This is a genomic window from Pseudomonas sp. BE134 (assembly GCF_031456105.1).
Taxonomy (GTDB): domain Bacteria; phylum Pseudomonadota; class Gammaproteobacteria; order Pseudomonadales; family Pseudomonadaceae; genus Aquipseudomonas.
The window spans coordinates 1-57,119 of the sequence record NZ_JAVDUA010000003.1; the positions used below are offsets into that span (position 1 = coordinate 1).

Consider the following 57,119-nt stretch of genomic DNA (forward strand, 5'->3'; position numbering starts at 1 on the left):
AGCCTTTTTTCGCCTGTTACCTGCACAAAAGCAAACGCCCCGAACAAGTCGGGGCGTTTGCTTGGATCGCCTTCAGCGTGTTTTCACACAGTCTGTTCGGCGGGTTTTTTTACGTCTCCTGAAACACATTGAGGCCATTTACGCCGTATCGAACTGCCAGTGTTGACTAAGGTTCAAGCATTGCGAGGGAGCGTGCTACATGACAGTCGTTGATTTACCCGCTGCACCGAGAGTGCTGATTGCCGAGGCCGACCCTTGGTCCCGAGACTTGCTCAAGCAGGTGCTGTTGAATGTGCGCTGCGACGCTCGGCTCGACCTGTGCGCCGATGGTCAGCAGGCAATCGACAGGCTTGCGGAGGTTCCTTACGACCTGGCGATCGTTGACTGGGAGTTGCCCGGTGTCGATGGCTTGAATGTTTTGCGCAACGTGCGGCAACGCAGGCGCAATCCACCGCTGCCGTTCATTCTGATGAGCAGCCGCAACGACAGTGCCAGCGTGCGCGAAGCTTTACCTCTGGCGCCCACGGCGTACCTGACCAAACCCCTGAACATGGAAAACCTGACCCAACGTCTGCAGGAATTGCTGCTGAACGCGGGAGAGGAGGTGACCTGCGAGGTGCCGACATTGGCGCCGGGCATGAAGTTATCGGTGTATCTGGAACGTCGTCGAGAGTTGACCGAGGGTGCACCGTTGATGACTGACGTGCAGATCGCGGTCCAGCGTAGCCTCAATCCCGGCGGTCTCGATCTGAAGCGGCTGGAAGACGAAATTCGCACCGATCCACAGATAACTGCTGTGCTGATCGCTGCCGCGAACAGCGCGGGGCATCACATTGGCGATCCTGTGCAGACCCTGTCTCAGGCTTTGCATCGCTTGGGCTCAGGGCAAAGCATGAACCTGATTCTGGGGTTGGCACTCAAGCGCAGTGCCCGGCTTGAAGATCCGTTCCTGGCGGACTATGCCGAGCGCTATTGGCAGCTGTCGCTGCACACCGCCGAGTACGCCCGCACGTTGGCGCGTTTGCTGGATCTTGAACAAGAGCGCTGTTACTGCGCGGGAATGCTGCATCGTCTCGGCGATCTGGCAATGCTGCGGTGTTTGCAAGAGTGGAAGCAGGCCGGGGGGGAGCTGGATGAGTGGGAAGAGGTGGGGCATGCGCTCGCCGAGTTCGGTGCTGCCTACGGTTCTGCGTTGCGCACGCGTTGGCGTCTGCCGCTGGAGCTGCGAGAGCTGATTGCAGCGGTCTATCAGCTCGGTGGCGGGGTTTACTCCCGCGAAGCGCTGGTGATGAACATGGCGGCACATTTGGCGCGTCTGAGCGAGCATGAGGGCGTTGAAGAGTTGGCGAGAAGCCGGACGGCGCGGCTGCTCAAGATCGGCTTGCCGGAACTGATGCGTTTGCGCAAAAAGTAGGCCTGCCGAATACCCCTGTGGAGCAGGCTTACTCCCACAGGGGTTAGGTGTTGGACCATTAAGCGCAGATGATCCGGTTCTTGCCCTGCCGCTTGGCTTCATACATCGCCGCATCCGCGCGGGCGAACAGGCGGTCGAGGCTTTCGTCTTCCTCGGTGAGGTTGGTCAAGCCTTGGCTGACGGTGATGCCGAAAGTCTGGTTGTCGTGGTTGAAGCTCAATTGCTGTATCTGCCGTTGCAGGCGCTCGGCCACTTGCATGGCCATGTCGGGGGCGCAGCCGGGAAATACCGCCGCGAACTCTTCACCGCCGATGCGACCGAACACATCCCCACGACGTAATGCATGGCGACCGCTCTCTGCGATCTGTTGCAGCACTGTGTCACCTTGCGGGTGGCCGTACGTGTCGTTAATCACCTTGAAATCATCGATGTCCAGGAGCAGGAATGCGAGTGGCACACCTTGCTTGCGTGCCTGTGCAAATTCGCGTTGAGCGCATTCGAAAAAGTGCCGGCGATTGCTGCTTTGAGTCAGCACGTCGGTGGTGGCCAGGCGTTGCAGCTCGGCTTCCGTGCGCTTCTTTTCGGTGATGTCTTCAGCAATGCCGACAATGATCAGTGGTTGGCCGGGCTCGGCCTGACGGTTGATGAAGCATTTGTCGCTGATCCAACGTACTTGGCCATCGGCATTGATGATGCGGTATTCGCGATCTTCGACCGCGCCTTTGACCAGTACTTCGGCCAGGCTGCGTTCGGCATAGTCCAGATCGTCGGGGTAAATGCTGTCACGCCATTCGTTGTAGTCGGACAGTAAGCTGGCGGTGGTACGACCGAAAATCCGCTCATAGGCCGGACTGACGTAAAGCACCTGGCGGGTTTCCCAATTGAATGCCCAAAGCACCGCGTTGACGCTTACCAGCAGCGAACTGAACAGCTGTTCACGCTCACTCAGGCGCGCCACTTCGCTTTGTGCATGCATCAGCGCCATCAAGGTCTGAGCGGTGTCGGGTAACGGAAGAAGGGATGAGTCGTGCAGGTTTTTGGAGGCCATCGGGACAAATCTCAAAGGGCATATGCCGCGTTCGAAAGCGGTGCCAACGAAGCCCACCGGGGTTGGCGAAGTGTCTTTGAGATAGGGGATCTGGAGCTAAGTTCCGAAGGGTGCGCCCGCTAGCGGGCGCACCGATCAACGGCATCAGACAGCGGAAGGGCGCAGGGAGTAGGTTTTCAACTGGTCGGCGAAGTCGCGCAGGGATTGAATTCCGCTGGCTTCGGCTTCGTGTACCCAGTCCTTTATGGCGGCAAGCATGTCGTGACCATTTGAGCTGGTCTTGACCCAAATCTGCTGCAAGGCCAGGCGTTTCTCGTAAATTACCTTCAGCGCCTGACTGTGTTCGAGCATGGCCTGGATGCGAATGTGGTGTTTTTCGTCCAGCAGGCTGGTTTCCCGCGAGAGCAGGCGCTTGGCACGGTGGAATTGATGGCGGACCGAGTGATCGACCTTTTCCAGCTCTTGCTTGACCAGCGGCCCGATTACCAATTTGCGGTACTGCGCCATGATCTGAAAGCGGTTGTTGAGGATCGCCATGGCGGTGTCCATGTCCAGGCTGCCTTTGCCTTCAACCCGGTGGGCAATCGGTGCAACCCGCTGGACCTTGGCCAGACGGAAAAAACTGAAGACCTGGATCCAGGCCCAACCGAGGTCGAATTCCCACGTCTTCACCGACAATTTTGCCGAGTTAGGGTAGGTGTGATGGTTGTTATGCAGTTCTTCACCGCCGATCAGGATGCCCCAAGGCACCAGATTGGTCGCGGCATCGCGACATTCGAAGTTGCGGTAGCCGACGGCATGGCCGAGACCATTGACCACGCCAGCGGCCCACACCGGGATCCACATCATCTGGATGGCCCAGATGGTGATACCGATGGTGCCGAACAACAGCAAGTCGATGACGCCCATGATCGCGATACCCAACAGCGGGAATCGGCTGTAAAGATTGCGTTCGATCCAGTCTTCAGGGCAGTTCTTGCCGTAGATGCGCAGGGTTTCCGGGTTTTCCGCTTCGGCACGGTACAACTCGGCGCCTTTGCGCAGAACGGTGGACAGCCCCTTGATGACCGGGCTGTGCGGGTCATCGACGGTTTCGCATTTGGCGTGATGCTTGCGGTGGATAGCGGTCCACTCGCGGGTGTTCTGTGCCGTGGTGAGCCACAGCCAGAAGCGGAAGAAATGTTTCAGGCCAGCATTGAGCTCAAGCGAGCGATGGGCTGAGTAACGATGCAAATAGACCGTGACGCCAATGATCGTGACATGGGTCATCAGCAGGGTGACTGCCACCAGTGACCAGGGCGACAAGCCGAGTAAACCTTCGTACCACATAGGCTGTAGGGCCCTCGATAAAGAAAAAAATAGCCGTTGCATTATCACTAAGCCCACGGATAAAACCAGTCGCCCTTTCGGATAAGAGTGGCTGGATGTGTCATTAACCTATAATTCCAACCTTTTTGTAGGGACATGGACGGCCGAATGTCTGCCACCTATCGCAATGCCTTGCTTGCAGCGCTGCTGTATCTGTTGATTTCAGTCGCCTGGATGCTGTTCAGCGGCTATTTATTGAACAGTTTCTTCGATAGTTCTGCCGAGCTATTGCGCTGGCAACTGATCAACGGCTATTCCTGGATGGTGCTCAGCGCCGGTTTGATCTTCATTGCCCGGGCCCGATTGTTCCAGTGCCTGGGGATCGGCGCCAAACTGCGCGAGCGTCAGGCCGACCGCGAGTATCTGCGTCAGGCGGCCGTGGTGTTCGATTGCACCCGTGAGGGCGTATTGGTCACCGATAGCAACGGATTGATTGTCCATGTGAACCGGGCCTTCATGGCGATCACCGGTTATCGGCGAGATGAGGTGCTGGGACAGCAACCCAGACTGTTCAAATCCGGCCATCATCCGTCGGCGTTCTACCGAGCTATGTTTGCGACACTCAACGACACCGGCGAATGGAGCGGGGAAATCTGGAATCGCCGCAAAAACGGCGAAATTTATCCGCAATGGCAAACCATCCGCATCATTCATGACGATCAAGGCCGACGAAGCCAATACGTGGCGGTGTTTTCCGACATCAGTGCGATCAAAAACTCCGAGCACGAACTCAAACACCTGGCTCACCACGATCCGCTGACCGATTTGCCCAATCGACTGTTATTCACCGATCGCATCGAACAGGCGCTAGCGTCGGCGCAAATCCACAAGCGAGGTTGCGCGTTGCTGATGGTCGACCTCGATCACTTCAAGATGATCAACGACAGCCTTGGGCACACCGTCGGTGATCAGTTGCTCAAGGCTGTGGCCGAGCACTTGAAAACCCTGTGTGGCCCTGGCATCTCCCTGGCGCGTCTGGGGGGTGACGAGTTTGCGGTGCTTGCCGAAAATTGTCCGCAAATAGCACAAGCCGGGACGCTGGCGCAGCGGATCATCGATAGCCTCCGGGAGCCGTTCTACATCAACGCGCATCGACTGTTTATCAACACCAGTGTCGGTATCAGTCAGTTCCCCAGCGATGCCTTGAATGCCGAGCAAATGTTGCGCAATGCAGGTTCGGCATTGTCCAAGGCCAAGAATGCAGGCCGGAATGGCTACGCGCTCTACACCGAAGAATTGACGGTCCATGCCCGGCAGCGGGTAGAAATTGCTTTCGAATTGCGCCGCGCCCTGGAGCGGCAGGAGCTGCGCGTCCATTACCAACCTGTGCATGACCTCAAAACCAGTCGCCTGGTGGGCGCGGAAGCGTTGGTGCGTTGGGCGCATCCGCAGCGCGGGCTGGTGTCGCCAGCAGAGTTCATCCCCATCGCCGAGCGTACCGGTTTGATTGCCGAGATCGATGCCTGGGTCATGCAGCAGGCCTGCGAGCAAATGTGTCAGTGGCACGCCGCTGGCGTGGTGCTGTCGTTCGTTGCGGTGAATATTTCATCGCGGCTGTTTGCCCGGCGTGAGCTGTATCAGCAGGTGGCACGGGTGCTTGATGCGACGGGGCTTGATCCGGCGTATCTGGAGCTTGAAGTCACTGAGAGCGCGGTGATGGATGATCCGGAAGTGGCGCTGGAGCAGATGCATCGCTTGCGCGAGTTAGGCGTGCGGCTGGCCATTGATGATTTCGGCACGGGTTATTCGTCGCTGCTGCGGCTCAAGCGGTTGCCTGTGCAAAAACTCAAGATCGACCAAGGGTTTGTCGCAGGCCTGCCAGGGGGTGACGATGATGCCGCCATTGTGCGGGTGATCATGGCCTTGGCGCAGAGTATGGGGATGCAGGTACAGGCTGAGGGAATCGAGTACATCGAGCAGGCCGGTTTCCTGCTGGAACATGACTGCGATCTGGGGCAAGGCTACTGGTTTGGGCGGCCGGTGCCGGCCGAGCAGTTGGATTGGATGTGCATGCCCATTATTCGCTAAGCCGTGCCCGAGCATTCCCACGCTCTGCGTGGGAATGCCGTCCTGGACGCTCTGCGTCTTCCCAAAACCATGACGCAGTGCGTCATCGGATGCGTTCCCACGCAGCGTGTGGGAATGATCAATTTTTCAGTTATATAAACATTCTTAAATAGTCTTTTTAAGAATATCTACTCCTCACTACTATTGGTCTCACGCCGCAAGCAGTGCCGTCACTGCCAGGCAACCTCTCAGTTGAAGGAGCAGCACCATGAGCGCATCCCTACGTAGTGTTGATGGCCAAGACGAAGCAACCATTTTGCGTGAGATCCAGAGCGCATTGCGCGATCTGCGCTTTGGGGCTGTGGAGATCACTGTGCATAACGCCCAGGTCGTGCAGATCGAACGCAAAGAAAAATTTCGTTTGCAGAATCCGAGTAACAAACCGAGCTAAGTAACCGGCAACCCGCTTCCAGTACCTCATAAAAAAGCCAACACAATCAGAATTCCAGGAGCTTTCACCATGTCGTCAATTCGTCATTTCGCTTTGGCCGCCCTGGCCAGTGCACTGTTTGCGGGTTCCGCGGTTGCCAAGGATTACGAGCTGCTCAATGTGTCATACGACCCGACGCGTGAGCTGTACCAGGACTACAACGCGGAGTTCATCAAGCTCTGGCAAAAGGATCACGCCGGCGACAACGTAAAAATCCAGCAATCCCACGGTGGTTCGGGCAAACAGGCCCGTGCAGTGATCGACGGTCTTCGCGCCGACGTCGTGACCCTGGCCCTGGCCGGCGACATCGACGAAATCGCCAAGCTCGGCAAGAGCCTGCCGGCCGACTGGCAGACACGTCTACCGGAGGCGAGCACGCCATATACCTCGACCATCGTGTTTCTGGTGCGCAAGGGCAACCCTAAAGGAATCAAGGATTGGGGTGACCTGATCAAGAACGATGTGGCGGTCATTACCCCGAACCCGAAGACCTCCGGCGGCGCACGCTGGAACTTCCTCGCGGCCTGGGCCTATGGCCTGAAAGCCAACGGCGGTGACGAAGCCAAGGCCAAGCAATACGTACAAACCCTCTTCAAGCACGTGCCAGTGCTGGACACCGGCGCTCGCGGTTCGACCATTACCTTCGTCAACAACGGTCAGGGTGACGTGTTGCTGGCTTGGGAAAACGAGGCCTTCCTGGCGCTGAAAGAAGACGGCGGTGCCGACAAGTTCGAAATCGTCGTGCCTTCGCTGTCGATCCTTGCCGAGCCACCGGTGGCCGTGGTCGACAAGAACGCCGAGAAAAAGGGTAACGAGCAGATCGCCGATGCGTATCTCAAATACCTGTATAGCCCGGCCGGCCAGGAAATCGCGGCGAAAAACTTCTATCGTCCACGTGACAAGGAGGTCGCCGCGAAGTACGCCAAGCAATTCCCGACCCTGGACCTTGTGACCATCGACAAGAACTTCGGCGGCTGGAAAACCGCGCAGCCGAAGTTCTTCAACGACGGTGGCGTGTTCGACCAGATTTATCAGGCTCAGTAGTCTTAAATAGCCATCAACGGGCCCCGATTTAACCGTCGGGGCTTTGCGCGTTCTCAACCAAGGACTTTTATGTCGCGTCGTATTTCCCCCGTCATACCCGGCTTCGGGCTGACGCTGGGTTACACCTTGGTGTACCTCAGCCTGATTGTGCTTATTCCACTGGCGGCGATGTTCGTCCATGCCGCCCAACTCACCTGGGATCAGTTCTGGGCAATTATCTCCGCGCCACGGGTGTGGGCGGCGATGAAGCTGAGCTTCGGCACGGCGCTCTATGCCGCAATCATCAACGGCATCATCGGCACGCTGCTCGCCTGGGTGCTGGTGCGCTACACCTTCCCGGGACGCAAAGTCATCGATGCAATGATCGACTTGCCCTTCGCATTGCCCACTGCGGTGGCGGGTATTGCGCTGACTGCGTTGTACACCCCCACTGGTTTGGTGGGTCAGTTTGCAGCGGATCTGGGTTTCAAGATTGCGTACACCCCCCTCGGCATCACCCTTGCCCTCACTTTTGTGACACTTCCATTCGTAGTACGTACCGTACAGCCAGTATTGGCTGATATCCCGCGTGAAGTGGAGGAAGCGGCGGCGTGTCTCGGTGCAAAACCGCTACAGGTTTTCCGCCATATTCTGGTGCCGGCACTGCTGCCAGCCTGGCTCACCGGTTTCGCGTTGGCCTTTGCCCGCGGGGTCGGCGAGTATGGTTCGGTGATTTTCATCGCCGGCAACATGCCAATGAAAACCGAGATCCTGCCGCTGCTGATCATGGTCAAGCTCGACCAGTACGATTACACCGGCGCCACGTCCATTGGTGTACTGATGCTGGTGGTTTCCTTCGTCCTGTTGCTGCTGATCAATTTGCTGCAACGTCGCATCGAAACCCCATAAGGAGGCGCGAACCATGTCCCAATCGTCTATTGCTGCTGCCTCTTCGGCCAACGCCGCCCGTCGTGGCAGTGCCACCTCGCGAAGAATCCTGATCGGTCTTGGCTGGTTGATTTTTGTACTGTTCCTGGTGTTGCCGCTGTTTATCGTGGTGTCCCAGGGTTTGAAGAATGGCCTGGGGGCGTTTTTCACCGCGATCTTCGAACCTGACGCATTGTCCGCGCTGAAACTGACGGTGATCGCCGTGCTGATCTCGGTGCCGCTGAACCTGGTGTTCGGCGTCAGCGCCGCTTGGTGCGTGAGCAAGTACTCTTTCCGCGGAAAGAGCATGCTGGTAACGCTGATCGACTTGCCGTTCTCGGTATCGCCAGTGATCGCCGGTCTGGTCTATGTGCTGATGTTCGGCGCCCAAGGCTTCTTCGGGCCGTGGTTGCAGGATCACGACATCCAGATCATCTTCGCGTTGCCTGGCATCGTACTGGCGACGATTTTCGTCACCGTGCCGTTTGTGGCGCGCGAGCTGATCCCGTTGATGCAGGAACAAGGCACGCAAGAAGAAGAGGCCGCGCGCCTGCTTGGCGCCAATGGTTGGCAAATGTTCTGGCACGTCACCGTTCCCAATATCAAATGGGGCCTGATCTACGGCGTGGTGCTGTGCACTGCGCGGGCGATGGGAGAGTTCGGTGCGGTGTCGGTGGTTTCCGGGCACATTCGCGGGGTGACCAACACCTTGCCGTTGCACGTCGAGATCCTCTACAACGAATACAACCACGTGGCCGCGTTCGCTGTAGCGAGCCTGTTGCTGATCATGGCGCTCTTCATCCTGTTGCTTAAGCAGTGGAGCGAAAACCGTATTAACCGCCTGCGCGCCAGCGCCGCGGAGGAATGATTTCATGTCGATCGAAGTGCGTAACGTCAGCAAGAATTTCAACGCGTTCAAGGCGCTGGACAACATCAGCCTGGACATTCAAAGCGGCGAACTCGTGGCGCTGCTTGGCCCCTCGGGCTGCGGTAAAACCACCCTGTTGCGGATCATCGCCGGTCTGGAAACACCGGATCAGGGCAACATCGTGTTCCATGGCGAAGACGTCTCCGGCCATGACGTGCGTGATCGCAACGTTGGTTTTGTGTTCCAGCACTACGCCTTGTTCCGCCACATGACGGTGTTCGATAACGTCGCCTTCGGCCTGCGCATGAAGCCGAAAAACCAGCGCCCGAACGAAAGTCGTATCGCGGAGAAAGTCCACGAATTGCTGAACATGGTGCAGCTGGACTGGCTGTCGGATCGCTACCCGGAACAACTTTCCGGCGGCCAGCGTCAGCGTATTGCCCTGGCTCGCGCCTTGGCCGTGGAACCGAAAGTCCTGCTGCTCGACGAACCCTTCGGTGCTTTGGACGCCAAGGTCCGTAAAGAGCTGCGTCGCTGGCTGGCGCGGCTCCACGAGGACATCAACCTGACTTCCGTATTCGTGACGCACGACCAGGAAGAAGCGATGGAAGTCGCCGACCGGATCGTGGTGATGAACAAGGGTGTGATCGAGCAGATCGGCTCACCCGGCGATGTTTATGAAAACCCTGCCAGCGATTTTGTTTATCACTTCCTCGGGGATTCCAACCGCCTGCATCTGGGGGAGGACAATCACGTGCTGTTCCGTCCGCACGAGGTGTCGCTGTCGCGCCATGAACTGGAAGATCACCACGCCGCGCAGGTGCGCGACATTCGTCCGCTGGGTGCAACGACTCGGGTGACGTTGAAGGTTGAAGGTCAGAGCGAATTGATCGAGGCGGAAGTGGTGAAGGATCACGACAGCCTGATCGGGCTGGAGAAGGGTGAAACCTTGTTCTTCAAGCCCAAGGTCTGGCAAAAACTGGCCAATATTTAAAACAAAAGCATCGCGAGCAGGCTCTCTCCCACAGGGTTCTATGTGCGCCATAGATCTAAGGTGGGAGCGAGCCTGCTCGCGATGGCGTCTTATGCCGCAGCGCGATTCGGATTGATCCGCACCCCTCCCGCCCGCGCCTCGATCTGCTCTTTGAGGTCATGCCGCAACCCCAGCAAAAACATTAACTCCACCACCACAAACAACGGCCCGACAATCAACCCGCTCACATCATCAACAAACGCCGGCTTACGCCCTTCGTAGTAATGCCCGATAAACTGAATCACCCAGCCCGCCACAAACATCCCGATACCGCTCGACAGCCAGACCAGCGTGCTTTGTTGCGCCAGCGTCTGCCCCGCCCAAACGGACAGGCCAAGTAATACGCTCATCAGCACCCCGAGCCGCAACTCCAGGCGCAGGTAAAACCACGCTGAAGCGAGCGACACCAGCACTGCCGGTGACAGCCAGCCGCCAGCCCATTGCGGCCGCGACAGCAATACCGCGACGGCCACCATAATCAATGGAATACCGATAAAGTGGCTGGCGATATTGCGCGGATCACGGTGGTAGGTGGCGTATTGACTGAGATGGTCAACGAGGCTTTTCATTGTTATTCCTCCTGTAGGGTGATTGATCATGCCCCGGGTTCACATTTGGCTCTGTCGGGCAGGCGACAATCTCTAGGAGATTCCATGGATATGCAGGCCTGGCGTTCGCGCCTGATGACGGGGCAGTGGTTCAGTCATCTACCTGTTCCCTTACAGGATAGTCTGCTGGCGGCGGCCAGGCTGCGGCGCTTGTCGTCGGGGCAATTACTGTTCAAACGCGGGGATCCGCCGTGCGGCTTGTATGCGGTGCTCGAAGGTTCGGTACGCATCGGTGCGGTCAATGAGCAGGGCAAAGAAGCGCTGCTGAGCCTGGTGGAGCCACCGCACTGGTTCGGTGAAATCTGCCTGGTCGACGGCCGGCCACGTACTCACGATGCCTTCGCCGTAGGCCAGTGCGTCCTGTTGCATGTACCGCAGCTGGCGCTGCTGAAACTGCTCGACGAACAACCGGTGTATTGGCGGCAACTGGCGTTGCTGATGAGCCACAAACTGCGCCTGACCTTCATCAACCTCGAACAACTGAGCCTGATGCCCGCCCCGGCGCGTCTCGCCCATCGCTTGCTGATGATTGCCGAGGGGTACGGCGAAATCGAACCCCCGCGCCGGGTTCTGCAACTGCCGCAGGAACAGTTGGCTTCGATGCTGTCGTTATCACGCCAGACGACCAATCAGATTCTCAAGGACCTGCAGGGGCAGGGGATTTTGAATCTCAAGTACGGCGAAATCGAAATTGTCGACGCCGAGCGGTTGCGCGCATTGACGATTTTTTGAAACGCAACGTTATGGGTGGGTTTTGCCTGCGAAGGCGTCTAGCCTGTGACGACGATAATCGAGGTGTGCCATGCGTGTACTGCTAGTAGAAGACGAACCGGAGACCGCCAAAGTCCTGGCCAACGGCCTGAATGAGGCGAGCTATTCGGTGGATGTAGCGCTCAACGGCATGGACGGCCGGCGCTTTATCGAGACCGGCGAATACGAGCTGATCATCCTTGATGTGATGCTGCCAGGACTCAACGGCTGGCAGTTGCAGCAGCAGATTCGCAAGCTCGGCAACACGCCGGTGCTGTTCCTCACCACCAAGGATGGCATCGAGGATCGGTTGCGCGGGCTCGAACTGCATGAGGATGATTATTTGCTCAAGCCGTTTACCGTGAGTGAACTGGTGGCGCGGGTGCGCAAGTTGATGCGGCGGGATCGGGGGCGGTGATATGCCGCAAGCTTGGTTAAAAAATGAGCTGGACTTCAACTTAGAACTGCACTAAATACAATGCATATCCACAGTTTGTGGAATTTTGCACGGTATACGATGCAGGTTGGCAAATGGAAAACCTTGGTGAACTGATCCGCTCGCTCCGAAAAGAGCAAAAGCTTTCCCAGCAGGCGCTGGCAAAACAGTACGGCATGAGCCGCTCCACGATTTCAGGAATTGAAAACAACACCCTTGCTGAAATCGGCCTGCGCAAAGTTGAGGCGATCCTCAACGGTTTCGGGTACGAGCTCACCGCCGTGCCTCGTCGGTCGAAGCGTCCAACGCTGGACTCGCTGAAAAAGGCCAACTTCCATGAATGAGCCGCAAGAAAAGGACCGGCTTCACATCAGTGTGTCCGCAACCGCAGTCGGCACCTTGGGTCGTGGTCAGTCTCGCAGCGATTCAGTTTTTACCTACGTCGAAAATGCAGGGGAACAAAACTCGGTTTCGTTGACCATGCCGGCTCGCCTCGAAAGTTATGCGTGGGAGCAAGGTGTACCGCCTATTTTCGAAATGAACCTGCCCGAAGGGGTGCTGCGCGAGGAATTGGTTCGGCGTTTCAGCAAAGCGGTCAGGGGCTTTGATGATTTCGCGATGTTATCGATTGTCGGCCCGCATCAGCTTGGGCGAGTGGGCATTGCAAACGCGCAGGATGCAAACGATCGTCCACCTGAAACCAGCCTATCTGACCTTCTGATTCATGACGGTGCTCAAGGCTTGTTTGAGGATCTGTTGCACACCTATGGCCAGTACTCCGGTGTTTCCGGTGTACAACCCAAGGTGTTGGTCCGTGACAGCGCGACAACCGTCGACCGGCTGACTCATCGAGGCGCGACGCACCTGGTCAAATCCTTTCGTGCCGAGGAATACCCTGAACTCGCAGCCAACGAGTATTTCTGCATGCGAGCAGCCCTGCATTCAGGGCTTGAAGTGCCGAAGTTCGAGCTCAGCGAGCATGGCAAATTCCTGGTGGTTGAACGCTTCGATCTGAATGAGCAAGGTTATTTGGGATTCGAGGATTTCTGCGTACTGAATGCCTGGCCCTCAAAGGCCAAATACGATGGCTCATACGAAGGTGCCGCGAGGCAGATTAAAGCATTCGTATCTCCACCCTTGCTCAATCAGGCGCTTGAGTCTTTTTTCAAGATCGTTGCGCTCTCGTCAGCCTTGAAGAATGGCGACGCTCACCTTAAAAACTTCGGCGTGCTGTACGAGCATTGCGGCATGGATGCACAAATCAGCCTCGCTCCGGCCTATGACATCGTCACCACTTCGGTTTACATAAAGTCCGACAGCATGGCGTTGCTGTTGGGCGGTTCAAAAGCATGGCCCAAGCACAAAGTGCTGATGCGATTTGGCCGTTCGGCCTGCAACCTCACGGAGGGCCGTTGTAATGAGCTGTTGCAGCAGGTCGCCCACGGGATGGAGGTGGCAATGACCGAGATGGCGGCTTACATAAAAGACAGCAGCGTCTTTACGGCAGTTGGCGAAGCGATGATGGAGCAATGGGCATCAGGCATCGCGCGCAGTCTCGTGAAAAGTTGATCAGCGCAACCCATCCCGAAACTGCCCCGGCGTCATCCCGGTCCAGCGTTTGAACGCGCGGCTGAAGCTGCTGGTATCGGCAAATCCCAACAAGTAACTGACTTCACTCAACGAGCATTGCGGATCCCGCAGGTGCAGCAGCGCCAGGTTTTCGCGGCTTTCATTGAGCAACGTATCGAACCGACAACCTTCGTCCGCCAAGTGCCGTTGCAGGCTGCGCAAGCTCAGGTGCAGGGCCTTGGCGATGAGTTCGGCACTGGGTTCGCCTTCAGGCAATTGCTCTTCGATGGCGTCACGGACTTTGCGCTCCCAGGTCAGCGGTTTCAGTTGCGCCAGGGTGCGTTTGAGCACGGTTTCATTGTGCTCGGCGAGTTCCGGATTGGCGTCATCCAGGTGGCTGTCGAAATCCACCAGAGAAAACTCCACGCGGTCTTCGTTGGCCGAAAAGTACACCGGTGAGCGGAAAACTTTGTGCCATTGGTGCGCGTCGGCCGGTTCCGGTCGACGCAGGTACACCGCCAGCGGTGCATAGTCGCGACCGAGGCGATTGCGGCAAGTGCGCACGTAGATCGCGGTAAAGGCGTCGATGGCTTCGAACGCTGGCGCCGGGTTGCCGGCCGGGATTTTCAGATGAAAGCGGTAGCGATCCTCGGCGCGGGTCAGCTCCAGTTCCAGGGCATCGCTGACCACCTGGTGATACCGCACGATGCGCTCGAAAACCTCGCGCAAGCTGCCGCTGGCCACCAGCGCATAACCGAGCGCATGAAAGGTGGTAGGGCTGACAAAACGTGACACGCGCAGGCCAATCGCCGGATCGCCACTGACCTGCACGGCGATTTCCCACAGCCGCGTGGTGCCGGACAACGGGTAACGGGCGTTCGGGTCGTCCATCAATTGCGGATCAAGCCCCGCCTGATGGCAAAGCGCGCTGCTGTCGAGGCCCAGGGCATCGAGTTGCTTGCGCAGGGCGCGGGTCCAGCTGGCGAGGGAGGTCGGTTCAGTCATGCTGATTGGCGCTTCCGGTCAACAGGTTGGCGTTCTCGGCTACCACCTTGCCAAGGGTCGCAAGGCAGGATGCGAACATCAATAACCAGAGGATGGAAGCATGCATGGTACTTCTGCAAGTCCCCAGCGACTGAATGCAGCGCAGCGATCAGCACATATTCGTGAAGTGGTGCTGGCCAAGGGCGTCGAGTTGCGTAAGCGCTACCCGATTTTCAACCATCAAGACGCGCTCGGCGCAGGGATTCTGGCCTTCGCCCTGGCCGGGATGATCGGGTCGGCGGCGCTCTATATGGCCGGGCACATGGCCTGGTGGGTGTGCTTGTTGCTCAACGCTTTTTTCGCCTCGTTGACCCACGAACTGGAACACGACCTGATTCACAGCATGTACTTTCGCAAACAGCGCGTGCCGCACAATCTGATGATGGCGCTGGTGTGGCTGGCGCGTCCGAGCACGATCAATCCATGGATCCGCCGCCATTTGCACCTCAATCACCACAAGGTTTCGGGCACTGAAACCGACATGGAAGAACGCGCCATTACCAATGGCGAGCCTTGGGGGGTTGCGCGGTTGCTGATGGTCGGCGACAACATGATGTCGTCATTCATCCGCATGCTGCGGGCCAAAACCTGGGCTCACAAGTTCAGCATCGTCCAGCGCACATTGAAGGTCTACGCGCCGCTCGCGCTGGTGCATTGGGGCGCGTGGTACATGTTCCTCGGCTTCCATGCGGCCAACGGCATCGCGTCCCTGGCGGGCGCGCCGATCGAGTGGTCGGCGACCACCATGTCGGTGATGCAGGTGATCGACATCGCGGCGGTGGTGATCATCGGCCCGAACGTGTTGCGTACGTTCTGCCTGCACTTCATCAGTTCGAACATGCATTACTACGGCGATGTGGAACCGGGCAACGTGATGCAGCAGTGCCAGGTGCTTAACGCCTGGTGGCTGTGGCCGTTGCAGGCGTTCTGCTTCAACTTCGGCAGCAGCCACGGCATCCATCACTTTGTGGTGAAGGAACCGTTTTACATCCGTCAGATGACCGTGCCAGTGGCGCATAAGGTGATGCGTGAAATGGGCGTGCGGTTCAATGATTTCGGCACGTTTGGCCGGGCTAACCGGTTTGTTCGCAAAGACGTTGCGCAACCTCGGGAGGTTCGTGCCGCTCAGGTGTGATGGATGCAACCGGACACTCAAAATCGAAACAAGCGATGGTCAATGCGCTCGTCATCAATCTGACCCAAAGAGGCGATACGTTAGAGCACGAGCAGGGAGGTTGGCGGTCAACGTTTCACTGAGCGTTATATGCGATTTGGGTCTAACAAAGTAATTAAATATTCCTTTATTAGATAACCGTTTCGAACAATCATCGCTTCACAGATTTTGAGTTTCCGGGGCCGTCTCCTTGGCAGGGTGCGGTCCCTTTTTTTATTCCCATTGCGCGGTCATAGGACTAATCGCTGATGTTTCTTAAGACCTGTTATTTCTGACAGTAGACGAGTGGAGGGGTAGCTCTACACTGAAAATGTGGGTCCCTTCTGGGCAATCAGAGCGGGTCAAGAAACGTTTTCAGGGAGAAATCGTATGAATTATTTTGCAGGCCACTACACGATGGACGGGCCAGTAACTCATTTGGTGATAAAGGACGATGAGCCGATCTCGGGGCACCTGGATTTAGAGGATGCCCATCGCGACATCAGTGATGGGAGGGTCCGTTATCGGTGTGGCAGCAGCCTTGAATTTATGACTGTGGATGATATTCATGAGGTCAAGGAGCAGTGGTCGCTCATGTTTAGTTTCAGACGCATGTCGCTTGTCGGGACATGTGAGCAGACCTTCAAGAACGGCAAAACCAACACCCGGACCGTGTTGTTTAAAAGAGACGAGCCCACTCCAAAAGCGTGTTGAGTCTAGTTGACCCAGGATCTTTCCTTAGCGTATCAACCCGATAGTGATCGGGTTGAATATCTGCTGCTTGAAATCCTTGCATATTCTTTATGGGTCTTAATAAATAGCTTCTTATTCCTTAACGAATATAACTCTCCTCCCTATACTCGACCAGGAACAGACACGCAGCAGGAGAGCTCCCCCATGCGCAACGAATCCATTCGCTACCTGATTGTGCCGGGCTGGCAAGGATCGCCTGACGATCATTGGCAAAGCCACTGGCAGAACAGCCTGCCAAACAGCACGCGGGTGGAGCAGGCGGACTGGCTGACACCTCGTCGTGAAGACTGGGTCGCGGCGCTGGCCGAAGCGATTGCCGCCGACAGCACGCCGGTGATCCTGATCGCGCATAGCTTGGGTTGCATCACCGTCGCCCATTGGGCCGCCACTGCACCCGTGCAGTTTCTTCGTCAGGTGCGCGGGGCCTTGCTGGTCGCGCCTGCAGACGTCGAGCGCCCGGCCTGTGCGCCGGCGTTGCGTAACTTCGCACCGATTCCAACCGACCTGTTGCCGTTCCCGAGCCAGATCGTCAGCTCCGATAACGACAGCGCCGTGAGTACGCCGCGAGCCCTTGAGTTGGCGCGCAATTGGGGTTCGGAAGCGGGGATTTTGTCGGGGGCCGGGCATATCAATGTGAAGTCCGGCCACCAGCGCTGGGAGCAGGGTTTTGCCTTCCTCTATCGCTTGCAGAACCGCATGGAACATCACGCCTTGCGACGCGCTTGAACCTTTTGTTTTTTGCTTTTGTTTCGCCCCCCGTCTCCCGGCGGTTTTGGGCGGGAGTCTGCCATGAGTATTGAAGCCTTTGGTCAGCCATTGCTGACCTTTCCCGATGCAGAAAAAAGTCCCCTGAGCATCCGCGCCAAAGCGCTGGTGTTTGTCGATCCGCGCTCGCGCCAGTTGCGCCAGGAATTGGAGCAGCTGGCGCCGCGTTCGATCTCGGTGTTGATTCGCGGTGAAACCGGCAGCGGCAAGGAATTGCTGGCGCGTCATATCCATCGCGCCAGTGATCGTGGCGGTTTGTTTGTTTCGGTCAATTGCGGGGCGATCAGTCCGACTTACGCCGATGCGGAGTTGTTCGGTTATGCCGCTGGCAGCTTCAGCGGTTCGGCCAGCAGCCGCGCCGGGTGGTTCGGTTCGGCCAATGGCGGCACGCTCTATCTGGATGAGATCGGTGATTTGCCGCTGCCGATTCAGATCAAACTGCTCGCCGCGCTGGAAAACCACGAAGTGACCCGTGTTGGCGCGCATCAACCGAGCCCGGTGGACGTGCGTCTGGTTGCCGCCACCAGCATTGATCTGGCCCAGGCCGTGGCCGCCGGGAAATTCCATGAGCGGCTTTATCACTACCTCAGTGAAGGGCATCTGGAGTTGCCGGCATTGCGTGACCGCGTGGGCGATATTCTGTCGCTGGCCGAGTATTTCCTCGGCATCTACAGCCATCGCCTCGAACTGCCGGTGCCGCTGATCAGTGAGGCCGCACAACTTGTGCTGGAACGGCACAGTTGGCCGGGAAACACCCGCGAGCTGGAAAACGTCATTCACTTTGCGTTGTTGGTCAGTACTGGCGACGAAATTCTGCCGGGGCATCTGAATTTGCCTGACACGGCCTTGCCGCTGGCGCAGATCGAACAGCAGGCGGCTCAACTGATCAAAAACGGCACGGCCACGGAACGCTCCGCGCTCAAGCAATTGTTGGAAAGTCTGACGCAAACCTTGTAGCAGCTGCCGAAGGCTGCGTTCGGCTGCGCAGCAGTCGCAAAATGGTTGACGCGTTTCTGATGAATAACCGTGTTGTTTGGGGACGACCGCTTCGCAGTCGAACGCAGCCTTCGGCAGCTGCTACATCGATCGCAGCGCCCGATTGAACAAAATGGAATATTAAAGTGAATAAAAGATATTGTTCGGGAATAAAAAATCCCGGTATTGTCCGCGTCACGTCAGCGATAGCACATCACTGGCACTTGTATTTAAAGCCGTCGTCGACGACGACCGTGATTTTCGATAAGGACACTGCATGAAAAAGGTACTGTTGTTCACCGCACTGGCGGCTGCCCTGACTGCGGGCCTGGCCCAGGCTGGCGAGAAACTGGTGGTTGCGGCGACCCCGATTCCACACGCCGAAATTCTCGAACTGATCAAACCAGCCCTCGCTAAAGATGGCGTGGATCTGGAAATCAAAGTGTTCACCGACTACGTTCAGCCAAACGTACAGGTTGACCAAAAGCGTCTGGACGCCAACTACTTCCAGACCCTGCCGTACCTGAAAAGCTTCAACGAAGGCAAAGGCACCAACCTGGTAACCGTGATTGGCGTGCACGTCGAACCGTTCGGCGGCTACTCGAAGAAAGTCAAAACCCTGGCTGAGCTCAAAGACGGCGCGACCATTGCCATCCCGAACGAAGGCAGCAATAGCGGCCGTGCCCTGATCCTGCTGCAGAAGGCAGGCCTGATTGAGTTGAAAGACCCGAAAAACGCGCTGGCTACCCCGAAAGACATCGCCAAGAACCCGCACAACTTCAAGTTCAAGGAACTGGAATCGGCCATGCTCCCGCGTGTGCTGGATCAAGTCGACCTGGACATGATCAACACCAACTACGCGCTGGAAGCGGGTCTGAACCCGGCTAAAGACGCGCTGATCATCGAAGGTGCAGATTCGCCTTACGTGAACTTCCTGGTGGCACGTCCGGACAACAAGGACAGCGTTGCCATCCAGAAACTGGCCAAGGCATTGACCAGTCCTGAAGTGAAAGCGTTCATCGAGAAGAAGTACAGCGGCGCGGTTCTGCCAGCGTTCTGATTCGACACAGCAGCAAAACCTTTCAAGGTTTCAAACGCCGACGGCTGATAAAGCGTCGGCGTTTTTGATCGTTCCCACGCTCTGCGTGGGAATGCCTCTCGGGACGCTCTGCGTCCAGTGACGCGGAGCGTCACGGGCTGCATTCCCACGCGGAGCGGTGGGAACGATCAACTCACTCAGGCCACCCCGGCCTTCAACGCCCTGCGCAACGCCACCAATAACTTCACGATGTCCTGCGGATCCAGTCGCTGCGGTACTTTTACGTCTGCCATTTTCTCTTCCCTGTGATGGTTTGGCCGGGGGAGTCTGGCCAAAAGCTGTGCGTCCTTGGAGGTGCATTACGGAAAAAAGATCCCGTCTGCAGTGCAAAGAAAAGTAGTCGCCTTCCATTGCGACAGCAAATCCCCGGATAGTTTTTTGCGTGATATCAATATGCTTTAACGGTATTTAAATTCTTGTTTTTATACCTTTAAAGTCGGTGTCCGCCGGGCCGTTATCCACGACCCATGGACTGCGCCACCGCCGCTTACCGAGCGGCGTACAGGATGTTCAATGACTCTCGATTACGCATTTATCCTCAGTACCCTGCCGGCATTTCTCAAGGCCGTGGGCGTGACGCTGCAGGTCGGCTTTATCGCCATCGGTACATCGCTGCTGGTGGCGCTGCTCAACGCAACGATTCTGGTGTTTCGCACGCCTTACCTGCAGCGCTGCGTCGGCCTGTATGTAGAACTCGCGCGCAACACGCCGCTGCTGATTCAACTGTTCTTCGTCTACTTCGCTTTGCCGGCGCTGGGCATCAAGATTTCGGGTTTCGCGGCGGCGATCATCACCATGACCTTTCTCGGTGGCGCCTACCTCACAGAGGTGCTGCGCGCCGGCGTCGACGCCGTGCCCCTGGCACAACTTGAATCGGGTCGCTCCATCGGCCTGTCCCACGGGCAATTGCTGCGCTACGTGATCTTGCCGCAAGCCGGCATCCTCAGCCTGCCGTCGCTGTTTGCCAATTTCATTTTCCTGCTCAAGGAAACCACCGTGGTCTCGGCGGTGGCGGTGCCGGAAATTCTCTACACCACCAAAAGCTACATCGCGCTGTACTACAAAACCTACGAAATGCTCGCCGTGTTGACGCTGATTTGCGTGCTGCTGTTTTTGCCGCTCTCGCTGTTGCTCAGCCGTCTGGAAAGGAGGCTCCAGCATGGCCAGTTCGGGTCTTGAGTTGCTCTGGGTGTCGTTGCCGCAGTTGGGCAAGGGCGCAGCGCAAACCTTGTCGATCTCTATTCTGAGCATCGCCATCAGCACCGTCGGTGGCGTGCTGTACGGCGTGTTGCGCACGCTGAATTCAAAATGGCTGAACGCGATTTTGCGGGTGTACCTGGAATTGTTCCGGGCGATCCCGGTGCTGGTCTGGCTGTATTTGCTGTTCTTCGGCCTGCCAATTTTCTTTGGCCTGAGCCTTCCGGGTTTCTGGTGCGCGGTGCTGGTGTTGTCGCTGTGGGGCGCCAGCGAAGTCGGCGAAGTGGTGCGTGGCGCGTTGCATTCGTTGCCACGCGGGCAGCGTGAAGCGGGGCTGTCGATTGGCCTGAACGGGCCGCAACTCTACGGTTACGTGCTGTTGCCGCAGGCGTTGAAACGCATGACTCCGCCGACCCTCAACGTTTACACACGCATCATCAAAACCAGCTCCCTGGCGGTACTGATCGGTGTGGTGGACGTGATCAAGGTCGGCCAGCAAATCATCGAGCGCACTTACGAGTCGGTGCTGATCTACGGTGCGCTGTTCCTGTTTTTCTTTTTCATTTGCTACCCGCTCTCGGCCGCCTCGCGCGTGCTGGAGCGGCGCTGGACACACGCATGAGCGCATTGATTGAGTTCAAGGGTTTCAACAAGTTTTTCGGCGAGCAGCAAGTGTTGAACGGCATCGACTTGCAGGTGAACACCGGCGAAGTGATCGTCATTCTCGGCCCCAGCGGTTGCGGCAAAAGTACCTTGCTGCGATGCCTGAATGGCCTGGAAGTCGCCCACAGCGGCAGCTTGAATTTTGCTGGCCGCGAACTGCTGGACAAGGGCACCGACTGGCGCGAAGTCCGCCAGCAGATCGGCATGGTGTTCCAGAGTTATCATCTGTTTCCGCACATGAAGGTGCTCGACAACCTGCTGCTCGGCCCGCTGAAAGTGCAGAAGCGTGACCGCCGCGAAGCCCGTGACCAGGCCGAAGCCTTGCTGGCGCGGGTGGGCCTTTCGGACAAACGTGATGCGTTCCCGCGTCAGCTCTCCGGTGGCCAGCAGCAACGCATCGCCATCGTCCGTTCGCTGTGCATGAATCCGCAGGTCATGCTTTTCGATGAAGTCACCGCCGCCCTGGACCCGGAAATGGTCAAGGAGGTGCTGGAAGTCATACAGGGCCTGGCCCGCGAAGGCATGACCCTGTTGATTGTCACCCACGAAATGGCCTTCGCCCGCGCAGTGGCGGACCGCATCGTGTTCATGGATGGCGGGCGAATCATTGAGCAAAACCCTCCCGAGATTTTCTTTACGAACCCGCAAACCGCACGAGCGCAGCAGTTCCTGGAGAAGTTCTCCTACGTCGCCGCACTACCCCAAACGACTCAAATAAAGGAACTGGAACCGCTATGAAAACTGCCAAGACTTCACTGCTGCTACTCCCGCTGCTCGGCCTCGCGTTGCTGGCCGGCTGCAACAAAACCGAAGAGCCCGCCAAGCCTGCCGCGACCAGTGCGAGCTACCTGGAAAAAATCAAAGCCCGGGACAAATTGATCGTTGGCGTCTTCACCGATAAGCCACCGTTCGGTTTCGTCAATGAGGCCGGGCGCTACGTGGGTTTCGATACCGACATTGGCCGTCGATTCGCCAAGGACCTGCTGGGCGATGAAAACAAAATCGAGTTCGTCGCGGTGGAGCCGGCCAGCCGGATTCCGTTCCTGCAAAGTGACAAGGTCGATCTGATCCTGGCCAACATGACCGTCACCCCCGAGCGTAAGGAAGCAGTGGACTTCACCAACCCGAACCTCAAAGTCGCGGTGCAGGCGTTGGTACCACAGACCAGCACGGTGAAAAATCTCGATGACCTGGCCACGCGCACGACCATCGTCACCACGGGTACAACTGCAGATATCTGGCTGACCAAAAACCATCCGGACTGGAAACTGCTGAAATTCGAGAAGAACTCCGAATCACTGCAAGCCCTGGCCAATGGACGCGGTGATGCGTATGCGCAGGACAATCTGGTGCTGTTCAGCTGGGCCAAACAGAACCCTGGCTATCGTGTGCTGACCCAGACCCTGGGCGCCGAAGCACCGATTGCGCCAGCGGTGAAGAAGGGCAATATCGAGCTGCGTGACTGGGTGAATACCGAGTTGGCGAAGCTGGGTGAGGAGAAATATCTGCTCAAGCTGTATGACCAATATGTGCGCAAGGAACTGAGCGAAGATACTAAGCCCGAGAGCGTGATTGTTGAGGGTGGGAAGTGGCAGGGGTGAATCACTGACTCATGCAGCGACTGCTCTGCCCCCATCGCGAGCAGGCTCGCTCCCACAGGGATTCTGTGAACGCCACAGGTCTAATGTGGGAGCGAGCCTGCTCGCGATGGCGATTTTTCAGGCGCTGAAAAGTCCAGCGAGTTGTCTACGGCGAGTGTTTCGATGGAAGCCGTTACGAATTTTTCTTCATAAGCCGGGTGTGCAAGGCTGGAACGCTGCTCTAAGCTCTCTGTCGTATTGCCCATAAAAAAGGCCAAGGAGTTTACATGGCAGTTCCCGGATTGAAAGTCATCCTGGCCTTGAGCGTCGTCACCCTGCTGACGGCGTGCGATGAAAAAGAACCCGTTCAGGAATACCTGCCACGGGTGTTCATTCAAGTCGTCCAACCGGCGGATTACGCCGCCGCAGTAACCCTCACCGGTGACATCCAGGCTCGGGTACAGACCGAGCTGTCGTTCCGCGTGGGCGGCAAGATCATTGAGCGTTCGGTCGATGTCGGTGACCGGGTGACGGCCAAGCAAGTGCTGGCCCGGCTCGATCCCAAGGACCTACAAACCAGTGTCGATTCGGCCCAGGCCCAAGTTGCCGCCCAACAGGCGTTGGTTAAACAGAATGCTGCGGCGTTCGTGCGCCAGCAAAAACTTCTGCCCAAGGGCTACACCAGCCAGAGCGAATACGACGCGGCCCAGGCGGCGTTGCGCAGCAGTCAGAGCGCCTTGAGCGCCGCTCAGGCGCAGTTGGCCAATGCCCGGGATCAACTGAGTTACACCGCACTGGTTGCCGATGCCCCAGGCATCATTACTGAACGTCAGGCCGAAGTCGGCCAAGTGGTGCAGGCGACGATGCCGGTGTTCAGCCTGGCCCGCGATGGCGATCGGGACGCTGTATTCAACGTCTATGAAGCGCTGCTGGCCGAGAAGCCCACGGACGACACCATTGTCCTCAGCCTGCTCGATAACCCCGAAATCAAAACCACTGGCAAAGTGCGCGAAGTGACCCCGGCGGTGTCCGCCCAGTCCGGCACCGTGCAGGTCAAGGTCGGCCTCGACAGCCTGCCACAGGGCATGCAGCTGGGTTCGGTGGTGAGCGCCACGGCCAAGGGCGCGGGCAAGTCGGCGGTCGAGTTGCCGTGGTCGGCCCTGACCAAAAATATCAGTGAGCCCGCCGTCTGGCTGGTCGATGACAAGGGTCAGGCCCAATTGCATAACGTCACGGTTGGCCGCTACCTGACAGGCAAGGTCATCATCAGCAAAGGACTAACAGGTGGGGAAAAAGTCGTGATCGCCGGGGGGCAGTTGCTGCACCCGGGTATGGAAGTCGAGATTGCTGAAAATACCTACAAGGATCTGGGCGGGGGAGCCAAGCCATGAAGCCGTTATGGGCATTGTCCATCGGGCTGGTGCTGAGCGCCTGCTCCAAAAACGAGCCACCGCCGGAACCGGTGCGTCCGGTGCTGTCGATCAAGGTCCAGGCTTTGAACGAAGAGGATCTGGGCCGGTTTGCCGGCAGCATCCAGGCGCGGTATGAAAGCAATACCGGCTTTCGCGTGGCCGGGCGGATCGCCAGCCGTAACGTCGATGTCGGGGCCGAGGTCGACAAGGGCACGCTGCTGGCCACCCTCGATCCTTCCGACCAGCAAAACCAATTGCGCTCAGCCCAGGGTGACCTGGCGAAAATCCAGGCGCAACTGATCAATGCCCAGGCCAACGCCCAGCGGCAACAGTCGTTGTTTGATCGCGGGGTCGGCGCACAGGCGCAACTGGACGATGCCCTGACTCAACTGAAAACCACCCAGGCTTCCCTTGATCAGGCCAAGGCGGCGGTCAATCAGAGCAAAGATCAACTCGCCTACACCGAATTGCGCTCCGACCATAAAGCCGTGGTCACCGCGTGGAATGCCGAGGCCGGCCAAGTGGTGACCGCCGGCCAGCAAGTGGTGACCCTGGCGCAACCGGACATCAAGGAAGCGGTGATCGACCTGCCCGATACCCTGGTCGATCAATTGCCCACAGATGTGGTGTTTCAGGTCGCTGCACAACTTGATCCGAACACCAACACCACTGCGGTCATCCGCGAAATCGAACCCCAGGCACAGAGTGCCACGCGCACCCGACGTGCGCGCCTGACCCTCGCCGAAACGCCGCCAGGCTTTCGTTTGGGCACCGCGATCAGCGTCACCCTGAGTTCAGCGATCAAGCCACGCATCGAACTGCCCCTCACTGCGTTGCAGCAGGTCGACGGCACACCACGCATCTGGGTGATTGATCCACAGACCAAAACCGTTTCGCCCAGAGACGTCAAGATCATCAGCCGCACCGACAGCACCGTGGTGCTGGCCGGCGGCGTAAAGAACGGCGAGCGCGTGGTCAGTGCCGGCGTACACAGCCTCAAACCGGGGCAATCAGTGAAATTTGACGAGGACAGTCAATGAAAGGGCCTTTCAACCTCTCCGAATGGGCCCTCAAGCATCAGTCGTTCGTTTGGTATCTGATGTTCGTCGCGTTGCTGATGGGGGTGTTCTCGTATTTCAACCTGGGGCGCGAAGAAGACCCTTCGTTCACCATCAAGACCATGGTGATCCAGAGCAAATGGCCGGGGGCGACTCAGGAGGAAACGCTCAAACAGATCACCGACCGCATCGAGAAAAAACTCGAAGAGCTCGACTCTCTCGACTACGTGAAAAGCTACACGCGGCCCGGCGAGTCGACGGTCTACGTGTACTTGCGTGACACCACCAATGCCAAAGACATCCCGGAAATCTGGTATCAGGTGCGCAAGAAGATCAACGACATTCGCGGCCAGTTCCCCCAAGGCATGCAAGGCCCCGGGTTCAACGACGAATTCGGTGACGTGTTCGGTTCGATCTACGCCTTCACTGCCGACGGCCTGACGATGCGTCAGTTGCGTGACTACGTGGAACAGGCCCGCGCCGAGATTCGCGGCGTGCCAGGGCTGGGCAAGATCGAGATGGTCGGCCAGCAGGACGAAGTGCTGTACCTGAATTTCTCCACGCGCAAACTCGCGGCGCTGGGCATTGATCAGCTTCAAGTGGTGCAGAGCCTGCAATCGCAGAACGCCGTGACTCCGGCGGGGGTGATCGAGGCTGGCCCGGAGCGGATTTCGGTGCGCACCTCAGGGCAGTTTGCCTCGGAGAAAGACCTCGCCGAGGTCAACCTCAAGCTCAACGACCGATTCTATCGTTTGGCCGACATTGCCGAAATCAGGCGCGGCTATGTCGATCCGGCAGCACCGGAATTTCGCTTCAACGGCAAACCGGCCATCGGCCTGGCGATTGCCATGCAGAAGGGCGGCAACGTCCAGGCATTTGGCAAGGCGTTGCATGAACGGATCGACCAACTGACCGCCGACCTGCCGGTGGGGGTCGGCGTGTACAACGTGTCCGATCAGGCGGTGGTGGTGGAGGAGGCCGTCGGCGGCTTTACCAGTGCGCTGTTCGAGGCGGTGATCATCGTGCTGGTGGTCAGCTTCATCAGCCTCGGTGTGCGCGCCGGGCTGGTGGTGGCGTGCTCCATCCCGCTGGTGCTGGCGATGGTCTTTGTGTTCATGGAGTACAGCGGCATCACCATGCAGCGGATCTCCCTTGGCGCACTGATTATTGCCCTGGGCCTGTTGGTGGACGACGCGATGATCACCGTGGAGATGATGGTCACGCGCCTTGAGATGGGCGAGACCAAGGAGCAGGCGGCCACGTTCGCCTACACCTCCACCGCGTTCCCCATGCTCACCGGTACGCTGGTGACGGTGGCAGGTTTTGTGCCGATCGGCCTGAACGCCAGCTCCGCCGGGGAGTACACCTTCACCCTGTTTGCGGTGATTGCCTGCGCGATGCTGGTGTCGTGGGTGGTGGCGGTGTTGTTTGCGCCGGTGATCGGTGTGCACATCCTCAGCACCAACGTAAAACCTCACACCGGCGAGCCCGGGCGCGTCGGCAAGGCTTTCAACGGCGGCTTGCTGTGGTGCATGCGCAATCGCTGGTGGGCCATCGGCATCACCGTGCTGTTATTCGCGTTGTCGGTGTTCGGCATGCGCTTTGTGCAGAACCAGTTCTTTCCGTCTTCGGATCGCCCGGAAATCCTGGTGGACCTGAACCTGCCACAAAACGCCTCGATCGACGAAACCCGCAAAGCAGTCGACCGCCTCGAAGCCGAGCTCAAGGATGATCCGGACATCGTGCGCTGGAGCACCTACATCGGCCAGGGCGCGATCCGTTTCTACCTGCCACTGGACCAGCAACTGCAGAATCCTTACTACGCGCAGTTGGTGATCGTCAGTAAAGGGGAATCCCGTGACGCCTTGAGCCAGCGGATCCGCGATATCCTGCGCAAGGACTTCGTCGGCATTGGCGGTTATGTCCAGGCCCTGGAAATGGGGCCTCCGGTGGGCCGTCCGATCCAGTACCGGGTCAGCGGAAAAGACATCGATCAGGTTCGCCGTCACGCCATCGACCTGGCCACCGAAATGGACAAGAACCCGCACATCGGCGAGATCATTTACGACTGGAACGAGCCGGGCAAAGTGCTCCGCATCGACATCGCCCAGGACAAGGCGCGACAACTGGGATTGTCTTCCGAGGACGTGGCTAACTTGATGAACGGCATCGTCAGCGGCGCGCCCGTGACCCAGGTCGATGACGATATCTACCTGATCAACGTGGTCGGCCGGGCGGTGGACTCGGAACGTGGCACACCGGAAACCCTGCAGAACTTGCAGATCGTCACGCCGAGCGGCACGTCGATTCCGCTGTTGGCGTTTGCCACGGTGCGTTACGAACTGGAGCAGCCGTTGGTGTGGCGTCGGGATCGTCTGCCGACCATCACCATCAAGGCCGCTGTGCGCGATGAAATCCAGCCGACTGACCTGGTGAAAATCCTCAAGCCGTCCATCGACGCCTTCGCCGCCACGTTGCCGGTGGGCTACAAGGTCGCCACGGGCGGTACGGTGGAGGAGAGCGGCAAGGCCCAGGGGCCGATTGCCCAGGTCGTGCCGTTGATGGTGTTTTTGATGGCCACCTTCCTGATGATCCAGTTGCACAGCGTGCAGAAGATGTTCCTGGTGGCCAGCGTCGCGCCGTTGGGCTTGATCGGCGTGGTGCTCGCGCTGGTGCCGACAGGCACGCCGATGGGTTTTGTGGCGATCCTCGGGATCCTGGCGTTGATCGGCATCATCATTCGTAACTCGGTGATTCTGGTGACCCAGATCGATGAGTACGAGAAGAAGGGCTATGCGCCGTGGGACGCGGTGGTACAGGCCACCGATCATCGACGCCGGCCTATCCTGCTGACGGCGGCGGCCGCGAGCCTGGGGATGATCCCGATTGCCCGGGAAGCATTCTGGGGACCGATGGCCTACGCGATGATTGGCGGGATCATCGTCGCGACGTTGCTGACGCTGCTGTTTTTGCCGGCGCTGTATGTGGCTTGGTACAAGATTCGCGAGCCGAAGAACGAGGCCCAGTAACAAATGATCGTTCCCACGCTCCGCGTGGGAATGCCTCTCGGGACGCTCCGCGTCCCTGGGATGTGACGCAGTGCGTCACTGGCTGAATTCCCACGCAGAGCGTGGGAACGATCAATCGGCGCGCCGCCAGACACTCGCCAACCAAGGCTGCTGCTCCCGCGGCAGCCCCGCTGGCCGATAGTAATGCTCCAACTCCACAAACCCCGCCTCGGTCAGCAGTTGCTGCCACGCCGCAAGGTCGTGATACGCCCCATACCGTGGCCCATTCCAGCCCTCCTGATTCTCCCCATGCGGATTGGAACTGAACAACACCCCACCCTGTTTCAGCGCCCAACGCAATTGCTTCAACACCCGTGGCAACTCCTGGCGCGGAATGTGAAACAACACCGCATTGGCAAAAATCCCGTCGAAGCGCTCGGTCGGCAAATCCAGTTTCAAAAAGTCCTGCTGCCAGACCTCGCAACCGCTGTCCTCACGCGCCATCTGCGCAAGCTTTTCCGACCCGTCGAGGCCGACAGCGGTATGACCCATGCGCTTGAAGGTTTGCAGATCGCGGCCGGGACCGCAGCCGAAGTCGAGAATGTCGAACGGTGCCTCGCCTTGAATATGCCGCAACAGGGCATCGATGTTCTGGCTGACATCGTGATCACGAGTGCCTTCGCGAAAATCTTCGGCCACCGAGTTGTAATGGCCCAGGGTGGTGGCGGTGATCTGGTGGAGGTCGTCGGGGGACTGTTTCATGGGTGGCTGCGCAGGCAATTGGGATTTGCCGAATATACGCCATGAGGACGGTGGCTGCTGCGCAGCCAATCGCCAGCAGGCTAGATCCCACATTTAACCGCGTCGGACTCAAATGTTGTGTCCACTGAAGATCAATTGTAGGAGCGAGCCTGCTCGCGATGGCGGTGTAACTGACAACCAATAACTCAGCCCTGCTTCATCCCCAGACAATCAATGGAACGATCCACCATGGCTTTGGCAATCTCCAGCAAATGCCAGACCGAGAACACCATGGCGCGCTCCGCCCCTTTGAGGTGATCGCCACACTGATACGCCGTCACCGAAGCACAGCGCAGCAGATCGGCGACATAGAGCTGGGTGTCTTCAAAGCTCACGTCTTCGCTGACGTTGTAGAAGCGCAATTCATCGGGCGGTGAGGGTTGATCGCCAGTGAGGTAGAAATCAATGGCACGGTAGAGCGCTGATCGATCCCTGAGCGAGTCGTCAGTGGCAGTTTCGTTGGTGGAGGTTTCGGGAGGTGGATCGGGTACGGATTTCTTCATTGGTAAAACTCCTGACCGTTAGTTGGAGCCAACCGATATCGCGACTAAACGAACAGGGTGGCGGCTGCACACAGGTTAGTCGACCGGCCGTCAGGCAACACCGGCGCACCCAAGGGTGCCCTGCGCACAGCCACCATAAAATTCAGGTGATAAAAAACACCTGAGAAGAGGTGATGCTGTGCGCCCAACGATATCCGGGCGACTAAACCCGATCACTGATGAGCAGTGACGGACCGAGACTAGCCACGGAAATTGACAGGCGCAAGCGAGCGGAATGATCTAGGAAATGTCCTGCAAATGAAAGGGAACGGACCTTCGGAAGCTCTGATTTTCCTGTACGAAAACTTACCCTTTCGCACGGAGATTGTCTTAATGCCAGTCAGTCAAGCCGCACACCTGTAGCAGCTGGCGAAGCCTGCGTCCGGCTGCGAAGCAGTCGTGAAATCAGAGTTCGCGGTGTTTCAGGTAAACCTCGCAAGCAGGGTTTACGACTGCTTCGCAGCCGGACGCAGGCTTCGCCAGCTGCTACAAGATGTGTGTCGCGGCTGCCAACTCGATTAACGCTTATTCAATCCACGAGCCAACCGATCCCCGCCCAGCTGAATCACCGCCACCAACACCACCAGCAACACAATCACCGTCAACATGATCTGGCTGTCAAAACGCTGATACCCGTACCGATACGCAATGTCGCCCAACCCACCGGCGCCAATCGCCCCGGCCATGGCCGAGGAGTTGATCATCGTTACCAGCGTAATCGTGAACCCGCCGACAATCCCTGGCAGCGCTTCCGGCAGCAGCACATGCCAGACAATGTGCCAACGCCGGCAGCCCATTGCTTGTGCGGCTTCGATCAAGCCGAAATCCACCTCGCGCAAACTGACTTCGGCAATCCGCGCAAAGAACGGCGTTGCAGCGATGGTCAGCGGCACGACGGCCGCCCAGACGCCATACGTGGTGCCGACAATGAGTCGGGTAAACGGAATCAGCGCCACCATCAAAATCAAAAACGGAATGGAGCGGAACAGGTTCACAAACGCGCCCAAGGCGCGGTTCAGGGTCGGTGCTTCGTAGATGCCACCCTTGGAACTGGTGACCAGAAACACCGCCAGCGGAATACCCGCCAACAGTGCAATCAATGACGACACGCCGACCATCAGGAAGGTGTCGATGAAGCCTTGCAGCAAGCGATCAAACCACATAACCCAGCACCTCCACCTGTTGCGCCCAATGGCTGGCGCGCTGGCATAACTCTTCGGCATCGAGTCGCGAGCCGGTGACCGCTAACAACAACTGCCCCAGCGCATGGCCCTGAATCCGTTCCACGCCCCCTTGCAGCAAACGCACGCGACCCCCGAGGGCGCTGAACAACGCGGCCAGGTCCGGCTCGTCGGTGGCACTGCCGGTGAACTGCAAGCGCAACACCACAGCGGCGTCCACAGAGTACGGGTGTGGCTGCAAACGGCTTTGCAGTTCTGCCGGCAGGGCGTGTTGCAGCGGGGCGAGCAAGGTCTTGCTTACTTCATGCTGCGGGTTGCCGAAGACTTCCCACACCGGCCCTTGCTCGACGATTTTCCCGTGTTCGAGCACCACGACGCGGTCACAGATATCGCGGATCACCGCCATCTCGTGGGTGATCAAAACGATGGTCAGCCCCAGGCGCTGGTTGATCTCGCGCAGCAGGCCGAGGATCGACTGGGTGGTCTCCGGGTCCAGCGCCGAAGTGGCTTCGTCGCAGAGCAAAATCGCCGGGTCATGCACCAACGCGCGGGCGATGCCGACGCGCTGTTTCTGCCCGCCGGACAACTGCGCCGGATACGCCGCGTGCTTGCCTTGCAGGCCCACCAGTTCGAGCAGTTCGCGAACTTTTTGCTCGCGCTGCTCCTTGGGAACTCCGGCCACTTTCAGCGGCAGTTCGACGTTCTGCCACACCGTTTTGGCCGACATCAGGTTGAAGTGCTGGAAGATCATGCCGATCCGTCGACGCAGCGCCACCAGGCGGTCTTCATCGAACTCGCCGATGTCCACCTGATCGATCAGCACGCGCCCGGTACTTGGTTGCTCCAGGCGGTTGATGGTGCGGATCAACGACGATTTGCCGGCACCGCTGCGACCGATGATGCCGAACACTTCACCGTGCTGGATCGCCAGGTCGATGCCCTGCAGTGCCGCCACCGGCCCTTGCTGGCCGTTGTAGGTTTTGCCCAGGCCGATGAAGCGCACATGAGCCCGATTGAGCTCCGGGTGCAGTTCGGTGTGTCGGGCGTTTTTGAGCTCTGGAATCTCCAGTCGCAGTTGGGTGGCGGCCGTCATTCTCAGCTTTCCCAACCGGCTTGGTAGAGCTTGCCGTGGGCTTTGTCCAAAGCGGCGCGAACGGCTGGCGAATGCTGGTAAATGTCGACGAATTTGATCAGGCGCGGGTCGGTTTTACTCTTCGGCTGGATCACGAACTGGATCACGTATTCCTTGTGATCGAGACCGTCGAACAGCAGCGCCGAGTTCGCATCGAAGGTCTTCGACAGACGGATGTAGGCCGGGTAGCCCTGAACCAGATCCGCATCGTCGTAGGCGCGCACCAGTTGTACGGCTTCAACTTGCAGGATCTTTATGTTCTTCGGGTTGGCGATGATGTCGTCTTCAGTTGCCTTGTAGCCGACGCCCGGTTTCAGCGTGATCAGGCCGGCCTTGGCCAGCAGTTGCAGACCGCGTCCGCTGTTGATCGGGTCATTGGCGATGGCCACGCTGGCGCCTTGCGGGAGCTCGTCGAAGCTTTTGTATTTTTTCGAGTAAAGGCCAACGTTGTTGATGATCCCCGGCGCGAACGGCACCAGGTCAAAACCGGAAGCGGCCTTGGCGTTTTCCAGGAACGGCACATGCTGGAAATAGTTCACGTCGATGTCGCCGGCAGCGAGGCTGACGTTGGGGGCGATCCAGTCGCTGAACTCCACCAGATCGACCTGCAGGCCTTGTTTTTTGGCTTCTTCGACGGCGGCTTCCAGGGGAATGGCGAAAGCGGCGGTGGTGCCGATTTTCAATGGTGCGTCGGCGGCGAATACCGCCGAACTGAACAGGCCGAGGGCCAGGGCCAGTGCTTTGACTGGTTGAGTGAGGTAGGTCTTGGTCATGATGAGGTTTCCAGTCATAAGTTTTTTTGGAACAACAGAGATCAACTGTGGGAGCTGGCCTGCCGGCGATAGCGGTGGGTCAGTTGAAGTTGTGGTGGCTGACACACCGCTATCGCCGGCAGGCCAGCTCCCACAGGGTTCAATGGCGGTAGTTAGAGCCGGTGTGTTGTTGAGGCAAATGCGCCTCGCCGTGAAAAAGCTTTTCCCGCAAGCTGCCGTTGTCATAAGCATTCTTGTACGACCCTCGGCGCTGCAACTCCGGGATCACCAGGTCAATGAAGTCCACATAGCTTTCCGGGGTGACAATCCTTGTCAGGTTGAAGCCGTCCAGGCCGGTTTCGGCGATCCACGATTCCAGTTCATCCGCCACTTGCCCGGGCGAGCCGACCACGGTGATGTAGCGGCCACCGAGGGCGTGTTGTTCGAGCAATTTGCGGCGGGTCCAGTCGTTGTTTTGCAGGTTTTTGGTTGCCGACTGGATCGCATTGCTCTTCACGTACTGAATCGGCTCGTCGATGGCGTATTCGGAAAAATCGATCCCGGTCGACGCCGAAAAATGCGCCACGCCGGCCTCGGCACTGGCATAGCTCAGGTATTCGGCGTGTTTGGCCCAGGCCAGCTCTTCGGTGGCGCCGACAATCACGTTCAGCCCCATGAACACCTTGATGTCCTCCGGGTTGCGCCCGGCCTCGACGGCACTGGCGCGAACCTTGTCCACCTGGATTTTGGTCGACGGTTTGTTCTGGCCGCTGATGAACACGCACTCGGCATGACGCCCGGCGAACAGCAAACCGCGATCCGAAGTACCCGCCTGGAACAACACCGGTGTACGTTGCGGTGACGGTTCGCACAGGTGATAACCCTCGACCTGATAGAACTCGCCCTTGTGCTCGACCTTGTGCACTTTTTCCGGTTGCGCGTAGATACGCTGCTCGCGGTCGTTGAGCACCGCGCCGTTTTCCCAGCTGCCTTCCCAGAGTTTGTAGAGCACCTCCAGGTATTCATCGGCCTGGTCGTAACGACGGTCGTGCTCGACCTGCTCGCTCAGGCCCATGGCCTTGGCGGCGCTGTCGAGGTAGCCGGTGACGATGTTCCAGCCGACCCGGCCTCGGCTCAGGTGATCGAGCGTCGACATGCGCCGGGCGAACAAGTACGGCGGTTCGTAAGTGAGGTTGGCGGTCAGGCCGAAACCGAGATTCCTGGTCACGGCGGCCATGGCCGACACCAGCAGCAACGGGTCGTTGACCGGGAGCTGGATCGACTCTTTCAGCGGTACGTCCACCGAGTTCTGGTAGACGTCGTACACACCAACGATGTCGGCGATGAACAGTCCGTCGAACAGCCCGCGCTCCAGCAATTGCGCCAGTTCGGTCCAGTATTCGATGGTCTTGTACTGCGTGGAGTTGTCCCGTGGATGGGTCCACAGGCCATGGTTGATGTGCCCGATGCAGTTCATGTTGAAGGCGTTGAGCAGGATCTTCTTTTTGCCGTTGGCCATCAGATGGTCCCTCGTAACGGAGGGTTTTCATCGTTCAGGTAATAGTTGCCCACCGCGTGATATTTCCAGCGTACCGGGTCGTGCAAGGTGTGCACGCGCGCGTTGCGCCAGTGACGATCCAGACCATGCTCGATCAGGGTGGCTTGGCTGCCGGCCAGTTCGAACAACGTACTGCCGGCGGCGAGGGAGATTTCGGTGCTGATGGCTCGGGCTTCGGCGACGGCAATCGAGGCAGCGGCGACGGTTTCGGCGTTGGTGTCGGCTTGAGCCTTGTCGAGGCGTTCGCCGGAGCGTTCCAGCAGGGCTTCGGCGGCGTGCAGGCGAATGCTCAAGTGACCGAAACTCTTGATGGTCAGCGGGTCTTCAGTGGCTTTTGCATGGGTGGCATCGATCCATGGCCGGGTTTTGGTGCGCACGAAATGCAGCGCATCTTCATAAGCCGCACGGGCGATGCCGGTGTCGATGGCGGCGTGGAGGATCTGCGCCAGCGGGCCGACGGTGGTCGGGCGTTCGAAAGCGCTTTGGAACGGGATCACGTCCTCGGCTGCCACATACACGTCATCGAACACCACCGAGCCGCTGCCGGTGGTGCGCTGGCCAAAGCCGCTCCAGTCGTCGATGACTGTCAGGCCCTTGCTGTCGTGCGGCACGAATGCTAGTTGCTGCACACCGTTTTCATCCACCACCGAGGTGGGGATGCGTTGTGCGTAAATCGCGCCGGTCGAGTAAAACTTGCGACCGTTGATGCGATAGCCATCACCGTCGCGCTTGAGACTGGTGACGCGGTCATGAGCGGTTTTGGTCCCGAGTTCGGCGAGCGCATTGCCGAAGCGCTGGCCGGCCAACACTTCGGCGTACAGGCGTTGTTTCTGCTCATGGCTGGCGTTTACACGCAGCACTTCAAGGGCATAAAAATGGTTCTGCGGGATTTGCCCGAGCGAGCCGTCAGCCTGGGCAATCAAGGCGATTACCTTGGACAGTGTCACGTTGGACACACCGGCGCCGCCGTACTCCTTGGGTACGCTGATACCCCACAAGCCCGAGCGGGAAAACACTTCCAGTTCCGGGTGCGGCAAACGGCGTTCGCGGTCGCGCAGTGCGCTGTCGCGTTTGAAGTCGTCGGCCAGATCACTGGCGACGACCAGGGCTTGCTCGTCGCTGGTTATGACCGCGACGTGGTGGGAATAAGTCATGTGTTTCTCCAGAGATCTGGTCAAAAGGGTACTGGTCGTCAGATCCAGGAATGCCGCGCCGGTAGCGTGCCATTGAGGTGGTAGGTGCCGACCGCGTGATATTTCCAGCGCACCGGGTCGTGCAGCGTGTGCACGCGGGCGTTGCGCCAGTGGCGGTCGAGGTTGAATTCGGCGAGGGTGGCGCGGCTGCCGGCCAGTTCGAAGAGTTTTTCGCTGGCCAGCAGCGAGATCTCGGTGGTCAGCACTTTGGCTTCGGCCACGGCAATCGATGCGCGGGCCGCCGACTCGGCCGTTAGGGGCGCGGCGTTGACTTGATCAAGTACTTTCCCGGCTTTGCGCAACAGCGCTTCGGCGGCGTGCAGTTCGATTTTCAACTTGCCGATATCTGCGATCACGTAGAGGTCATCGCTGGCGCGTTCGACCTTGGCGTCGATCCACGGACGCGCGCGGGTTTTCACGAACTCGATGGCGTCGTCGATCGCGCCCCGGGCGATTCCCGCGTCGATGGCCGCTTGAATCAGTTGTGACACGGCGCCCTGGAGATTCGGCTTCTCGTTGATCTTCCAGTTATCCACCACCAGCTCGGCGTCGACCCGCACGTTGTTGAGCAAAATGGTGCCGCTGGCGGTGGTGCGCTGACCGAAACCCGACCAGTCATCAACGATGCGCAGCCCCGGCGTACCGCGACGAACGAAGGCCAGTACTTGCTTGCCGTCATCGTTCAACGCTTTGACTGCGACCCAGTGGGCGAACAGCGCGCCGGTGGAGTAAAACTTCTGGCCATTGAGGACAAAACCGTCGCCATCGGCGGTGATGCGCGCCTTGAGTTCCAGGGTGTTTTTTGTACCGCGTTCGGGGCCCGCATTGCCGATGCGCCAGCCGTCGAGCACGCTTTTGAACAGCTGCTTTTTCTGCGCTTCCGTGGCGCTGCCCAGCACCAGGTTGAGAATGCCGAACTGGTTCTGCGGGATCTGCCCCAATGCCGGGTCTGCCGCGGAAATGATCGCGAACACCTCGGCGAGTGTGACGAACGAAACCTGTGGGCCGCCGTATTCACGCGGGATGGCAATGCTGCCTAACCCGCTGCGGGTGAACTGTTCGATTTCCGACCAGGGCAACTTGCGCTGCCGGTCACGTTTGGCCGCGTGAAGACGGGCGACGTGCGCCAGTTCATGGGCGGCTTCAATGGCTTGAGCGTCGTTGCGCAAAACCTGTGCGGGCAACAACAACGGGGCGACGTCCAGATCACTGTGGACGATTGCATCTGCCAGACTGGACATCAGTGCCGCTCCTTGGCTGCACGCAATGCCCTGGCGATCTGCACTGGGGTGATTGTGTTCCGGACCATACCTACCTCACATTTCATGGGATCGTCGCGTGGGTTGCGACGAATAAAAACAAGAATGTCCGGTGGTCCGGTGCATATACCCTAAGCGCGTATAAAAAATTAATAAACTAACTTTTAGGAATATACATAGAAGGGGTGTCACACACCCATTTGATGAGGTGACGCATACCCGTAGCAGCTGGCGAAGCCTGCGTCCGGCTGCGCAGCAGCCGTAAATGCTAAGTCCGCGATCAATCTTAATGACCGCGTTGCTTGATTTAGCGACTGCTTCGCAGCCGGACGCAGGCTTCGCCAGCTGCTACGGGATCGAGTCCATTCAATGCCACAGGAATCTCAGCGTTTGCGGGGCTCGGCGGCCATCAGCAACTCCTTCGGCTGGGCCTTCAGGTAGGGATTGGCGCAGCCAATCTTCAGTCTGCGCGGCGGTGCCCAGCGTGAGTTGTTACCCACGCGATCAAGGATGCAATAGGTCACTTCCAGCCGCAGGTCTTCGCCGGCTTCGAGGATGATCGCCGGCGGCACCCAGACCTGAATGGGCTGGCCCACCTCGTCTGCCTTGAGCCGGGGCAGGTCCATGCGCACATCACCCCAGCGCAAGGTGATTTCGTCGTCGGTGGCCATGTTCAGGTAAGGCTCGATGGTCAACGGCACGCCGCGCTTGATCTGGTTTGGGTTGACCCCTTGGCGGCGGATGGTCTCGGGGAGACTCACGGGCGCCAGTCTTTGGTTTTCGTCGCCGCACTGGGCCGATGGCGGGCCTCCAGGGCAATCCAGTTTGATCTGGACCCGCGCCGCCGGTGACAACGCGGGTCCTTGCCCAACCTGCATGACCTTGTAGTGGATGCGTGCGCAACCGTTGGCAATGAAGCTTTCCGGCACTCGCAGGCTGATCATCTCACCGACATCGTCGGCGGCCAGCACGCGGGAAGCCACGTAGCAGTTGTTCCAGAACAGTTCGATCAGGTCGCCTGCGTCCATCCTGGGGTAGGGCGCCACGTCGATCATGAGATGAGCCGCCGAGATCAGGTTGACGCCGGCCTTCTGCGATTGCGCCAGGGTCGGGGCCGCAAGTTCGGGGGTATTCGATGTGCTTGTCATGGGGTTTCTCCTTGAAGCCTTGCAGCGAAGTTCCGTTTCTGAAAGATCAAAAGGCGTGCATTGCCCAGCAACAAATCGGCTTGTTATTTGAACGCTGAATAATGCTGAAGTGCAAAGGTTTACGCCTGTTGGCAACTAGATAAGAGTGCGCTTGAATAGGTGTCAATAGAGCGGGCTAGTTAAGTGTTGGATCACTTGTTATTCAGAACATTCCTACATGTTCAAGTTAATATGCCTCAGCGCGCAGTCGAACAAAGCCACTTTTTTACGGTATTGGAGCGAGGGTCATAGCGAGGGCTGGCTCCTTGATGATCGCTGGATTTGACGGATATTAGGCGGGATGGATCTGTTGCAGGACATATATATGTACCGCACAAGTCATCAGTTGAATTGTTTAAAGTGTGGGTGTGGGAAGTAGGGTGTAGGTGTTTTGTCAGTCTGGTAGTTGTCACTTCCGTCCATGGAAGTGAACAAGTGATGATGTTGCTCAGGAGTGAGAGTTGTTTAGGAACTTGCTCAAAAACTGTTTCGTTCGTTCTTCTTTCGGATTGGCAAACAACGCTTTTGATTCGCCTTGCTCGACGATTACACCCTTGTCGAAAAACACCACGCGATTGGCCACGTCCCGGGCGAAGCCCATTTCGTGGGTGACGATGACCATGGTGCGTTTCTCCTCGGCCAGGCCGCGGATGGTCGCCAACACTTCACCCACCAGTTCCGGATCGAGCGCCGAGGTAGGCTCATCGAACAGGATCACTTCCGGCTCCATCGCCAGCGCACGGGCGATCGCCACCCGTTGTTGCTGACCGCCGGACAGGCGTCGCGGGTAAGCATCTTCCTTGCCCGCCAGACCGACCTTGGCCATGAGCTTTTTGCCCAGGGCCACGGCTTCGGCGCGCGGGATTTTCTTCACGACGATCGGGCCTTCGATGACGTTTTCCAGAGCCGTGCGGTGCGGGAACAGGTTGAAATTCTGGAACACGAAACCGACGTGTTGGCGCAAGCGCCGTACCAGTCCTTGCTGCTGGTTCAGCGGGCGGCTGCCATCGATCTCGATGTCACCGACCTTGATCCGTCCGCTGGTGGGTTCTTCGAGAAAATTCAGGCAACGCAGAAACGTGGTTTTACCCGAGCCGCTAGGGCCGATGATCGCCACGACTTCACCTTCCTTCACTTGCAGATCGATGCCGTTGAGCACGACTTGACCCTTGAACTGCTTTGTCAGTTTTTCCACGACAATCATGGGGTCAGGACTCCTGGTCGTGCCGATTGACCCGCTCTTCCAACTTGTTCTGCAAGTGCGACAGCACCGTGGCCAGAATCCAGTAGATCAGCGCGGCGGCAAGATACATGGTGAAAATTTCAAAGGTGCGGGCGGTAATCAGTTGCGCCTGACGGAACAGTTCCGGCACCTGAATAGTGGCGGCTAGCGCAGTGTCCTTGACCAGCGAAATGAAACTGTTGCCCAGCGGCGGCAACGCCGTGCGCATCGCTTGCGGCAGGATGGCCCGGCGCAGGGTTTGCGCACGGGTCATGCCGATACTCGCGGCAGCTTCCCACTGGCCGCGCTCGATGGAGCTGATCGCGGCACGCAGGATTTCGCAGGCGTAGGCGGCCATGTTCAGCGAGAAGCCAATCAGGGCCGCCGGCAGCGGATCAAGTTCGATGCCCAGTTGCGGCAAGCCGTAATAGATCACGAACAGTTGCACCAGCAACGGCGTGCCGCGAAAGAACGACACGTAGATGCGGGCGATCCAGCTCACCAGCTTGAAGCGCGACAGGCGCATCAGCGCCAGGCCGAAACCCATCACCAGGCCGAAGAACATCCCGCCCAGGCTGAGGATCACTGTGTAATACGCGCCCTTGAGTAGAAAGGGCGCGGAATCCAGTGCGAGTTGGAAAGCTTCTTCCATTATTTGGTGACGTCAGCGCTGAAGTATTTTTCCGAAAGCTTTTTCAGCGTACCGTCGGCGCGCAGCTTGTCGATCGCCTTGTCGATTGCTGCAAGCAACTCAGGCTCGCCTTTGCGCAGGGCAATACCGGCTTCCTGGCGGGAGAACGCTTCGCCGGCGGCGGAAGTATCTTTGGCCTTTTTGGCGTATTCCAGTGCGGCGAGGCGGTCGATCAGAATCACGTCGATACGGCCGACGCGCAGGTCCTGGAACTTGGTCGGATCATCGTCATAGGTTTTGATGTCGGCTTTTGGGACGTTTTCCTTGACCCACTGCTCGTAGTTGGTACCCAGGCCTACGCCGACTTTCTTGCCGGCCAGGTCGGCGGAGGTCTTGACGGTGTCTTTGTTCTTGGTAAGGGTCAGCGCCTGAATCCCGGAAACGGTATACGGCACGGAGAAGTCATACTTCTTCTTGCGCTCTTCCGAGATGGTCACCTGGTTGATCACCACGTCCAGACGCTTGGATTCCAGCGCTGCGAGGATGCCATCCCATTTGGTCGGTTGCAGTTTTGCCTTCACACCCAGCTCTTTGGCCAGGGCTTCGGAGAACTCGACTTCGAAGCCGGACAGTTTGCCGTCGGCGTCGACGAAGCTGAACGGTGGATAAGTGCCTTCCAGGCCGACGTTGATCACGCCAGCGTCTTTGATTTTTTGCAGTTGCTCACCGGCAACCGCCTGGCCCAGCAAACCGGCGCTCAGCGCCAGGCCCAGTGAACCGACCAGCAGGTTTCGACGTAGTGCGGAAAAATTCATGAAAAGCCCCTGTGTTTTCTTATGGAAGACGCTTTGGGAAGGTTGGCAAATTCGGGATTTGGACGACTGCAATATCCTGCCCTAAAGCAGCTTATGCGTCTCGCTGCAAATTCGCCTGCGGCGCGACTATAAGATGACGTCTTTAGATTGGAAAATACTTAATATCAATCTGTATATTCTTTATACGCATATTCAGATCGTTCCCACGCTCCGCGTGGGAATGCCTCTGGGGACGCTCCGCGTCCAGTGACGCAGAGCGTCACAAGCTGCATTCCCACGCAGGAGCGAGGGAACGATCAGTTACAAAAAGTCTTTGTAGGCAAACAACGCCGGCGCCCCACCGGTGTGCAGGAAGATAATCGGCCCCTCATCGAAGCGCCCGCGTCCAATACCATCAAGCAACCCGGCCATGGCCTTGCCGGTGTAAACCGGGTCCAGGAGCAAGCCCTCCTGACTCGCCAGCAGTTTCACCGCCGCCAGTGTTCCGGCATTCGGCTCGCCATAGCGAGGGCCGAAATATTCGTCCCACAGTTCAATTTTGAAACTCGCGGGCAACTGCACGCCCAGCAGTTCGGCCGTACGCTCGGCGAGGCCCTGGACTTTCGGTCGCTGATCTTCATCGCTACGGGAAACCGTGACGCCGATCACTGGCAGATCCGGCAGGGCTTCACTCAGTGCCAGCGCCAGACCACTGTGGGTACCGGCGCTGCCCGATGCGAGGACCACGGCGGAAAAGTCCAGGCCGGTATCCTTGATCTGCTCGGCCAGTTCCAGCCCGGCGCGTACATAACCCAACGCGCCCAAGGCATTCGAACCACCAATCGGCACCAGGTACGGCTTTTTGCCGTTGTTGCGCAGGCGCTCGGCGAGTGCCTGCAATTGCTCGTCGGCGTTGTCGAGGTTTTCCACCCGTTCGACCTTGGCATCGAACAGGTCCAGCAACAGGCGATTGCCGTTGCCGACATAGTTGGCGTCTTCGGTGCCCAAAGGGTTTTCCAGCAACGCGATGCAACCCAGGCCCAGTTTGGCTGCAATGGCGGCTGTCTGGCGCACATGGTTGGACTGGAGCGCGCCTGCGGTGATGAGCGTGTCGGCGCCTTGTGCCAGAGCATCGGCGGCGAGGTATTCGAGTTTGCGCAGCTTGTTGCCGCCCATGGCCAGTGGCGTCAGGTCATCGCGTTTGACGTACACATCGCGGCCCAGCCAGGTCGACAAGCGTTCAAGTTTTTCCAGGGCGGTAGGGTGGCCAAGTAAATCGAGACGGTTAAAGCGAGCGAGCTGTTGTTTGATCATGGGTCCGTACTGGCGGGGAAAGATGTCAGGACTATAGGCACGCCGATTTGCCTGGGCAACCGCCAATCGCTTATAGCCAAAGATGCTTAGCCCAGCACAATTGGTTCTTAATTCGGCTTCAGGACCTTGCCGTAAAGTAATCGCCGTCAGTGCGGCCAGACAGTCCGGCCGCCCGTGAGGAGTTTTTACCGTGAGCGAGCGTTCCAGTCATTGGCAACTGCAGACCATCGTCAGCCAACTGCGCACGGCGCGCGCTGAGTGGCGCGCACAAAATGGCCGTGCCAGCACCGAACAGGGCGGGCGCGAATTGCCGTCGCGAGCGGCCATGGCGGAGATTCTTGAAGCACTGTGCGGCGCGTTGTTCCCCATGCGCCTGGGGCCGGTGGATTTGCGCGAGGAGAGTGAAGACTTCTATGTCGGCCACACTCTGGATGTGGCGTTGAATGCGCTGCTGGCGCAGGCACGGCTGGAGTTGCACTACGCCGCTCGCCACAGTCAGCAGGCGGAGGCTGACATAGAGGCCAAAACCATTCAGATCATTCAGGGCTTCGCGCTCGCTTTGCCGGGACTGCGCAGTTTGCTGGATAGCGATGTGTTGGCGGCCTATCACGGCGACCCGGCAGCGCGCAGTGTCGATGAAGTGTTGCTCTGCTACCCGGGCATTCTGGCGGTGATTCACCATCGCCTGGCCCATCATTTGTATCGCGCCGGGTTGCCGTTGCTGGCGCGGATCAGCTCGGAAATCGCCCACTCGGCCACCGGTATCGACATTCACCCTGGCGCGCAGATCGGTCGCAGTTTCTTCATTGATCACGGGACGGGCGTCGTGATCGGCGAGACGGCGATTATTGGCGAGCGGGTGCGGATTTATCAGGCGGTCACGTTGGGCGCCAAGCGTTTCCCGTCCGATGAGGATGGTCAGTTGCAGAAAGGCCATCCGCGCCATCCAATTGTTGAGGATGACGTGGTGATCTATGCCGGTGCGACGATTCTGGGGCGGATCACGATTGGCAAGGGTTCGACGATTGGCGGCAATGTCTGGCTGACCCGCAGCGTGCCGGCGGGCTGCAACCTGACGCAGGCGAATTTGCAGCATGATGATGGGACGCAGAAGTAAGCCTACAACGGATCGTTCCCACGCTCTGCGTGGGAATGCAGCCCGTGACGCTCCGCGTCACTTTTACGAACTGGAACGCGGAGCGTCCCTTGAGACATTCCCACGCGGAGCGTAGGAACGATCGTCAACCCCGCGTCATTTCCATCCTTGAGCTAGCGTACAAGCACGACCGTCGAGCCTCGGGATTAGTCCTTAGCCCCCTATCCATGTTTAACTTGAACGTTCATTCAAGTTAAACCGGCAGTTTGCTGCCCGCTCACAACAGGAGGCTTGCCTTTGCTGAGTCCGATTTTTACAGCCACGTTTTACCCCGTCGAGGTGCACGTTTCATGAGTGCATCGTCCCTTCCTCCCAGCGGTCTGGTCCGCATGAATCCGCCGGTGTTCTACTTCTCGGCGAGTTTCATTCTGCTCTTCGGCATTGTCGTTATCGCCATGCCAGAGCAGGCCGGTGCCTGGCTGCTGCAAGCGCAAAACTGGGCGGCCAATACGGTCGGCTGGTACTACATGCTCGCGATGACCCTGTATCTGGTCTTCGTGGTGGTCACCGCCTTGTCCGGCTACGGCAAGATCAAGCTCGGTGCCGACCACGACGAACCCGAATTCAGTTACCTGTCCTGGGCCGGCATGCTGTTCGCCGCCGGGATCAGCATCACGCTGTTTTTCTTTTGCGTATCCGAACCGCTGACCCACTTGGCGCAACCGCCCCAAGGCGAGGCCGGTACCGCGGACGCGGCACGACAGGCGATGCAGATTCTGTTTCTGCACTGGGGACTGCATGGCTGGGGTGTGTTCGCTTTTGTCGGCATGGCGCTGGCCTACTTCGCTTACCGACACAACTTGCCACTGGCTCTGCGTTCGGCGCTGTATCCACTGATCGGCAAGCGCATCAACGGCCCCATCGGTTATGCGGTGGACGGCTTCGGCATCATCGCCACGGTGTTCGGTCTCGGTGCCGACATGGGCTTCGGTGTGCTGCACCTCAACTCCGGGCTGGATTACCTGTTTGGCATCGCCCATACCCAGTGGATTCAGGTCGGCCTGATCACGCTGATGATGGGTGCGGCGATCATCGTCGCCGTGTCCGGCGTCGATAAAGGCGTGCGGGTGATGTCCGACATCAACATGCTGCTGGCCTGCGCGCTGCTGCTATTTGTGTTGTTTGCCGGTCCCACCCAGCACCTGCTCAACACCCTGATCCAGAACCTCGGCGACTACCTCGGCGCGTTGCCGATGAAGAGTTTCGACCTGTACGCGTATGACAAACCCAGCGACTGGCTCGGTGGCTGGACCGTGTTCTATTGGGCCTGGTGGATCGCATGGTCGCCGTTCGTGGGCCTGTTCATCGCGCGGATTTCCCGTGGCCGCACCATCCGCGAATTCGTTTTCGGCGTACTGCTGATCCCGCTCGGTTTTACCCTGGCGTGGATGTCGATCTTCGGCAACAGCGCCATTGATCAAGTGCTCAACCATGGCATGAGTGCGCTCGGCATGTCGGCCATCGACAACCCGTCGATGACCCTCTATCTGCTGCTGGAAACTTACCCGTGGAGCAAAACGGTGATCGCCGTGACGGTGTTCATCAGCTTCGTGTTCTTCGTCACCTCGGCCGACTCCGGCACGGTGGTGCTGTCGACGTTGTCCGCCAAGGGTGGCAACCCGGATGAAGACGGGCCGAAATGGCTGCGGGTGTTCTGGGGCGCAATGACGGCGCTGGTGACCAGTGCATTGTTGTTCTCCGGCAGCATCGATGCGTTGAAGTCGGCGGTGGTGCTGACCTCGCTGCCGTTCTCGCTGATCCTGCTGTTGATGATGTGGGGGCTGCACAAGGCGTTCTACCTGGAATCCCAGAAGCAGATCGCGCAACTGCATTCACTGGCGCCGGTGGCCGGCTCACGACGCGGTGGCTGGCGTCAGCGCTTGAGTCAGGCGGTGCACTTCCCGTCCCGGGATGAGGTGTACCGTTTTCTCGATACGACGGTGCGACCGGCGATTGAGGAAGTGTCGGCAGTGTTCGTCGAAAAGGGTTTGAACGTGATCACGCAACCGGACCCGGCCAACGACAGCGTCAGCCTGGAAATCGGTCACGGTGAACAGCATCCGTTTATTTATCAGGTGCAGATGCGCGGCTATTTCACTCCATCCTTTGCCCGTGGCGGTATGGGCTCCAAGCAACTCAACAACCGTCGTTACTACCGGGCAGAAGTGCATTTGAGCGAGGGCAGTCAGGACTACGATCTGGTGGGGTACACCAAGGATCAGATCATCAACGACATCCTTGACCAATACGAACGGCATCTGCAGTTTTTGCATTTGGTGCGTTGATCGAAAACTGTTGGCGCCGGGCCTGTTTCAGGCCTCGGCGCTCATCACCATAAACAGCACCAGCGCTGCCACCGGCACACTGAACACCACCGTGCCGATCCCCAGCTCTGTACTCAAGGACTGGCCGGCAGTGACCACGCCGATGGCGCCGTTGATCACCGTCAGCGCCAGCCACAGGACCACAAAGCTGTAGGTCAGCGTCTGGCGACTGAAGCCGATTTTTTCGCCGATGAACAGCATCATGGCAAGGAGGGCCAGGCCGAAGGTGATGATGATGGCTGTGTGCATAGTGGAGTCCATCCTTCAAATTTTTGTTGCCTGCTAAACCGCCTTCGCGAGCAAGCCCGCTCCCACATTTGACTGCGTACATGCCAGCAACTCGGTCTAATGTGGGGGCGGGCTTGCTCGCGAAGGGAGCGCTTCGGTCTTTGTATGAGCTTAGTTAAACCAACCCACCATTAGCGCGCAAAATCTGCCCATTGACCCAAGCCGAATCCGGCCCCACCAAAAACGACACCACGCGAGCAATATCCTCCGGCTGACCCAGGCGCTCCAGCGGAGGCATCTTGGCAAAGTTCTGGATCTGTTCTTCACTCTTGCCGTGTAAAAACAACTCGGTGGCAACTGGCCCCGGCGCCACGGCATTCACGGTGATATTGCGCCCGCGCATTTCCTTGGCAAACACCTGAGTCAACGATTCCACCGCCGCTTTGCTGGCGATGTACACCGCGTAACCCGGCAAGTTCAGGCCGACAGTGCTGCTGGAAAAGTTGACGATCCGCCCGCCGCTGTTCAAACGCGTCGCCGCTTCCCGCAAGGTGTTGAACGTGCCGCGTGCGTGAATGTTGAAGTTCTGCTCGAACAGTTCATCGGTGTGCTGCGCCAGCGGCAGCGCCTTGAGGATGCCAGCGTTGTTGACCAGCACGTCGACCTTGCCCAGTTGTGTTTCGGTCTCGTCGAACATCCGGCGCACGTCATCCGCCTTGGCCACGTCAGCCTTGATCGCTATGGCTTGATGGCCGGCCTGACGCAATTCCACCACCAGGGCCGAGGCTTCAGTGGCGCTGCTGGCGTAATTGATGGCGACGGCGAAACCGTCGCTGGCCAGCTGTTTGGCAATCACGGCGCCGATGCCACGGGAGGCGCCAGTAACGATGGCAACTTTCTGAGTAGTCATGGTGTTGATTCCTGATGAAGTTGTGGGCGGGATGTGAAGCCAGATTCACATGTTTACTCAGGCCGATAAATGCACGAGAGTTGCCTTGACTGTTCAATAATCGCCAACAATCGGAAGCCAACGTGGATCAAGTCAAAGCGATGAAAGTCTTCGTGCGGATCTACGAGCGCAGCAGCTTCACCCTGGCGGCCGAAGACCTGAACCTGCCCCGCGCCACGTTGACCCACACCCTGAACCAGTTCGAAGCCTGGCTCGGCACACGGTTGCTGGAGCGCAGTACGCGCAAGGTACGTCCAACCCTGGACGGCGAGGCGTACTACCTGCGCTGCGTGCAACTGCTGGCGGAGCTGGAAGAGGCCGAGCTGGCCTTTCGCGGCGGCGCCCCGAAAGGCCGGTTACGCGTCGACCTGCACGGGACGCTGGCGAAAAGCTTTGTGATCCCCGCATTGCCGCAATTCATGGAGCGCTACCCGCAGATCGAACTGTCCATCAGCGAGTCGGACCGTTTTGTCGATTTGATCGCCGAAGGCGTTGATTGTGTGCTGCGCGCCGGCACTCTGAGCGATTCGGCACTGATCGGAAAACGCATCGCCAATCTTCGCCAGATCACCTGCGCCAGCCCCGCCTACTTGCGCAAATACGGCGAACCGAAAACCCTCCAGGACCTGAAACATCACCGCGCGGTGAACTACGTCTCGCGCACCACCGCCAAGCTGTTTCCCTTCGAATTCATGGTGAAGGGCGAGCTGAAGGAAGTGGCCATCGACGGCGCGCTTTCAGTGTTCGGCGCGCAAATCTACGCCGCTTCCGCCATCGCCGGGCTCGGGTTGATCCAGTGCCCGCATTACCGAATGGAAACGCAGATTGCCCAAGGGCTGGTGCGAGAAGTCCTCACCGATATGCCGCCACCGCCGATGCCGGTTTCGGTGTTGTATCCGCACAACCGCCACATGTCGCCACGGGTTCGGGTGTTTGTGGATTGGTTGGGGGAGGTGTTTGCGGGGGCGAGGTAGTCATACAGGAGTTGGAGGCGATCAGTTTCAGGATGTGTATTGTGGGTTTTGATGATGGTTTTTTACCTATAGTGCGCCGCATGAACCTAGTTAATAGGACTCACCGAAATGAAATTTCCGGTCGTTCTGCGCAAGGATGCCGACTCAGAATACGGAGTGATTATCCCGGATGTGCCGGGTTGTTTCTCCGCGGGCGCTACGGTGGCGCAGGCATTTGAAAACGTGAAGGAAGCGTTGGCGTTGCACTATGAAGGCCTGGTCGCCGATGGTGATTCATTGCCTAAGGTGCGAGAGATTGATGCTCATCTGGATAACCCCGATTACGCGGGCGGTGTGTGGGGTGTGGTCGAGTTCGATATCACGCCTTACTTCGGCAAGTCAGTGCGTTTCAATGCCACGCTTCCCGAGCAGCTTCTTGAACGTATCGACCAGACAGTCAGGCGAGATCAGCGGTACAGCTCAAGATCCGGGTTTTTAGCGGCCGCAGCGCTGCGTGAGTTGTCGGCATAAGGTGGGTCAGTTAAAAATCTGTGAAACGTTTCAGCATTTTCTCGAGTCCGAGGTTTATCGGCGTTTGTCCGGGCGTATGCTGGGCAACTTGCGACGCAGTCGATACCGCATTCAAGACCGACAAGAGAGGATTCGATGACCTACACCGCTGCCGAAAACCGCTACGATTCCATTCCTTACCGCCGCGTAGGCCGCAGCGGTCTGGTGCTGCCGGCGTTGTCCCTGGGGCTGTGGCATAACTTCGGTGACAGCACGCCGATTGATACCCAGCGCTCGTTGCTGCGCACGGCATTCGATCTGGGGATCAATCACTTTGACCTGGCCAACAACTATGGCCCTCCGTACGGCAGCGCCGAGATCAACTTTGGCCGTCTGTTGCGCGAAGACTTCAAGCAGTACCGCGATGAACTGATCATCTCCAGCAAGGCCGGTTGGGACATGTGGCCAGGTCCTTACGGGCAGGGCGGCGGTTCACGTAAATACGTGCTGGCCAGCCTGGATCAGAGCCTGCAGCGACTGGGCCTGGACTACGTGGATATTTTTTATTCACATCGTTTCGACCCGGACACCCCGCTGGAAGAAACCGCCAGTGCACTGGCCACAGCGGTGCAGCAGGGCAAGGCGTTGTACATCGGCATCTCGTCGTATTCCGGGGTGAAAACCCGTGAAATGGCGGCGCTGTTGGAAGGATGGAAAGTGCCGCTGTTGATTCATCAGCCCGCGTACAACCTGCTCAATCGCTGGGTTGAAAAAGACCTGCTGGACGTTACTGACGAACTCGGCACCGGCGTGATTGCCTTCACGCCATTGGCGCAGGGCCTGCTGACCGACAAATACCTCAATGGCATTCCGAAGGATGCGCGGGTCAATCGCCCGGGCGGTGCTTCGTTGCAGTCCTCACACTTGTCTGAGGCCAATATTGCCCATGTTCGGGGGCTTAACGAAATCGCCAAGGGGCGCGGGCAGAGTTTGGCTCAGTTGGCGTTGGCGTGGACGCTGCGCGATCCGCGGGTGACGTCGGCGCTGATCGGTGCGAGTCGGCCGGAGCAGATTATCGAAAACGTCGGGGCGTTGAAGAACTTGAGCTTTAGCGCTGAGGAGTTGGCGGAGATTGACCGGTTTGCCCAGGAAGGCGGGATCAATCTTTGGGAGAAGCCTTCGACGGCTGAGTAACCGAGCACTGATCGTTCCCACGCTCTGCGTAGGAACGTCTCAGCGGACGCTCCGCGTTCGGCTTTGGATGGGACGCGGAGCGTCCCGAGCTGCATTCCCACGCGGAGCGTGGGAACGATCGGATTCCGGAATTAGCGGAAATACGGAACATCCCCCAACACCGTCGCCCGCTGCATCACCCGCCGCGCCGGCCGGTAGTCATCCACCGCGTAATGCTGGGTCACGCGGTTATCCCAAAACGCCACATCATCCTTCTGCCAACGCCAGCGGATGGTAAATTCCGGTCGCGTTGAATGAGCGAACAAAAACTTCAGAATCACTTCGCTCTCGGTTTCCGACAGCTCATTGATCTTCGACGTGAAGCCTTCGCTGACGAACAACGAGCGCCGTCCGCTGACCGGGTGTGTGCGAATGACCGGATGTGAAAGTGGCGGATTCTTGCGCCGAGCTTCCTCCCACTGAGCCAGTGCTTCGGGCGTATTGCCGTAACGCTCAAGCGGAAACGACCGGGTGAAATCGTGAGTCGCCGTCAGCCCTTCGAGCAAGGATTTCATCGGTGCCGACAACGCTTCATACGCCGCAATCCCGCTGGCCCACAACGTGTCGCCACCAAACTCCGGTAGCAACTTGGCGCTGAGCACCGCGCCCATCGCCGGGGTCGGCAGGAAGGTCACGTCGGTATGCCAGATCGCGTTGTCGCGCACGTCGGTGACGGCGGTGTCGAGGATCAGCACTTCAGGCTGTTCCGGCACATTCGGGTAGATAGGGTGGATGTGCAGGTCGCCGAAATTCGCGGCGAATCGCGCTTGCTGCTGCGGGGTGATCGGCTGGTCTCGGAAGAACAGTACTTGATGCTTGAGCAGCGCCTGCTCGATGGCGTCGCGTTGCTCCAGATTCAGCGGCTGGCTGATGTCGAGGCCACTGATCTGTGCGCCGAGAGCCGAGCTTAAAGGGACAATGTTCAGGTCACTCATGGTGATTCTCTTCAAATTCGGGGTGTAGAGCTTTTGTAGGGTTTTCACATGATGTTTTTTCAGTGTGCCTGGCCGTGCCACGGCACCAGTTTGCGTTGCAGGGCGCGCAGTCCCATTTCCATGGCGAAGGCAATCAGCGCGATCACCAGAATCCCCAGCACCACTACATCGGTCACCAGGAACTGCGCGGCCGATTGCACCATGAAGCCCAGCCCGCTGGTGGCGGCAATCAATTCGGCGGCGACCAGGGTCGACCAACCCACACCCAGTCCAATGCGCACACCGGTTAAAATATCCGGCAAGGCACTTGGCAGAATCACATGACGAATCAACTGCGTCCGGGTCGCACCCAGCGACTGCGCAGCACGCAATTTGGCCGGGTCAACGGTGCGCACACCGGTCGCGGTGGCGATGGCAATCGGGGCGAAAATCGCCAGGTAGATCAGCAACACTTTCGACAACTCACCGATGCCACACCAGATCACGATCAGCGGCAAATAAGCCAAAGGCGGAATCGGACGGTAGAACTCGATCAGCGGATCGAGAATGCCGCGAGCGATGCGGTTGTGGCCGATGGCGATGCCAACCGGCACGGCGGTGAGCACGGCAAAGCCCAGGCCCAGGCCGATGCGGCTGAGGCTCGCGCCCAAGTGCTGCCACAACGTCGAATCCATGTATCCCGTGGTCACCAGCAGCCAGCCTTTTTGCAGTACGGCAGACGGTGGCGGCAGGAACAGCGGTTCGATCATTCCCGTGCTGGTCACGGCCCACCAAGTGGCAACGAGGGCGACCAGCGTCAGTACGCTGATCCAGCGTGTGCTCAAACTGCGACGAACAGGGATCACTGTTGAACCGGGTTTCACTGCTATGGCCGGAATTTCATAGCTGCTCATGCGCGCTCCTGCCGCGTGGCGGCGCTGCGTTGGGAGAAGACTTTGGCAAGCACGTGTTCGCGGGTTTCAATAAAGCGCGGGTCGGATTTGATCGCTCGGGCCGACTCGCCAGCGGCATAACGCTGACCGAAATCCAGGCTCAGACGCTCGACGATTTGCCCAGGATTGGGCGCCAACAGAATCAGATCCGTGGCGAGGAATACCGCTTCTTCAATGTCGTGGGTAATCAGGAATACGGGTTTGGAGGTGCGCTGCCAGACTTGCAACAGCAACTCTTGCATCTGTTCGCGGGTGAACGCGTCGAGGGCGCCAAAGGGCTCGTCCATGAGCAAGACACGAGGATCGGCGGCTAATGCGCGGGCCAGGCCGACACGTTGCTTCTGGCCGCCCGAGAGCTGCCAGATGCGACGATTTTCGAAACCGCAAAGGTCTACCAGTGCGAGCATTTCCCTTGCGCGGATTTCGCGTTTTTCCCGGGAAACACCGGCGAGCTCAAGGCCGAATCCAACGTTGGCCAACACGTCCTGCCAGGGCAGTAAGGCGTCGTCCTGAAACACCACGCCGCGTTCGGCGCTCGGGCCTTTGACCGGCACGCCGTCAAGGGTGATGCGCCCGGCGCTCGGCTCGACAAATCCGGCAATCAGGTTCAACAGCGAAGTCTTGCCACTGCCGGACGGGCCAAGGGCGACCAGCAATTGCCGGGGCCCAAGGCTCAGGGAAATATCCGCCAGTACCGGGTCCGGGCTGCCGGGGTACTGTGCGCTGATGCGCTCCAGCTGTAGCAAGGCCATCGCACTTAACTCCCGATCAGTTGGTGATGAACTTGGCGCTGACGTACGGCGCGTAGTCCGGCAGCACGGCCTCGACCTTGCCTTGTTCCTTGAGGAACACAGCAGTGTCGGTGATGGCCTTGGTGGTCGGTGCGCCGAGGGTGAGCACCTGATCAGCTGCCAGCGGGTAGACGTTGCCTTGCAGCAGCAGCGGAATATCGCTGGCCTTGGCGCCGGAGAGCTTCACCAGTTTGTCGACGTTGGACTGGTTGGCGAGCCAGGCTTTCGGGTCTTTGCGGTAATCGGCGTAGGCGTCGAGGGTGACCTTGGCGAACGCGGTGACGATTTCAGGGTGCTTCTCGGCGAAGTCTTTGCGCACGATCCAGGCATCGAAGGTCGGGGCACCGAACTTGGCCAGCTCACCCGAGGTGATCAGCACTTTGCCATTCTCCTTGGCAACACCGAGGGCTGGGTCCCATACGTAGGTCGCGTCGATGTCACCGCGTTTCCATGCGGCGATGATTGCGGGCGGGGCGAGGTTGAGGACGGTGACTTTCGATGGATCAATGTTCCAGTGCTTCAGCGCCGCCAGCAGGCTGTAGTGGCCAGTGGAAACGAAAGGTACGGCGATTTTCTTGCCGATCAAATCCTGTGGCGTCTTGATCCCGGATCCGTCACGAGCGACCAGGGCTTCGGCGGCGCCGATCTGGGTGGCGATGAGGAAGGTTTCTACCGGAACTTTGCGAGTGATCGCAGCGGTCAGCGGGCTGGAACCGAGGTAGCCGATCTGCACGTCGCCGGATGCGATGGCAGCGATGATGTCGGCACCGTTGTCGAATTTGCGCCAGTCGATTTTGGCGTTTGTGGCTTTTTCGTACGCGCCGTCGGCCTGGGCGACTTTCGCCGGGTCTACGGTGGTCTGGTAGGCGACGGTGACGTCAGCCGCCTGGGCAAAAAAACTTGCTGCAGCCAAAGAGGCGGCCGCCAGGAGGCGAAGTGGGAAATGCAGTTTCATTGGGAAGCTCCTTGTCAGGCGACCGAGTGTCGGCGTCAAAGGAGACTAAATGATCTAAGAATTCTAAAATAAATAACTTTTTAGAATTAGCTTATGAGTGGAAGATTTTAGTGGGAGCTGATCGTTCCCACGCTCCAGCGTGGGAATGCAGCTCGTGACGCGCTGCGTCACCTGGACGCGGAGCGTGGCTTGAGGCAATCCCACGCAGAGCGTGGGAACGATCATTGGGCGGAGACTTCAGTTGCTGATTGCCAGAATGCTCGCCTGATACGATCCGACAAACACATCGAAATCGCCGACTTCGTTCTGCTCCAGCTCCACTTGCGCCGCCAGCGAAGAACGCGCCCGTTCTTCAAATTTCGCCTGATCCTCGCCACTCAAGGGCTCGCTACGGAAAAACGCCGCATGTGCCCGGCTTTGACGCAGGGAGAACTGAGCGAAGCTTTCCTTGTGTTCCGCCATCGCCGCCAGCACTTGGGCCGAAGGTGTCAGCGAGGAATCCTTGACCTTGGCCAACTGCGCATCCAGCGCCTTGCTGTGCGCATCGCCGCCATGACTCTGATCCAGCATCGCCGCCAACGGAGCGATCTGCTCCAGCAACTCGCTGGCCCACTCTTTGAGGTCCACCGATTCACTGCCGCGTTTCAATTGCAGGCCCGGACGGCGACCTTCCTTGACCACGCTAAGGAAGTTCGAGGTGGCGTTGCCACAAGAATTATTGGTTAACAACGGGCTGTCGTTCAGCGCGCAGTACAGCAGGAAGGCGTCGAGGAATCGCGATTCCGGCAGGTCGATGCCCATCGGCAGGAACGGGTTGATGTCCAGGCAGCGTACTTCGACGTACTGAATGCCACGGGCCACCAGCGCCTGGATCGGCCGTTCGCCGGTGTAGGTCACGCGTTTGGGGCGGATGTTGGAGTAGTACTCGTTTTCGATCTGCAGGATGTTGGTGTTGAGCTGAACCCACTCACCGTCCTGATGCGTACCGATCTCGACATACGGCGCATACGGCGTGGCGACCGCTTTGCGCAGGCTGTCGGTGTAGCTCGACAGGTCGTTGTAGCACGGCGTCAAACCGGCCTGAGCGTTGCTCTGGTAGCCGAGGTCGCTCATGCGCAGGCTGGTGGCGTACGGCAGGTACAAGGTGTCCGGGTCAAGTTGTTCGAGCTGGTGCGAGCGCCCGCGCAGGAAGCCGGCGTCCAGCGCAGGCGAGGCGCCGAACAGGTACATCAGCAGCCAGCTGTAGCGCCGGAAGTTGCGGATCAGCGCGATGTAGGCCGAGGACTGGTAGTCGCGATCGGTGCCGACGAAGCCTTCTGCTTCTTTGAGCAGCGGCCAAAGCTTTTCCGGCAGGGAAAAGTTGTAGTGAATCCCGGCGATGCACTGCATGGTCTTGCCGTACCGCAGGGCCAGGCCCTTGCGATAGACGTACTTGAGCTGACCGATGTTGGACGTGCCGTAATAGGCAATCGGGATGTCTGCCTCGGCCGGCAACGGGCACGGCATCGAGGGGCTCCACAGATACTCGTTGCCGAGCTTGCTGTAGGCAAAGCGATGAATCTTGTCCAGGCTCGCCAAGGTATCTGCCGGGTCGGGCAGGGCGGGCGTGATGAATTCCAGCAGCGACTCGGAATAGTCGGTGGTGATTTGTTCGTTGGTCAGCGCGGAACCCAATTCTTCCGGGTGCGGCGTTTGCGCCAGGCGACCTTCACCTGTCACGCGCAGGCATTCACGTTCGATGCCGTGAAGGCACTGTTCGAGCAGAGAGAGGTTAGCGCGCTCGCCAAGCAGGGCCAGGCGGCGGTTGAGAAGTTCGCTCAAGTTGGATTCCTTCACGCGTCAGTCGCCCCAATATGGGGGTGGGCAAGACGGTCTACAAGGGTGAAGTTAAAACTGGCGTTTTCGCCTGGTTTTGAAACTCTCCGTAATCAATGTATGAGCGGGCTTGCTCGCGAAGAGGGCGTGTCAGTCAGCACAAATGTCGCCTGACACACCGCCTTCGCGAGCAAGCCCGCTCCCACAGGTTGCGTACTGGCGAAATTAACTCAAATCGATGACAACTAGCTACAGGACTGCGAACGTGCCTTGTGCTTTTGCGACCAGTTTGTCGCCCTGCACCACATCAGCTTCAACCACCAGCGTGCGGCGGCCCGGGTGGATCACCCGCGCCGTGCACATCACTTCACCGTCTGAAACGGCGCGAATGTAGTTGATCTTGCATTCGATGGTCGCGCTCTGCTGGTCAAAGCCGTGGGTGCTGGAACAGGCCAGCCCCATGGCAATGTCCACCAGGCTGAACAAAGCCCCGCCATGCAGCTTGCCGCCGCGATTGCGCAACTCTGGCGCAAGCCCGAGGGCAACTTGCGCCACCCCGGTTTCCAGGCTGTGCAAGCGACACCCCAACAGCTTGAAAAACGCGCTTTCGGTCAGCCCGGCAGGGATCTCCATCAGCGTTTCTTCAACTGCTTGGCGTTGGCGAACAGCGACGCCATCGCGTTGTTGCTCGGGGCTGGCGCGGTGGTTTCCTTGCGCGGTGCGGTGTTCTGGGATTGACGTGGCGCCGACCCCGGACGTGCACCGCGAGCGCCGTCGACTTTCTCGCCCGGGGTGTCGCTCATGCGCATCGACAGGCCTACGCGTTTGCGCGGGATGTCGACTTCCATGACCTTCACTTTCACCACATCACCGGCCTTCACAGCTTCGCGCGGATCCTTGATGAACTTCTCTGAAAGCGCGGAGATGTGCACCAAACCGTCCTGATGCACGCCGATGTCGACGAACGCGCCGAAGTTGGTCACGTTGGTGACGACGCCTTCGAGGATCATGCCCAGTTCGAGGTCCTTGAGGTCTTCGACGCCTTCCTGGAACTCGGCGGTCTTGAACTCGGGACGTGGATCGCGGCCAGGTTTTTCCAGCTCTTGCAGGATGTCGGTAACCGTTGGAAGACCGAAGGATTCGTCGGTGTACTTCTTCGGATCGAGGCGCTTGAGGAAGCTCGCGTCGCCAATCAGCGAACGGATGTCACGGTCGGTTTCAGCGGCAATGCGCTGCACCAGCGGATAAGCTTCCGGGTGAACGGCCGACGAATCCAGCGGGTTGTCGCCATTCATCACGCGCAGGAAGCCGGCGGCCTGTTCGAAAGTTTTTTCGCCCAGACGCGCGACTTTCTTCAACGCTGCGCGGGTTTTGAACGCGCCGTGCTCATCGCGATGGCTGACGATATTCTGTGCCAGGGTCGCGTTGAGACCGGAGATGCGCGCCAGCAGCGCTACGGAGGCGGTGTTGACGTCGACGCCCACGGCGTTCACGCAGTCCTCGACCACCGCGTCCAGACCGCGCGCCAGTTTCAGCTGCGACACGTCGTGCTGGTACTGGCCGACACCGATGGATTTCGGATCGATCTTCACCAGTTCAGCCAATGGATCCTGCAAGCGACGGGCGATCGACACGGCGCCGCGGATCGACACGTCCAGGTCCGGGAATTCCTTCGACGCCAGTTCAGATGCCGAGTAAACCGATGCGCCGGCCTCGGAGACCATCACTTTGGTCATCTTCATTGCCGGATATTTTTTGATCAGCTCAGCGGCCAGCTTGTCGGTTTCGCGGCTGGCGGTGCCGTTGCCGATGGCGATCAGGTCGACTGAATGCTTGGCGCACAGGGCAGCAAGAATCGCGAGGGTCTGATCCCATTTGTTGTGGGGCACGTGCGGGTAGACCGTGGCGTGATCCAGCAGCTTGCCGGTGGCGTCGACCACGGCAACTTTGCAACCAGTGCGCAGGCCCGGGTCGAGGCCCAGCGTCGCGCGCGGGCCGGCCGGAGCGGACAGCAGCAAGTCGTGCAGGTTGTGCGCGAACACGTTGATCGCTTCGGTTTCCGCGCCATCGCGCAACTCGCCCAGCAGGTCGGTTTCGAGGTGGGTGTAGAGCTTGACCTTCCAGGTCCAGCGCACCACTTCGCCCAGCCATTTGTCGGCGGCGCGGTTCTGGTTCTGGATGCCGAATTGCTGGCCGATCATGCCTTCGCACGGGTGCATGGTGCCCGGCAGTTCGTCGCCGACTTTCAGCGCAGAGCTGAGAATGCCTTCGTTGCGGCCACGGAAAATCGCCAGCGCGCGGTGCGACGGCATGCTTTTCAGCGGTTCGTCGTGTTCGAAATAGTCGCGGAACTTGGCGCCTTCCTCTTCCTTGCCGGCGATAACGCGGGCACTGAGGGTGGCTTCCTGCTTCAAATAGCTGCGCAGTTTGTCCAGAAGGCCAGCGTCTTCGGCGAAGCGCTCCATGAGGATGTACTTGGCGCCTTCGAGGGCTGCCTTCACATCGGCCACGCCTTTTTCGGCGT

54 protein-coding genes (1 of these 54 running past the window's edge) are annotated in these 57,119 nt (G+C 58.7%); 28 read left to right on the forward strand and 26 right to left on the reverse strand.

The annotated features are described in order from the left end of the window. Positions 1-199: 199 nt before the first annotated feature. Positions 200-1,414: a response regulator gene (locus J2Y56_RS03515; RefSeq protein ID WP_310348660.1), complete on the forward strand. Its 1,215-nt coding sequence runs from the start codon at positions 200-202 to the stop codon at positions 1,412-1,414. Positions 1,415-1,472: 58 nt separating this feature from the next. Here the strand turns inward: J2Y56_RS03515 and J2Y56_RS03520 are convergent, their stop codons facing one another. Continuing rightward, entirely contained in the window at positions 1,473-2,462 is a 990-nt protein-coding gene (locus J2Y56_RS03520; protein ID WP_310348662.1) for a sensor domain-containing diguanylate cyclase, read from the reverse strand. A gap of 144 nt (positions 2,463-2,606) precedes the next feature. Then, entirely contained in the window at positions 2,607-3,791 is a 1,185-nt protein-coding gene (desA, locus tag J2Y56_RS03525) for a delta-9 fatty acid desaturase DesA (RefSeq protein ID WP_310348664.1), read from the reverse strand. Between the two features lie 147 nt (positions 3,792-3,938). On the opposite strand from desA, the gene dibA reads away from it, so the two are divergent. From dibA to J2Y56_RS03555, 6 genes are all read left to right on the forward strand, one after another. Further along, positions 3,939-5,858: a phosphodiesterase DibA gene (gene dibA / locus J2Y56_RS03530; RefSeq protein ID WP_310348666.1), complete on the forward strand. Its 1,920-nt coding sequence runs from the start codon at positions 3,939-3,941 to the stop codon at positions 5,856-5,858. Positions 5,859-6,105: 247 nt separating this feature from the next. Next, complete coding sequence (gene oscA / locus J2Y56_RS03535; RefSeq protein ID WP_007945260.1) at positions 6,106-6,288, forward strand: sulfur starvation response protein OscA; 183 nt, start codon at positions 6,106-6,108, stop codon at positions 6,286-6,288. A gap of 69 nt (positions 6,289-6,357) precedes the next feature. Beyond that, positions 6,358-7,371 carry a sulfate ABC transporter substrate-binding protein gene (locus J2Y56_RS03540; RefSeq protein WP_007945261.1) on the forward strand — a complete coding sequence of 338 codons (1,014 nt, stop codon included), beginning with the start codon at positions 6,358-6,360 and terminating at the stop codon, positions 7,369-7,371. Between the two features lie 69 nt (positions 7,372-7,440). Next, complete coding sequence (gene cysT / locus J2Y56_RS03545) at positions 7,441-8,259, forward strand: sulfate ABC transporter permease subunit CysT (protein WP_007945262.1); 819 nt, start codon at positions 7,441-7,443, stop codon at positions 8,257-8,259. Between the two features lie 13 nt (positions 8,260-8,272). Then, positions 8,273-9,145, forward strand: a complete 873-nt coding sequence (gene cysW, locus J2Y56_RS03550; RefSeq protein WP_007945263.1) for a sulfate ABC transporter permease subunit CysW — start codon at positions 8,273-8,275, stop codon at positions 9,143-9,145. Between the two features lie 4 nt (positions 9,146-9,149). Then, positions 9,150-10,139 (forward strand): sulfate ABC transporter ATP-binding protein, encoded by a 990-nt coding sequence (locus tag J2Y56_RS03555; protein WP_310348668.1) that lies wholly within the window; start codon positions 9,150-9,152, stop codon positions 10,137-10,139. Positions 10,140-10,228: 89 nt separating this feature from the next. Here the strand turns inward: J2Y56_RS03555 and J2Y56_RS03560 are convergent, their stop codons facing one another. Continuing rightward, the gene (locus tag J2Y56_RS03560) at positions 10,229-10,747 is read right to left on the reverse strand and encodes an Mpo1-like protein (protein WP_310348670.1); all 519 of its coding nucleotides are present in this window, start codon (positions 10,745-10,747) and stop codon (positions 10,229-10,231) included. A gap of 84 nt (positions 10,748-10,831) precedes the next feature. Between J2Y56_RS03560 and J2Y56_RS03565 the strand changes: the two genes are divergently transcribed. From J2Y56_RS03565 to J2Y56_RS03580, 4 genes are all read left to right on the forward strand, one after another. Then, positions 10,832-11,518, forward strand: coding sequence for a Crp/Fnr family transcriptional regulator (locus tag J2Y56_RS03565; RefSeq protein WP_007945266.1), 687 nt, complete (start codon positions 10,832-10,834; stop codon positions 11,516-11,518). Between the two features lie 70 nt (positions 11,519-11,588). Next, positions 11,589-11,954, forward strand: coding sequence for a response regulator (locus J2Y56_RS03570; RefSeq protein WP_007945267.1), 366 nt, complete (start codon positions 11,589-11,591; stop codon positions 11,952-11,954). A gap of 113 nt (positions 11,955-12,067) precedes the next feature. Next, positions 12,068-12,316: a helix-turn-helix domain-containing protein gene (locus J2Y56_RS03575; protein ID WP_007945268.1), complete on the forward strand. Its 249-nt coding sequence runs from the start codon at positions 12,068-12,070 to the stop codon at positions 12,314-12,316. Next, entirely contained in the window at positions 12,309-13,541 is a 1,233-nt protein-coding gene (locus J2Y56_RS03580; protein WP_310348671.1) for a type II toxin-antitoxin system HipA family toxin, read from the forward strand. Before J2Y56_RS03575 ends, J2Y56_RS03580 begins: the two co-directional genes overlap by 8 nt. Here J2Y56_RS03580 and J2Y56_RS03585 read toward each other — a convergent pair whose 3' ends face one another. After that, on the reverse strand, positions 13,542-14,546 hold the full coding sequence (locus tag J2Y56_RS03585; protein WP_007945270.1) for an AraC family transcriptional regulator: 1,005 nt from the start codon (positions 14,544-14,546) through the stop codon (positions 13,542-13,544). A 100-nt stretch (positions 14,547-14,646) separates the two neighbouring features. On the opposite strand from J2Y56_RS03585, the gene J2Y56_RS03590 reads away from it, so the two are divergent. The 12 genes from J2Y56_RS03590 (at position 14,647) to J2Y56_RS03645 (ending at position 28,269) form a co-directional block, all read left to right on the forward strand. Beyond that, positions 14,647-15,720: a fatty acid desaturase gene (locus tag J2Y56_RS03590; RefSeq protein ID WP_007945271.1), complete on the forward strand. Its 1,074-nt coding sequence runs from the start codon at positions 14,647-14,649 to the stop codon at positions 15,718-15,720. Between the two features lie 408 nt (positions 15,721-16,128). After that, positions 16,129-16,452, forward strand: coding sequence for a hypothetical protein (locus J2Y56_RS03595; protein WP_310335741.1), 324 nt, complete (start codon positions 16,129-16,131; stop codon positions 16,450-16,452). A 183-nt stretch (positions 16,453-16,635) separates the two neighbouring features. Further along, positions 16,636-17,217, forward strand: coding sequence for an alpha/beta hydrolase (locus J2Y56_RS03600; protein WP_007945274.1), 582 nt, complete (start codon positions 16,636-16,638; stop codon positions 17,215-17,217). Positions 17,218-17,280: 63 nt separating this feature from the next. Further along, on the forward strand, positions 17,281-18,213 hold the full coding sequence (locus tag J2Y56_RS03605; RefSeq protein WP_007945275.1) for a sigma 54-interacting transcriptional regulator: 933 nt from the start codon (positions 17,281-17,283) through the stop codon (positions 18,211-18,213). 295 nt (positions 18,214-18,508) lie between these two features. Next, positions 18,509-19,291, forward strand: a complete 783-nt coding sequence (locus J2Y56_RS03610; protein WP_007945276.1) for a MetQ/NlpA family ABC transporter substrate-binding protein — start codon at positions 18,509-18,511, stop codon at positions 19,289-19,291. Between the two features lie 552 nt (positions 19,292-19,843). Continuing rightward, a complete protein-coding gene (locus J2Y56_RS03615) occupies positions 19,844-20,509 on the forward strand; it encodes an amino acid ABC transporter permease (protein WP_007945280.1) in 666 nt (221 codons plus the stop codon). Then, positions 20,490-21,149: an amino acid ABC transporter permease gene (locus tag J2Y56_RS03620; protein ID WP_007945281.1), complete on the forward strand. Its 660-nt coding sequence runs from the start codon at positions 20,490-20,492 to the stop codon at positions 21,147-21,149. Before J2Y56_RS03615 ends, J2Y56_RS03620 begins: the two co-directional genes overlap by 20 nt. Continuing rightward, on the forward strand, positions 21,146-21,928 hold the full coding sequence (locus tag J2Y56_RS03625; protein WP_007945282.1) for an amino acid ABC transporter ATP-binding protein: 783 nt from the start codon (positions 21,146-21,148) through the stop codon (positions 21,926-21,928). The genes J2Y56_RS03620 and J2Y56_RS03625 overlap by 4 nt, the downstream gene beginning before the upstream one ends. After that, positions 21,925-22,791 carry a transporter substrate-binding domain-containing protein gene (locus J2Y56_RS03630; RefSeq protein WP_310335746.1) on the forward strand — a complete coding sequence of 289 codons (867 nt, stop codon included), beginning with the start codon at positions 21,925-21,927 and terminating at the stop codon, positions 22,789-22,791. The genes J2Y56_RS03625 and J2Y56_RS03630 overlap by 4 nt, the downstream gene beginning before the upstream one ends. Positions 22,792-23,057: 266 nt before the next feature. Then, positions 23,058-24,161, forward strand: coding sequence for an efflux RND transporter periplasmic adaptor subunit (locus J2Y56_RS03635; RefSeq protein WP_007945285.1), 1,104 nt, complete (start codon positions 23,058-23,060; stop codon positions 24,159-24,161). After that, on the forward strand, positions 24,158-25,222 hold the full coding sequence (locus J2Y56_RS03640) for an efflux RND transporter periplasmic adaptor subunit (protein ID WP_310348673.1): 1,065 nt from the start codon (positions 24,158-24,160) through the stop codon (positions 25,220-25,222). The genes J2Y56_RS03635 and J2Y56_RS03640 overlap by 4 nt, the downstream gene beginning before the upstream one ends. Next, positions 25,219-28,269 carry an efflux RND transporter permease subunit gene (locus J2Y56_RS03645; RefSeq protein ID WP_007945287.1) on the forward strand — a complete coding sequence of 1,017 codons (3,051 nt, stop codon included), beginning with the start codon at positions 25,219-25,221 and terminating at the stop codon, positions 28,267-28,269. Before J2Y56_RS03640 ends, J2Y56_RS03645 begins: the two co-directional genes overlap by 4 nt. 111 nt (positions 28,270-28,380) lie before the next feature. Here the strand turns inward: J2Y56_RS03645 and J2Y56_RS03650 are convergent, their stop codons facing one another. The 13 genes from J2Y56_RS03650 to J2Y56_RS03710 all read right to left on the reverse strand — a co-directional run bounded on the left by J2Y56_RS03650 (position 28,381) and on the right by J2Y56_RS03710 (position 41,814). Then, positions 28,381-29,010: a class I SAM-dependent methyltransferase gene (locus J2Y56_RS03650; RefSeq protein WP_310348675.1), complete on the reverse strand. Its 630-nt coding sequence runs from the start codon at positions 29,008-29,010 to the stop codon at positions 28,381-28,383. A 185-nt stretch (positions 29,011-29,195) separates the two neighbouring features. After that, positions 29,196-29,552, reverse strand: coding sequence for a DUF6124 family protein (locus J2Y56_RS03655; protein WP_310348676.1), 357 nt, complete (start codon positions 29,550-29,552; stop codon positions 29,196-29,198). A 557-nt stretch (positions 29,553-30,109) separates the two neighbouring features. Next, complete coding sequence (locus J2Y56_RS03660) at positions 30,110-30,754, reverse strand: methionine ABC transporter permease (RefSeq protein WP_007945290.1); 645 nt, start codon at positions 30,752-30,754, stop codon at positions 30,110-30,112. Then, entirely contained in the window at positions 30,744-31,865 is a 1,122-nt protein-coding gene (locus J2Y56_RS03665; protein WP_310348678.1) for an ATP-binding cassette domain-containing protein, read from the reverse strand. Before J2Y56_RS03665 ends, J2Y56_RS03660 begins: the two co-directional genes overlap by 11 nt. A gap of 2 nt (positions 31,866-31,867) precedes the next feature. Next, positions 31,868-32,677, reverse strand: a complete 810-nt coding sequence (locus J2Y56_RS03670) for a MetQ/NlpA family ABC transporter substrate-binding protein (RefSeq protein ID WP_007945293.1) — start codon at positions 32,675-32,677, stop codon at positions 31,868-31,870. 139 nt (positions 32,678-32,816) lie between these two features. Next, entirely contained in the window at positions 32,817-34,175 is a 1,359-nt protein-coding gene (locus J2Y56_RS03675; protein ID WP_310348679.1) for an LLM class flavin-dependent oxidoreductase, read from the reverse strand. Beyond that, positions 34,175-35,368, reverse strand: a complete 1,194-nt coding sequence (locus tag J2Y56_RS03680) for an SfnB family sulfur acquisition oxidoreductase (protein WP_310348681.1) — start codon at positions 35,366-35,368, stop codon at positions 34,175-34,177. The genes J2Y56_RS03675 and J2Y56_RS03680 overlap by 1 nt, the downstream gene beginning before the upstream one ends. A 38-nt stretch (positions 35,369-35,406) precedes the next feature. Next, positions 35,407-36,648 (reverse strand): SfnB family sulfur acquisition oxidoreductase, encoded by a 1,242-nt coding sequence (locus J2Y56_RS03685; protein WP_310348683.1) that lies wholly within the window; start codon positions 36,646-36,648, stop codon positions 35,407-35,409. Positions 36,649-37,049: 401 nt separating this feature from the next. Further along, positions 37,050-37,814 (reverse strand): hypothetical protein, encoded by a 765-nt coding sequence (locus J2Y56_RS03690; RefSeq protein WP_310348684.1) that lies wholly within the window; start codon positions 37,812-37,814, stop codon positions 37,050-37,052. Positions 37,815-38,301: 487 nt separating this feature from the next. After that, positions 38,302-39,057: an L-cystine ABC transporter ATP-binding protein TcyN gene (gene tcyN, locus J2Y56_RS03695; RefSeq protein ID WP_007949225.1), complete on the reverse strand. Its 756-nt coding sequence runs from the start codon at positions 39,055-39,057 to the stop codon at positions 38,302-38,304. Between the two features lie 4 nt (positions 39,058-39,061). Further along, positions 39,062-39,727: a cystine ABC transporter permease gene (gene tcyL / locus J2Y56_RS03700; RefSeq protein WP_007949224.1), complete on the reverse strand. Its 666-nt coding sequence runs from the start codon at positions 39,725-39,727 to the stop codon at positions 39,062-39,064. Beyond that, positions 39,727-40,521, reverse strand: coding sequence for a cystine ABC transporter substrate-binding protein (tcyJ, locus tag J2Y56_RS03705; RefSeq protein WP_007949223.1), 795 nt, complete (start codon positions 40,519-40,521; stop codon positions 39,727-39,729). The genes tcyL and tcyJ overlap by 1 nt, the downstream gene beginning before the upstream one ends. Positions 40,522-40,821: 300 nt before the next feature. Then, positions 40,822-41,814, reverse strand: a complete 993-nt coding sequence (locus J2Y56_RS03710; protein ID WP_310348685.1) for a D-cysteine desulfhydrase — start codon at positions 41,812-41,814, stop codon at positions 40,822-40,824. 190 nt (positions 41,815-42,004) lie between these two features. Between J2Y56_RS03710 and epsC the strand changes: the two genes are divergently transcribed. Then, positions 42,005-42,931: a serine O-acetyltransferase EpsC gene (gene epsC, locus J2Y56_RS03715; protein ID WP_150778814.1), complete on the forward strand. Its 927-nt coding sequence runs from the start codon at positions 42,005-42,007 to the stop codon at positions 42,929-42,931. A gap of 368 nt (positions 42,932-43,299) precedes the next feature. Then, positions 43,300-45,255: a choline transporter BetT gene (gene betT, locus J2Y56_RS03720; RefSeq protein WP_162830884.1), complete on the forward strand. Its 1,956-nt coding sequence runs from the start codon at positions 43,300-43,302 to the stop codon at positions 45,253-45,255. A gap of 27 nt (positions 45,256-45,282) precedes the next feature. On the opposite strand, the gene J2Y56_RS03725 is transcribed toward betT, so the two are convergent. Both J2Y56_RS03725 and J2Y56_RS03730 read right to left on the reverse strand, forming a co-directional pair. Further along, entirely contained in the window at positions 45,283-45,543 is a 261-nt protein-coding gene (locus tag J2Y56_RS03725; protein ID WP_007949217.1) for a hypothetical protein, read from the reverse strand. 154 nt (positions 45,544-45,697) lie between these two features. Then, positions 45,698-46,432, reverse strand: coding sequence for an SDR family oxidoreductase (locus J2Y56_RS03730; RefSeq protein ID WP_310348688.1), 735 nt, complete (start codon positions 46,430-46,432; stop codon positions 45,698-45,700). A gap of 122 nt (positions 46,433-46,554) precedes the next feature. Between J2Y56_RS03730 and J2Y56_RS03735 the strand changes: the two genes are divergently transcribed. The 3 genes from J2Y56_RS03735 (at position 46,555) to mgrA (ending at position 49,128) form a co-directional block, all read left to right on the forward strand. Then, positions 46,555-47,445, forward strand: a complete 891-nt coding sequence (locus J2Y56_RS03735) for a LysR family transcriptional regulator (RefSeq protein ID WP_007949215.1) — start codon at positions 46,555-46,557, stop codon at positions 47,443-47,445. A 108-nt stretch (positions 47,446-47,553) separates the two neighbouring features. Beyond that, a complete protein-coding gene (locus J2Y56_RS03740) occupies positions 47,554-47,955 on the forward strand; it encodes a type II toxin-antitoxin system HicB family antitoxin (protein ID WP_007949214.1) in 402 nt (133 codons plus the stop codon). Between the two features lie 135 nt (positions 47,956-48,090). Continuing rightward, entirely contained in the window at positions 48,091-49,128 is a 1,038-nt protein-coding gene (gene mgrA / locus J2Y56_RS03745) for an L-glyceraldehyde 3-phosphate reductase (protein ID WP_007949213.1), read from the forward strand. A 131-nt stretch (positions 49,129-49,259) separates the two neighbouring features. Here mgrA and tauD read toward each other — a convergent pair whose 3' ends face one another. The 7 genes from tauD to J2Y56_RS03780 form a co-directional block, all read right to left on the reverse strand. Then, entirely contained in the window at positions 49,260-50,102 is an 843-nt protein-coding gene (gene tauD / locus J2Y56_RS03750; RefSeq protein ID WP_310348689.1) for a taurine dioxygenase, read from the reverse strand. 59 nt (positions 50,103-50,161) lie between these two features. Further along, positions 50,162-50,995 (reverse strand): taurine ABC transporter permease TauC, encoded by an 834-nt coding sequence (tauC, locus tag J2Y56_RS03755; RefSeq protein WP_310348691.1) that lies wholly within the window; start codon positions 50,993-50,995, stop codon positions 50,162-50,164. Beyond that, positions 50,992-51,786 carry a taurine ABC transporter ATP-binding subunit gene (tauB, locus tag J2Y56_RS03760; RefSeq protein WP_310348692.1) on the reverse strand — a complete coding sequence of 265 codons (795 nt, stop codon included), beginning with the start codon at positions 51,784-51,786 and terminating at the stop codon, positions 50,992-50,994. Before tauB ends, tauC begins: the two co-directional genes overlap by 4 nt. A 16-nt stretch (positions 51,787-51,802) precedes the next feature. Beyond that, positions 51,803-52,780 (reverse strand): taurine ABC transporter substrate-binding protein, encoded by a 978-nt coding sequence (tauA, locus tag J2Y56_RS03765; RefSeq protein ID WP_007949208.1) that lies wholly within the window; start codon positions 52,778-52,780, stop codon positions 51,803-51,805. Positions 52,781-53,017: 237 nt separating this feature from the next. Then, positions 53,018-54,601: a glutamate--cysteine ligase gene (gene gshA / locus J2Y56_RS03770; protein ID WP_310348693.1), complete on the reverse strand. Its 1,584-nt coding sequence runs from the start codon at positions 54,599-54,601 to the stop codon at positions 53,018-53,020. 243 nt (positions 54,602-54,844) lie between these two features. Then, positions 54,845-55,228, reverse strand: a complete 384-nt coding sequence (locus J2Y56_RS03775) for a PaaI family thioesterase (protein WP_310348695.1) — start codon at positions 55,226-55,228, stop codon at positions 54,845-54,847. Continuing rightward, on the reverse strand, positions 55,228-57,119 hold the 3' portion of the coding sequence (locus J2Y56_RS03780) for a Tex family protein (protein ID WP_310348697.1). The gene runs 433 nt beyond the window's last position; 1,892 of the gene's 2,325 nt are visible here — the last part of the coding sequence; its start codon lies off the right edge, out of view — the gene reads right to left on this strand; it ends in the stop codon at positions 55,228-55,230. The genes J2Y56_RS03775 and J2Y56_RS03780 overlap by 1 nt, the downstream gene beginning before the upstream one ends.

Bases quoted from the DNA above. Each gene is read 5' to 3' on its own strand.
- J2Y56_RS03680 (WP_310348681.1), bottom strand. From the start codon at position 35,368: ATGACTTATTCCCACCACGTCGCGGTCATAACCAGCGACGAGCAAGCC.
- tauC (WP_310348691.1), bottom strand. From the start codon at position 50,995: ATGAGCAGCTATGAAATTCCGGCCATAGCAGTGAAACCCGGTTCAACA.
- J2Y56_RS03650 (WP_310348675.1), bottom strand. From the start codon at position 29,010: ATGAAACAGTCCCCCGACGACCTCCACCAGATCACCGCCACCACCCTG.
- J2Y56_RS03775 (WP_310348695.1), bottom strand. From the start codon at position 55,228: ATGGAGATCCCTGCCGGGCTGACCGAAAGCGCGTTTTTCAAGCTGTTG.
- J2Y56_RS03575 (WP_007945268.1), top strand. From the start codon at position 12,068: ATGGAAAACCTTGGTGAACTGATCCGCTCGCTCCGAAAAGAGCAAAAG.
- oscA (WP_007945260.1), top strand. From the start codon at position 6,106: ATGAGCGCATCCCTACGTAGTGTTGATGGCCAAGACGAAGCAACCATT.
- J2Y56_RS03725 (WP_007949217.1), bottom strand. From the start codon at position 45,543: ATGCACACAGCCATCATCATCACCTTCGGCCTGGCCCTCCTTGCCATG.
- J2Y56_RS03540 (WP_007945261.1), top strand. From the start codon at position 6,358: ATGTCGTCAATTCGTCATTTCGCTTTGGCCGCCCTGGCCAGTGCACTG.
- J2Y56_RS03660 (WP_007945290.1), bottom strand. From the start codon at position 30,754: ATGTGGTTTGATCGCTTGCTGCAAGGCTTCATCGACACCTTCCTGATG.
- J2Y56_RS03630 (WP_310335746.1), top strand. From the start codon at position 21,925: ATGAAAACTGCCAAGACTTCACTGCTGCTACTCCCGCTGCTCGGCCTC.
- J2Y56_RS03615 (WP_007945280.1), top strand. From the start codon at position 19,844: ATGACTCTCGATTACGCATTTATCCTCAGTACCCTGCCGGCATTTCTC.
- J2Y56_RS03690 (WP_310348684.1), bottom strand. From the start codon at position 37,814: ATGACAAGCACATCGAATACCCCCGAACTTGCGGCCCCGACCCTGGCG.
- J2Y56_RS03710 (WP_310348685.1), bottom strand. From the start codon at position 41,814: ATGATCAAACAACAGCTCGCTCGCTTTAACCGTCTCGATTTACTTGGC.
- desA (WP_310348664.1), bottom strand. From the start codon at position 3,791: ATGTGGTACGAAGGTTTACTCGGCTTGTCGCCCTGGTCACTGGTGGCA.
- J2Y56_RS03560 (WP_310348670.1), bottom strand. From the start codon at position 10,747: ATGAAAAGCCTCGTTGACCATCTCAGTCAATACGCCACCTACCACCGT.
- mgrA (WP_007949213.1), top strand. From the start codon at position 48,091: ATGACCTACACCGCTGCCGAAAACCGCTACGATTCCATTCCTTACCGC.
- tcyL (WP_007949224.1), bottom strand. From the start codon at position 39,727: ATGGAAGAAGCTTTCCAACTCGCACTGGATTCCGCGCCCTTTCTACTC.
- J2Y56_RS03635 (WP_007945285.1), top strand. From the start codon at position 23,058: ATGGCAGTTCCCGGATTGAAAGTCATCCTGGCCTTGAGCGTCGTCACC.
- J2Y56_RS03730 (WP_310348688.1), bottom strand. From the start codon at position 46,432: ATGACTACTCAGAAAGTTGCCATCGTTACTGGCGCCTCCCGTGGCATC.
- betT (WP_162830884.1), top strand. From the start codon at position 43,300: ATGAATCCGCCGGTGTTCTACTTCTCGGCGAGTTTCATTCTGCTCTTC.
- J2Y56_RS03620 (WP_007945281.1), top strand. From the start codon at position 20,490: ATGGCCAGTTCGGGTCTTGAGTTGCTCTGGGTGTCGTTGCCGCAGTTG.
- J2Y56_RS03645 (WP_007945287.1), top strand. From the start codon at position 25,219: ATGAAAGGGCCTTTCAACCTCTCCGAATGGGCCCTCAAGCATCAGTCG.
- J2Y56_RS03570 (WP_007945267.1), top strand. From the start codon at position 11,589: ATGCGTGTACTGCTAGTAGAAGACGAACCGGAGACCGCCAAAGTCCTG.
- J2Y56_RS03515 (WP_310348660.1), top strand. From the start codon at position 200: ATGACAGTCGTTGATTTACCCGCTGCACCGAGAGTGCTGATTGCCGAG.
- J2Y56_RS03580 (WP_310348671.1), top strand. From the start codon at position 12,309: ATGAATGAGCCGCAAGAAAAGGACCGGCTTCACATCAGTGTGTCCGCA.
- cysW (WP_007945263.1), top strand. From the start codon at position 8,273: ATGTCCCAATCGTCTATTGCTGCTGCCTCTTCGGCCAACGCCGCCCGT.
- J2Y56_RS03640 (WP_310348673.1), top strand. From the start codon at position 24,158: ATGAAGCCGTTATGGGCATTGTCCATCGGGCTGGTGCTGAGCGCCTGC.
- J2Y56_RS03555 (WP_310348668.1), top strand. From the start codon at position 9,150: ATGTCGATCGAAGTGCGTAACGTCAGCAAGAATTTCAACGCGTTCAAG.
- J2Y56_RS03520 (WP_310348662.1), bottom strand. From the start codon at position 2,462: ATGGCCTCCAAAAACCTGCACGACTCATCCCTTCTTCCGTTACCCGAC.
- J2Y56_RS03610 (WP_007945276.1), top strand. From the start codon at position 18,509: ATGAAAAAGGTACTGTTGTTCACCGCACTGGCGGCTGCCCTGACTGCG.
- tcyN (WP_007949225.1), bottom strand. From the start codon at position 39,057: ATGATTGTCGTGGAAAAACTGACAAAGCAGTTCAAGGGTCAAGTCGTG.
- tcyJ (WP_007949223.1), bottom strand. From the start codon at position 40,521: ATGAATTTTTCCGCACTACGTCGAAACCTGCTGGTCGGTTCACTGGGC.
- J2Y56_RS03565 (WP_007945266.1), top strand. From the start codon at position 10,832: ATGGATATGCAGGCCTGGCGTTCGCGCCTGATGACGGGGCAGTGGTTC.
- J2Y56_RS03665 (WP_310348678.1), bottom strand. From the start codon at position 31,865: ATGACGGCCGCCACCCAACTGCGACTGGAGATTCCAGAGCTCAAAAAC.
- J2Y56_RS03685 (WP_310348683.1), bottom strand. From the start codon at position 36,648: ATGTCCAGTCTGGCAGATGCAATCGTCCACAGTGATCTGGACGTCGCC.
- tauD (WP_310348689.1), bottom strand. From the start codon at position 50,102: ATGAGTGACCTGAACATTGTCCCTTTAAGCTCGGCTCTCGGCGCACAG.
- J2Y56_RS03595 (WP_310335741.1), top strand. From the start codon at position 16,129: ATGAATTATTTTGCAGGCCACTACACGATGGACGGGCCAGTAACTCAT.
- cysT (WP_007945262.1), top strand. From the start codon at position 7,441: ATGTCGCGTCGTATTTCCCCCGTCATACCCGGCTTCGGGCTGACGCTG.
- J2Y56_RS03655 (WP_310348676.1), bottom strand. From the start codon at position 29,552: ATGAAGAAATCCGTACCCGATCCACCTCCCGAAACCTCCACCAACGAA.
- J2Y56_RS03675 (WP_310348679.1), bottom strand. From the start codon at position 34,175: ATGGCCAACGGCAAAAAGAAGATCCTGCTCAACGCCTTCAACATGAAC.
- J2Y56_RS03585 (WP_007945270.1), bottom strand. From the start codon at position 14,546: ATGACTGAACCGACCTCCCTCGCCAGCTGGACCCGCGCCCTGCGCAAG.
- tauB (WP_310348692.1), bottom strand. From the start codon at position 51,786: ATGGCCTTGCTACAGCTGGAGCGCATCAGCGCACAGTACCCCGGCAGC.
- J2Y56_RS03605 (WP_007945275.1), top strand. From the start codon at position 17,281: ATGAGTATTGAAGCCTTTGGTCAGCCATTGCTGACCTTTCCCGATGCA.
- J2Y56_RS03740 (WP_007949214.1), top strand. From the start codon at position 47,554: ATGAAATTTCCGGTCGTTCTGCGCAAGGATGCCGACTCAGAATACGGA.
- J2Y56_RS03600 (WP_007945274.1), top strand. From the start codon at position 16,636: ATGCGCAACGAATCCATTCGCTACCTGATTGTGCCGGGCTGGCAAGGA.
- tauA (WP_007949208.1), bottom strand. From the start codon at position 52,780: ATGAAACTGCATTTCCCACTTCGCCTCCTGGCGGCCGCCTCTTTGGCT.
- J2Y56_RS03670 (WP_007945293.1), bottom strand. From the start codon at position 32,677: ATGACCAAGACCTACCTCACTCAACCAGTCAAAGCACTGGCCCTGGCC.
- J2Y56_RS03625 (WP_007945282.1), top strand. From the start codon at position 21,146: ATGAGCGCATTGATTGAGTTCAAGGGTTTCAACAAGTTTTTCGGCGAG.
- dibA (WP_310348666.1), top strand. From the start codon at position 3,939: ATGTCTGCCACCTATCGCAATGCCTTGCTTGCAGCGCTGCTGTATCTG.
- J2Y56_RS03590 (WP_007945271.1), top strand. From the start codon at position 14,647: ATGCATGGTACTTCTGCAAGTCCCCAGCGACTGAATGCAGCGCAGCGA.